This is a genomic window from Thermoflavifilum thermophilum (genome assembly GCF_900116565.1).
Classification (GTDB): Bacteria; Bacteroidota; Bacteroidia; order Chitinophagales; family Chitinophagaceae; genus Thermoflavifilum; species Thermoflavifilum thermophilum.
This window is the reverse complement of record NZ_FPCJ01000001.1, coordinates 2,149,225-2,206,895: the sequence shown is the minus strand read 5'-3', so window position 1 is coordinate 2,206,895 and position 57,671 is coordinate 2,149,225. Positions and strand designations below refer to the sequence as shown.

50 protein-coding genes and 1 other RNA gene (2 of these 51 only partly in view) are annotated in these 57,671 nt (G+C 47.8%); 34 read left to right on the top strand and 17 right to left on the bottom strand.

The genetic code is table 11. From position 1 onward, the window contains the following. The 3 genes from BM367_RS09445 to BM367_RS09435 all read right to left on the bottom strand — a co-directional run. On the bottom strand, positions 1–524 hold the 5' end (the start) of the coding sequence (locus BM367_RS09445; protein ID WP_092460084.1) for an acyl-CoA dehydrogenase family protein. The gene continues 595 nt to the left of window position 1, outside the view; the window shows 524 of its 1,119 coding nt (coding positions 1–524); it begins with the start codon at positions 522–524; its stop codon lies off the left edge, out of view. A 221-nt stretch (positions 525–745) separates the two neighbouring features. After that, a complete protein-coding gene (locus tag BM367_RS09440) occupies positions 746–1,324 on the bottom strand; it encodes a beta-galactosidase small subunit (protein WP_092460083.1) in 579 nt (192 codons plus the stop codon). Next, the gene (locus BM367_RS09435; protein WP_177224180.1) at positions 1,324–2,361 is read right to left on the bottom strand and encodes a sugar-binding domain-containing protein; all 1,038 of its coding nucleotides are present in this window, start codon (positions 2,359–2,361) and stop codon (positions 1,324–1,326) included. The genes BM367_RS09440 and BM367_RS09435 overlap by 1 nt, the downstream gene beginning before the upstream one ends. Positions 2,362–2,506: 145 nt before the next feature. On the opposite strand from BM367_RS09435, the gene BM367_RS09430 reads away from it, so the two are divergent. Next, a complete protein-coding gene (locus BM367_RS09430) occupies positions 2,507–3,922 on the top strand; it encodes a sialate O-acetylesterase (protein ID WP_092460081.1) in 1,416 nt (471 codons plus the stop codon). Positions 3,923–3,926: 4 nt separating this feature from the next. Here BM367_RS09430 and BM367_RS09425 read toward each other — a convergent pair whose 3' ends face one another. Further along, entirely contained in the window at positions 3,927–5,027 is a 1,101-nt protein-coding gene (locus BM367_RS09425) for a phosphotransferase enzyme family protein (RefSeq protein ID WP_092460080.1), read from the bottom strand. Then, positions 5,015–5,923 (bottom strand): sugar phosphate nucleotidyltransferase, encoded by a 909-nt coding sequence (locus BM367_RS09420; protein ID WP_092460079.1) that lies wholly within the window; start codon positions 5,921–5,923, stop codon positions 5,015–5,017. The genes BM367_RS09425 and BM367_RS09420 overlap by 13 nt, the downstream gene beginning before the upstream one ends. 111 nt (positions 5,924–6,034) lie before the next feature. Between BM367_RS09420 and BM367_RS09415 the strand changes: the two genes are divergently transcribed. Continuing rightward, entirely contained in the window at positions 6,035–7,978 is a 1,944-nt protein-coding gene (locus BM367_RS09415; RefSeq protein WP_092460078.1) for a beta-N-acetylhexosaminidase, read from the top strand. Between the two features lie 62 nt (positions 7,979–8,040). Here the strand turns inward: BM367_RS09415 and trxB are convergent, their stop codons facing one another. From trxB to BM367_RS09400, 3 genes are all read right to left on the bottom strand, one after another. After that, on the bottom strand, positions 8,041–9,009 hold the full coding sequence (gene trxB / locus BM367_RS09410) for a thioredoxin-disulfide reductase (protein WP_092460077.1): 969 nt from the start codon (positions 9,007–9,009) through the stop codon (positions 8,041–8,043). Positions 9,010–9,024: 15 nt separating this feature from the next. Then, positions 9,025–9,882 carry a DUF4249 family protein gene (locus BM367_RS09405; RefSeq protein WP_177224179.1) on the bottom strand — a complete coding sequence of 286 codons (858 nt, stop codon included), beginning with the start codon at positions 9,880–9,882 and terminating at the stop codon, positions 9,025–9,027. Positions 9,883–10,071: 189 nt separating this feature from the next. Then, a complete protein-coding gene (locus tag BM367_RS09400) occupies positions 10,072–10,929 on the bottom strand; it encodes a sigma-70 family RNA polymerase sigma factor (RefSeq protein WP_092460075.1) in 858 nt (285 codons plus the stop codon). A gap of 223 nt (positions 10,930–11,152) precedes the next feature. On the opposite strand from BM367_RS09400, the gene ltaE reads away from it, so the two are divergent. The 3 genes from ltaE (at position 11,153) to BM367_RS09385 (ending at position 15,489) form a co-directional block, all read left to right on the top strand. Then, positions 11,153–12,223 (top strand): low-specificity L-threonine aldolase, encoded by a 1,071-nt coding sequence (ltaE, locus tag BM367_RS09395; protein WP_092460074.1) that lies wholly within the window; start codon positions 11,153–11,155, stop codon positions 12,221–12,223. 98 nt (positions 12,224–12,321) lie between these two features. After that, on the top strand, positions 12,322–14,937 hold the full coding sequence (locus tag BM367_RS09390; RefSeq protein ID WP_092461000.1) for a valine--tRNA ligase: 2,616 nt from the start codon (positions 12,322–12,324) through the stop codon (positions 14,935–14,937). Between the two features lie 12 nt (positions 14,938–14,949). Next, positions 14,950–15,489: a hypothetical protein gene (locus tag BM367_RS09385; RefSeq protein WP_092460073.1), complete on the top strand. Its 540-nt coding sequence runs from the start codon at positions 14,950–14,952 to the stop codon at positions 15,487–15,489. Here the strand turns inward: BM367_RS09385 and BM367_RS09380 are convergent. The 3 genes from BM367_RS09380 to BM367_RS09370 are packed head-to-tail and all read right to left on the bottom strand — an operon-like array spanning position 15,467 to position 21,116. Further along, positions 15,467–18,313: a TolB family protein gene (locus tag BM367_RS09380; protein ID WP_092460072.1), complete on the bottom strand. Its 2,847-nt coding sequence runs from the start codon at positions 18,311–18,313 to the stop codon at positions 15,467–15,469. The genes BM367_RS09385 and BM367_RS09380 overlap by 23 nt on opposite strands. 9 nt (positions 18,314–18,322) lie before the next feature. Beyond that, complete coding sequence (locus BM367_RS09375; protein ID WP_092460071.1) at positions 18,323–19,825, bottom strand: ATP-binding cassette domain-containing protein; 1,503 nt, start codon at positions 19,823–19,825, stop codon at positions 18,323–18,325. A gap of 10 nt (positions 19,826–19,835) precedes the next feature. Then, positions 19,836–21,116, bottom strand: a complete 1,281-nt coding sequence (locus tag BM367_RS09370; RefSeq protein WP_092460070.1) for a NupC/NupG family nucleoside CNT transporter — start codon at positions 21,114–21,116, stop codon at positions 19,836–19,838. A 117-nt stretch (positions 21,117–21,233) separates the two neighbouring features. On the opposite strand from BM367_RS09370, the gene BM367_RS09365 reads away from it, so the two are divergent. Together BM367_RS09365 and mqnE are read left to right on the top strand one after the other, a co-directional pair. After that, positions 21,234–23,420 carry a M43 family zinc metalloprotease gene (locus tag BM367_RS09365; RefSeq protein WP_092460069.1) on the top strand — a complete coding sequence of 729 codons (2,187 nt, stop codon included), beginning with the start codon at positions 21,234–21,236 and terminating at the stop codon, positions 23,418–23,420. Between the two features lie 25 nt (positions 23,421–23,445). After that, positions 23,446–24,612, top strand: coding sequence for an aminofutalosine synthase MqnE (gene mqnE / locus BM367_RS09360; RefSeq protein ID WP_245759954.1), 1,167 nt, complete (start codon positions 23,446–23,448; stop codon positions 24,610–24,612). Between the two features lie 68 nt (positions 24,613–24,680). On the opposite strand, the gene fsa is transcribed toward mqnE, so the two are convergent. Beyond that, a complete protein-coding gene (gene fsa, locus BM367_RS09355) occupies positions 24,681–25,334 on the bottom strand; it encodes a fructose-6-phosphate aldolase (protein WP_092460068.1) in 654 nt (217 codons plus the stop codon). Between the two features lie 37 nt (positions 25,335–25,371). After that, positions 25,372–25,465, bottom strand: an RNA gene (ffs, locus tag BM367_RS09350) — signal recognition particle sRNA small type. Between the two features lie 361 nt (positions 25,466–25,826). Here ffs and BM367_RS12185 point away from each other — a divergent pair. The 18 genes from BM367_RS12185 (at position 25,827) to BM367_RS09260 (ending at position 42,803) form a co-directional block, all read left to right on the top strand. Then, positions 25,827–26,228 carry a PD-(D/E)XK nuclease family protein gene (locus BM367_RS12185; RefSeq protein WP_177224178.1) on the top strand — a complete coding sequence of 134 codons (402 nt, stop codon included), beginning with the start codon at positions 25,827–25,829 and terminating at the stop codon, positions 26,226–26,228. A gap of 177 nt (positions 26,229–26,405) precedes the next feature. Beyond that, positions 26,406–27,269 carry an ATP phosphoribosyltransferase gene (hisG, locus tag BM367_RS09340; RefSeq protein WP_092460066.1) on the top strand — a complete coding sequence of 288 codons (864 nt, stop codon included), beginning with the start codon at positions 26,406–26,408 and terminating at the stop codon, positions 27,267–27,269. A 10-nt stretch (positions 27,270–27,279) separates the two neighbouring features. Further along, on the top strand, positions 27,280–28,575 hold the full coding sequence (gene hisD, locus BM367_RS09335; RefSeq protein ID WP_092460065.1) for a histidinol dehydrogenase: 1,296 nt from the start codon (positions 27,280–27,282) through the stop codon (positions 28,573–28,575). 30 nt (positions 28,576–28,605) lie between these two features. Continuing rightward, entirely contained in the window at positions 28,606–29,685 is a 1,080-nt protein-coding gene (gene hisC / locus BM367_RS09330) for a histidinol-phosphate transaminase (protein ID WP_092460064.1), read from the top strand. Between the two features lie 22 nt (positions 29,686–29,707). Then, positions 29,708–30,850 carry a bifunctional histidinol-phosphatase/imidazoleglycerol-phosphate dehydratase HisB gene (hisB, locus tag BM367_RS09325; protein WP_092460063.1) on the top strand — a complete coding sequence of 381 codons (1,143 nt, stop codon included), beginning with the start codon at positions 29,708–29,710 and terminating at the stop codon, positions 30,848–30,850. Between the two features lie 216 nt (positions 30,851–31,066). After that, the gene (locus tag BM367_RS09320; protein ID WP_092460062.1) at positions 31,067–32,476 is read left to right on the top strand and encodes an anthranilate synthase component I family protein; all 1,410 of its coding nucleotides are present in this window, start codon (positions 31,067–31,069) and stop codon (positions 32,474–32,476) included. A 33-nt stretch (positions 32,477–32,509) separates the two neighbouring features. Further along, on the top strand, positions 32,510–33,079 hold the full coding sequence (locus BM367_RS09315) for an anthranilate synthase component II (RefSeq protein WP_092460061.1): 570 nt from the start codon (positions 32,510–32,512) through the stop codon (positions 33,077–33,079). A 41-nt stretch (positions 33,080–33,120) separates the two neighbouring features. Then, positions 33,121–34,119, top strand: a complete 999-nt coding sequence (gene trpD, locus BM367_RS09310; RefSeq protein WP_092460060.1) for an anthranilate phosphoribosyltransferase — start codon at positions 33,121–33,123, stop codon at positions 34,117–34,119. Positions 34,120–34,139: 20 nt separating this feature from the next. Next, on the top strand, positions 34,140–34,943 hold the full coding sequence (trpC, locus tag BM367_RS09305) for an indole-3-glycerol phosphate synthase TrpC (protein WP_092460998.1): 804 nt from the start codon (positions 34,140–34,142) through the stop codon (positions 34,941–34,943). After that, complete coding sequence (locus BM367_RS09300) at positions 34,936–35,583, top strand: phosphoribosylanthranilate isomerase (protein WP_092460059.1); 648 nt, start codon at positions 34,936–34,938, stop codon at positions 35,581–35,583. Before trpC ends, BM367_RS09300 begins: the two co-directional genes overlap by 8 nt. Further along, a complete protein-coding gene (gene trpB, locus BM367_RS09295) occupies positions 35,553–36,827 on the top strand; it encodes a tryptophan synthase subunit beta (protein WP_092460058.1) in 1,275 nt (424 codons plus the stop codon). Before BM367_RS09300 ends, trpB begins: the two co-directional genes overlap by 31 nt. A gap of 23 nt (positions 36,828–36,850) precedes the next feature. Beyond that, positions 36,851–37,645, top strand: a complete 795-nt coding sequence (gene trpA, locus BM367_RS09290; RefSeq protein WP_092460057.1) for a tryptophan synthase subunit alpha — start codon at positions 36,851–36,853, stop codon at positions 37,643–37,645. An 11-nt stretch (positions 37,646–37,656) separates the two neighbouring features. Then, the gene (gene hisH / locus BM367_RS09285; protein ID WP_092460056.1) at positions 37,657–38,247 is read left to right on the top strand and encodes an imidazole glycerol phosphate synthase subunit HisH; all 591 of its coding nucleotides are present in this window, start codon (positions 37,657–37,659) and stop codon (positions 38,245–38,247) included. 13 nt (positions 38,248–38,260) lie between these two features. Further along, positions 38,261–39,004 (top strand): 1-(5-phosphoribosyl)-5-[(5-phosphoribosylamino)methylideneamino]imidazole-4-carboxamide isomerase, encoded by a 744-nt coding sequence (gene hisA / locus BM367_RS09280; RefSeq protein ID WP_092460055.1) that lies wholly within the window; start codon positions 38,261–38,263, stop codon positions 39,002–39,004. A 50-nt stretch (positions 39,005–39,054) separates the two neighbouring features. Further along, positions 39,055–39,810, top strand: a complete 756-nt coding sequence (gene hisF / locus BM367_RS09275; protein ID WP_092460054.1) for an imidazole glycerol phosphate synthase subunit HisF — start codon at positions 39,055–39,057, stop codon at positions 39,808–39,810. Between the two features lie 21 nt (positions 39,811–39,831). After that, complete coding sequence (gene hisIE, locus BM367_RS09270) at positions 39,832–40,482, top strand: bifunctional phosphoribosyl-AMP cyclohydrolase/phosphoribosyl-ATP diphosphatase HisIE (protein WP_394333020.1); 651 nt, start codon at positions 39,832–39,834, stop codon at positions 40,480–40,482. 89 nt (positions 40,483–40,571) lie between these two features. Beyond that, on the top strand, positions 40,572–41,687 hold the full coding sequence (locus tag BM367_RS09265) for a TlpA disulfide reductase family protein (RefSeq protein ID WP_177224177.1): 1,116 nt from the start codon (positions 40,572–40,574) through the stop codon (positions 41,685–41,687). Between the two features lie 9 nt (positions 41,688–41,696). Then, positions 41,697–42,803, top strand: coding sequence for a TlpA disulfide reductase family protein (locus BM367_RS09260; protein WP_092460052.1), 1,107 nt, complete (start codon positions 41,697–41,699; stop codon positions 42,801–42,803). On the opposite strand, the gene BM367_RS09255 is transcribed toward BM367_RS09260, so the two are convergent. Beyond that, the gene (locus BM367_RS09255; RefSeq protein ID WP_092460051.1) at positions 42,795–43,961 is read right to left on the bottom strand and encodes a cysteine desulfurase family protein; all 1,167 of its coding nucleotides are present in this window, start codon (positions 43,959–43,961) and stop codon (positions 42,795–42,797) included. The two genes, BM367_RS09260 and BM367_RS09255, sit on opposite strands and share 9 nt — an antisense overlap. Before the next feature lie 121 nt (positions 43,962–44,082). On the opposite strand from BM367_RS09255, the gene BM367_RS09250 reads away from it, so the two are divergent. From BM367_RS09250 to BM367_RS09230, 5 genes are read left to right on the top strand one after another with little or no spacing between them, the layout of a single operon-like run. Then, positions 44,083–45,411 (top strand): MBL fold metallo-hydrolase, encoded by a 1,329-nt coding sequence (locus BM367_RS09250; protein ID WP_092460050.1) that lies wholly within the window; start codon positions 44,083–44,085, stop codon positions 45,409–45,411. Between the two features lies 1 nt (position 45,412). Further along, positions 45,413–45,604: a DUF6132 family protein gene (locus tag BM367_RS09245; protein WP_092460049.1), complete on the top strand. Its 192-nt coding sequence runs from the start codon at positions 45,413–45,415 to the stop codon at positions 45,602–45,604. Positions 45,605–45,614: 10 nt separating this feature from the next. After that, positions 45,615–45,854, top strand: coding sequence for a rhodanese-like domain-containing protein (locus BM367_RS09240; protein WP_092460048.1), 240 nt, complete (start codon positions 45,615–45,617; stop codon positions 45,852–45,854). A 19-nt stretch (positions 45,855–45,873) separates the two neighbouring features. Beyond that, positions 45,874–46,185, top strand: a complete 312-nt coding sequence (locus BM367_RS09235; protein WP_092460047.1) for a rhodanese-like domain-containing protein — start codon at positions 45,874–45,876, stop codon at positions 46,183–46,185. Between the two features lies 1 nt (position 46,186). Further along, positions 46,187–46,435 carry a hypothetical protein gene (locus tag BM367_RS09230; protein WP_177224176.1) on the top strand — a complete coding sequence of 83 codons (249 nt, stop codon included), beginning with the start codon at positions 46,187–46,189 and terminating at the stop codon, positions 46,433–46,435. Between the two features lie 16 nt (positions 46,436–46,451). Here the strand turns inward: BM367_RS09230 and glmM are convergent, their stop codons facing one another. After that, positions 46,452–47,873 carry a phosphoglucosamine mutase gene (gene glmM, locus BM367_RS09225; RefSeq protein WP_092460045.1) on the bottom strand — a complete coding sequence of 474 codons (1,422 nt, stop codon included), beginning with the start codon at positions 47,871–47,873 and terminating at the stop codon, positions 46,452–46,454. A gap of 122 nt (positions 47,874–47,995) precedes the next feature. On the opposite strand from glmM, the gene BM367_RS09220 reads away from it, so the two are divergent. The 3 genes from BM367_RS09220 (at position 47,996) to BM367_RS09210 (ending at position 50,854) form a co-directional block, all read left to right on the top strand. Further along, positions 47,996–48,601, top strand: coding sequence for a phosphatase PAP2 family protein (locus BM367_RS09220; RefSeq protein WP_177224175.1), 606 nt, complete (start codon positions 47,996–47,998; stop codon positions 48,599–48,601). Beyond that, positions 48,598–49,329, top strand: coding sequence for a ZIP family metal transporter (locus BM367_RS09215; RefSeq protein ID WP_092460043.1), 732 nt, complete (start codon positions 48,598–48,600; stop codon positions 49,327–49,329). Before BM367_RS09220 ends, BM367_RS09215 begins: the two co-directional genes overlap by 4 nt. Before the next feature lie 220 nt (positions 49,330–49,549). Then, positions 49,550–50,854 (top strand): hemolysin family protein, encoded by a 1,305-nt coding sequence (locus BM367_RS09210; RefSeq protein ID WP_092460042.1) that lies wholly within the window; start codon positions 49,550–49,552, stop codon positions 50,852–50,854. Here BM367_RS09210 and BM367_RS09205 read toward each other — a convergent pair. Together BM367_RS09205 and BM367_RS09200 are read right to left on the bottom strand one after the other, a co-directional pair. Next, positions 50,841–52,940, bottom strand: coding sequence for a beta-L-arabinofuranosidase domain-containing protein (locus tag BM367_RS09205; RefSeq protein WP_092460041.1), 2,100 nt, complete (start codon positions 52,938–52,940; stop codon positions 50,841–50,843). The two genes, BM367_RS09210 and BM367_RS09205, sit on opposite strands and share 14 nt — an antisense overlap. A gap of 141 nt (positions 52,941–53,081) precedes the next feature. Continuing rightward, a complete protein-coding gene (locus BM367_RS09200; RefSeq protein ID WP_092460039.1) occupies positions 53,082–56,021 on the bottom strand; it encodes an FAD-binding and (Fe-S)-binding domain-containing protein in 2,940 nt (979 codons plus the stop codon). 268 nt (positions 56,022–56,289) lie between these two features. Here BM367_RS09200 and BM367_RS09195 point away from each other — a divergent pair, with 268 nt between their 5' ends. Continuing rightward, positions 56,290–57,671 carry the start of a helicase-related protein gene (locus BM367_RS09195; RefSeq protein ID WP_092460037.1) on the top strand. Its footprint extends 1,834 nt past the window's final position, so the window shows 1,382 of its 3,216 coding nt (coding positions 1–1,382); the start codon lies at positions 56,290–56,292; its stop codon lies off the right edge, out of view.

Below are 57,671 nucleotides of genomic sequence, written 5' to 3'. Positions count from 1 at the left end.
TCAGCCGGCACTGCAAATGACCTATACACCGGCTCTCCGACATCATTTTTTAAAGGATGGCCTGTTTCATCGTAAAGCCAGGCATTGAAGGTAAATAAGGTGGCATGAGCACTTCCGCTGGCATATTTCCACAAACCCTGCACTTCATATCCATCCTGCCGGCTGATGGCTTTGCCTGAAATGGCTCCACTACCAGCCGCCCAGGCTTTTTCATCTGCAAAAAAATAACTTGCTGCTTCTGGCTGCATATAACCTGCAAATAGGTTGGCACCTGCACCCAGATTCACAACCCAACCCACACTGCCATCGGCCCAACATAAGGCTTCCAACAGGGCTACTGCATCCGGCAACGGGATTTCGTCCCCGCCCAGAGCTGCAGGAATCCACATCCGCAGATATCGCTGGGTATAGATGCATTGCAGCTGAGCATCGGTCAGAGCACCTTTCTTTTCAGCCTCAGCAGCTTCCGTACGAAAAATCTGAAACACTGCTTCGGGTAAAATTTCCCGGAAATGGGTATTCATGCCATAAAATTAATAGATCACATGCTTTCGGCCTGCAAATTCGGTGATTAAATCATGTCATATCCTTTTTTGATGCAGGGATTAAAATCTGTGATCATGCATAAAAATCATTCCAGATGAGATCAATACATTTTATCCCTTGCATTTTCAGTCAACACTGCATATAGCCTTGTCAACAAACAGCTATGACACAGACAGCATGATGTGCGGCAAACCTGGATTTATTTATAGACAGATATGGCTGCAGATAAATGTTGAATAATGGGTTTGATGAGAAACTGATAATGATAGTTTTGATAATTAAGCCGATATTGTGGCAATGGCCATGCACCCCAGGAATCTATTCCTCCCACGCCTGTTTGCTGCAAATCAATACTGAATACGGTCATTTGCCTTGGCTTCAATTCTCCGGCATGTCGGTTATTTTTTTCCAAACCTTCATCCAGATCTTCATCCAGAAAATGACGGGCTTCCACATTCAACAGGGTATCACCAGCCATCCAGATCCCATTGCCATCATCATCCTTTAGCTGCACCCATCGTACATCTGTTTTGTTGGCCGTTTCCTGCGGACGAATATAGGGATGAAACTGCGCCCTTACCGGCAAAGTATATAAACCCACAAAGGCCGCATCCTTACGATCCCAGTAATTTTCATCCGGATCACGTCCATACCATTGCATGTGATGAAATTGTTCGGGAAATACCATTTGCATTCCGTATTTAAACATCATAGGCACATTACGCGACGTATCAGCATAGAAATCCTGCCGCACACTGATAACACCTTCACCATTCATTACATAATCCAGATGCAGCCTGGCATATACATCCGGGAGAGCATACGGTTATTATCATCCAGCAAACTAACCAGCACCTTGTACAAATAAGGTGTTTCAGCTGTCCATTTGTGCGGATTGCGAAGCTCCATGAAAATATGCTGAAAAGCATTGCTATCTGATAAAGAAACAGTTTTGTGCAGCAATATTTTATTGGTACTATCCAGCAATTCAATTCCTGCTCGATAATGACGCAAGGCAGGATCAGCATTATTTAAAAAATCAATTTTGATGTGCAACACACCATCTTGATATTGATGTATCAAATCCGGGACTATTTCCACGTTTCGGATATGAACAGGATTGCGAGCAAACAGATATACATCTCGGTTCACACCCGCCAGCCGCCACATATCCTGATCTTCCATATAACTGCCATCACTCCACCGATATACCTGAAAAGCAATCAGATTCTTCTGACCGGGCTTTACATAATTCGTAATATCGAATTCAGCCGGCAATTTGCTGTCTTCGCTATATCCTACCCATTTTCCATTTACCCAAACATAACATGCAGAACGAACGGCACCAAAGTGCAGATAAATTTTTTTGCCATTCCACGAATCCGGAATCTGAACCCAACGCCTGTATGAACCTACCGGATTGTATGCATGCGGAACATGCGGCGGATCGGGCTTGATCAAATAATCAAAATCATACCGAATGTTGGTATAAATCGGAATACCATATCCATTCACTTCCCATGTAGCCTGCACCTGAAAATCATTCCACAAATGATCATCATAATTCGTTTTCCAGAATCCATAAGGACGATCATCAGGTTTATCCACCCATTTGAATTTCCAGATGCCATTTAAAGAAAGATAATTGGATGATTGTGTGGAATTATTTTGCAAGGCAAGTGCTCTGTTTTCGTATGCAAAATAGGAAACATGCATGGGCTCGCGATGATAGGCATTCACCTGCTCATCTTCCCAAAATGCAGGCGGTTCATTTTGTTGTGCACTAACTGTATGAAACAGGCTGGCAACACTCATTGCCATCAGAAAATTTACCATCCTCATCTTCGGGAATATGAACCGGTATTTCATCATGACGACAGATTTCTAAAAAAGACAATCATTGCAGGGATATTCAATTAGTGCAAATACATTTTTTTATCTTCACTTCAAAAATATGGAGATGAAAAAGATTACCATTCTGTTCCTGAGTATAAGCATAGGTTTGCTGCAGGCATCATTTGCGCAGCAGCTTCGCTTGCCTGATTATTTTTCCGATAACATGGTGTTGCAGCAACGGGATACGGTGAGGCTCTGGGGCTGGGCAGATGGCGGGCAGCATGTGTGGATAAAAGCCGACTGGCTATCGGATACATTGAAAACGCAGGCTTCTTCAGGCGCACGCTGGGAAGTGAAACTGCCCACACCGCATGCTGGCGGGCCTTATACCTTAACGGTTTCCAATGATCATCAGCAAATCACCATCCACAATATTTTGATTGGTGAAACCTGGCTATGCAGCGGGCAATCCAATATGGAGTTCAGCGCGAACTGGTCGCCCGTTACCAAACAACAGGAAGAAGCGACAGGTATGCAGTTTCCGGAGATTCGCCTGTTTCATGTGTACAAAACCACTTCCTTATGCCCACAACAAGAGCTAAGAGGCAAATGGGAGATTTGCTCCCCACAAACGGTCGCGGATTTTAGTGCAGTAGCTTATTTTTTTGGAAGAAGTCTGCACACACATCTGCATGTGCCTGTGGGACTGATTGAGGCCTGCTGGGGTGGCACACCCATAGAAACCTGGATGCCCGACAGCATTTTTGCCCATCATCCCGTACTTGCAGCATCTGCTGCCAAGCTTCCTGCAGCACAGTGGTGGCCCGTGCAGCCTGCTCTTGCTTTTAACGCCATGATTGCACCCTGGCAATTTTTCCCGATAGCAGGCGTAATCTGGTACCAGGGTGAAACCAATACCAACAACCCCCAAACCTATACAGAAGATTTCAGCCGTATGATTCAAAGCTGGCGCAGATTATGGCAAAAAGATTTTCCTTTTTACTTTGTACAGATTGCACCTTTTCGATATGGCTCGCCTTATATTGGAGCTTTGATCAGAGAAGCGCAGCTGCAAACTTATTTGCATGTGCCGAATACCGGTATCGTGGTAACTACTGATATCACCGGCGATACTACAGATATCCATCCGAAAGACAAACAAAATGTAGGGGAAAGACTTGCCCGATGGGCTCTGGCAAAAACATACGGATTCACAGATATCGTATGTTCAGGCCCGCTGTATGATTCTATGAAAACAGAAGGTAACCGAATTCGTATTTATTTTGATTTCGCTGATGACGGACTCATCATTCGCGGCAAACAACTCACAGATATTTATATTGCCGGTGAAGATCAACATTTTCTTCCGGCTCAGGCAAAAGTGGAAAAAAATACACTGGTGGTATGGAATCATGCTATTCATCACCCTGTAGCTGTGCGTTTCGGCTTCTCCAACACTGCTATACCCAATTTATTTAATCGAGCTGGGCTGCCGGCATCGCCATTCCGTACGGATAACTGGCCAGTGTTGTCACATTAGCTGATCATGCATGCAAATGTTTCTGAATGATGGCTTTCAATTCATCTTGCCGGGACATGAGTTGCTGAAGCAACACGAACTGATTCTTGGCCCGATAAAAATTATGTTCAGGATATTGAATGGGATAATAAACATCTTCGTTTAAAAAATCAGTGAGAAAACGGATGCCCTGCATGTAGGTCATAAACAAACCTGCATAAAACAAAGATTGTTTTTCCACAGGTGTCAGCAAATCCCTCAATTCATCCAGATATCCCTGAATCAAAGCATCAAAATATTGCGTGCGAATTTCAATTTTACTGAAATCACGCTCTTCTTCAGACACTGGACTCACATAAGTACGAATCATATCGCCCAGATCAGAAATAATTTTACCGGGCATCAGTGTGTCCATATCAATGACACACACACCCTTGAATGTTTTTTCATCAAGCAATACATTGTTCATCTTGGCATCATGATGTACGATGCGATCCGGAAAAGATTTTTCCGTTTTGATTTCTTCAAAATGAATGGCAATGGAAGAATAATCCAGAAAACCTTCAATCAGTTCTTCAGCATATTCGCGTCGTTCTTCACGTGCACTGCGGATGGCTTCTTGTAGCTGGCTGTATCGTAGGGTTAAATTATGAAAATTGGGAATTACGATCTGAAACTGATGCAAGGGTGCATCATGCAGGTAGCGGGTGAGCCGCCCGAACTGCCGGGCTGCTTCGTAAGCCTGCTCAGGCGCAGTTGCTGCATCCAATGCAACGGTATGGGGGATATAAGGCAGAAGCCTCCAGTATTCATCATTCCAGATGCAATATTCCTTTGCATCAACCGTACGCAAAGGTGCTACAAACAGATAATCCGGATGATGCTGCTTTAAAAAACCAGCAGCCAGGCGATAGTTGCTGGCAACAGCATCCGGATCAGTAAACACCTGTGTATTTATTTTTTGTAGAATATAAGCCTCACCTTCCGGCAGGAAAGTTTTTCCGTGATACGATTGCAGCAAATAGGTCCGGTTAATATAGCCATGCCCGAAACGCTTTGCCACAAACCGATTTCGATCCAGTCCGAACGCTTGATAAATTTCGGGTGCAAGACTTATGTTTTCCATAGAAATGAGGGATACACGCCTTCATCCACCAGCTTTTTAAATCCGGCAATCACCATAGGCGCATCTTCCTTGTAGGTAACACCAAACCAGGGCGATGCAGTGGGAATCACCTTTACGGTGCCCATTCCCTGCTGAATGAAATGATCTACAACAGCGGGAATCAAAAATTCAGCCTTGGGATCGCTGGCATGAGCATAAACAAACTGATGGAATAAAGGTTCTGCTACGGTGAAAAAAGCCGAATCAAACCCCCAGAAATTCATGGATACAGGCGTATTGGCTGGTAGTGAAAATGTTTTCCCGTCTTCTTCATACACAATCTGCCCAGCTTTCCGATACACTTTGGTGCGCTCCTGAATGTGTTTCAAATTGCCTTGATCATCCACTTCACACACACCACGCGAAACAGAACCATAATCCGAAAGAGTGTTTCCCAGCTCATAACCTAATACAGCAAAACGACGCGGACTGCATTCATTTTCTAAAAATGCGGCCATCTTTTCAAAAGCTTCACGGCCGTAATAATCATCGGCATTGATTACCGCAAATGGTTCGTGGATGGCATCTTTGGCACATAACACAGCATGTGCTGTGCCCCACGGCTTGGCACGCTCCACCTGAAGCTGAAAACCCTTCGGCAAGAAAGCATCCATCTCCTGATAGACATACGCCGTAGGAATGCGGTCTTTTAGTTTGGGTTCAAAAATGTTTTTAAATGCCTCTTCAAAATCCCTTCGGATGATAAATACCACTTTTCCGAATCCGGCGCGGATAGCGTCATAAATGGAATATTCCATGATAGTTTCTCCGCCGGGACCAAATTGCTGAATTTGCTTCATGCTTCCATATCGACTGGCGATACCTGCTGCCAATATCAGTAAAGTTGGTTTAGACATGTGAAATGATTTGGTACAAAAATAACAACTGCCTGAGTTTATCCAACGTTTGCATGCTGTTTTATAGGGTTATTTCTATATTTTTGAAACCATAAATGAAATGTACTTGCCATGAAACACATACTCCTGCTCACTACCAGCTTGTTGCTTGCATGTATTTCAAGCTTTGCTCAGAAAACGCTTGCTTCGTTGCAAAATAATCTTTCCCAGAGAGAGATTGAAATTGTTCCGGAACCGGTATTAGTAAAACAGGAAAATGGTTCGTTGACATTCACTCCTCAAAGCCTTATCTATGCGCCGGATGCCGAAGCTCAGCATATTGCAGCTTTACTGAATCAGACATTGAAACAACGCTATGGATTTAGCCTGCATCTCACGCAATCAGCCACAGCCGCTACTTTACAGCTACTATTGAAACCCGGAAGCACCCCTCATGAAGGATACCATTTGCAGGTAAATAACCGGCAAATCCGCATCAGTGCAGGTGACGGCGCCGGTTTGTTTTATGGTGTACAAACTTTACTACAACTTTTCCCTGCAACTCCAACCAACCATTTGGAAATTCCAGCTGTGGAAATTGTCGATAGTCCACGATTCCATTACCGGGGCATGCATCTGGACTGTGGCCGGCATTTTTTCCCGGTGTCTTTTATCAAAAGCTATCTGGACTGGATGGCACGTTATAAACTCAACACTTTTCACTGGCATCTGACCGAAGATCAGGGATGGCGGATTCAAATTCCTCAATATCCTAAGCTTACTCAAGTGGGCGCCTTTCGCAAACAAACGGTCATTGGTCACAACTCCGGCATCTATGATGGGCAGCCCTATGGCGGGTATTATACCGACGAAGAAATCAAAGAAATTGTCGCATACGCGGCAGCCCGTTACATCACCGTGATTCCTGAAATTGAAATGCCCGGCCATGCCCAGGCTGCACTGGCTTCTTATCCCTGGCTGGGTTGCAAGGGCTTTGGTCCTACTTATGACGTGTGGACGCAATGGGGTGTATCGCCCAACGTGTTTTGCGCCGGAAACGACAGCACATTCATGTTTTTGGAAAATGTGCTGACACGCGTCATGCAACTTTTCCCCAGTCATTACATTCATATCGGCGGTGATGAATGCCCCAAAGATCATTGGAAACAATGTCCGCTTTGCCAGCAACGGATCCGTGAACTGGGACTGAAAAACGAAGAAGAACTGCAAAGCTATTTCATCCAGCGCATCGAGAAATTCCTAAACGCACATGGCCGGGATATCATTGGCTGGGACGAAATTCTGGAAGGCGGCCTGGCACCGCACGCTACCGTCATGAGCTGGAGGGGTGAACAGGGAGGCATTGCAGCGGCCAAGCAACATCATGATGTAATCATGACGCCGGGTGAATGGTTGTATTTCGATCACGGACAGGGCAATCCGACCTATGAGCCGTTGAATATCGGTGGATACCTGCCCCTCTGGAAAGTATATGGCTATAATCCCGTACCAGCAAGTCTTTCGCCGGATGAGCAGCATTATATCATCGGCATGCAGGCCAACCTCTGGACAGAATACATTCCCAATACCAGAGAAGCCGAATACATGGTCTTTCCCCGAATGCTGGCACTTGCAGAAGCTGCCTGGACGCCTCTTTCCAAAAAAAATTATCAGGATTTTCTGAGCCGCCTACCCGCTCAACTTCATTGGCTGGATCAGGCTGGCGTGCATTTTCGCATTCCGGAACCCATTGGCCTGCAGGATAGCACCCTGCAAACTGATAGCTTGACGATTGATTTAAAACCCCTCTTGCCTGGCACCAAAATCTATTATACCCTGGATGGCAGCAATCCTACACCCACATCTCCGTTATTTGAAAAGCCCTTCACACTCTATTTGCCTGCCGGAAAATCGTTGACACTGCGATGCATAGAAGTCACTCCATCAGGCAATATCAGCGTACCCTACAGTGCTGTGTACCAGCATGCAGCCACACAAGGAAATTCCAGTAAAATCTCAGCACCGGCAATACAGCCAAGACTTGCCAGGGATGAGGTTGCAGCTGCAATTCCTTAAATGAAAAGCCTTGCAAGCCTTTTAGCCTGCAAGGCTAACATTTTGATCCGAATGAGCAAAGCTCAGGAAACCACCGAACCAGCCTCTTTTCGCCGGGCATGTTCCTGAGCCGATAAATATCGTTCTGCATCCAGTGCAGCCATGCAACCACTTCCGGCTGCTGTTACGGCTTGCCGGTAAATTTTATCCTGCACGTCGCCACAAGCAAAAACTCCTTCCACGCTGGTATAGGTACTCCCGGGCCGGGTGCGGATGTACCCATTCTCATCCATATCCAGCTGGCCGGCAAACAGCTGGGAATTAGGCTGGTGGCCAATAGCCACGAAAAAGGCCGATACAGGAATCACCCTTTCCTCACCGGTAACAGTGTTTTTTATCTTTACACCTTCTACCTTGTCTTCACCCAGGATATCAACCGTTTGTGTATTCCAGTAAATCCGGATATTGGGTGTATGTTTGACCCTTTCCTGCATGATCTGTGAAGCCCGCATCTGATCGCGTCTGACAAGCATATGCACCTGGGTGCATAACTTGGAGAGATACAGGGCTTCTTCACAGGCCGTATCTCCTCCTCCCACAATTGCTACTTCTTTGCCCCGGAAAAAGAAACCATCACAAACTGCACAAGCCGAAACGCCTCTTCCGTTCAGCCGTTGCTCCGATTCCAGGCCCAGCCATTTGGCCGATGCGCCCGTAGCGATGATCAGGGCATCGGCTGTTATTTCCTTTTCTTCATCCACAATCACCCGAAACGGCCGCTTGGAAAGATCGACGGCGGTAACTATCCCAAAACGAATATCGGCACCCATGCGACGAGCCTGTTTTTCAAAATCCTGCATCATTTCCGGCCCTTGCACACCATCGGGATAACCCGGATAATTCTCAACTTCTGTAGTAATCGTAAGCTGTCCCCCCGGCTGAAGGCCCTGATACAATACGGGATTCAGGTTAGCACGGGCGGCATAGATAGCTGCGGTATAACCTGCCGGGCCTGAACCAATAATGAGCACTTTTACATGTTCTGCTGCCATAATCTTTCTTTTGTTTTATTTCGGAATGTAAATGGACTTATACATCACCCGATAACCACCCCAGTAACCCAATGCACCGGGAATATTACCCAATATCTGAATAGGCACCGAAAAGGGATTGCCATTGGTTGTAAAAGCATATTCCCATGTGCGCCAGAAGTCATAGGTGGCCTTATCAATATCGCAAAATTTTACGGTTATCGTATCGCCCAGCCGAAAAGTACCATAGGTTTCCGGATCAATGGGCTGATTTTTATCAACTCCCCGGTCCAGCTGAAAATCAAATACCGTTCCGTTGACCACTTCATCATCTGCTACGGAATGATACCCCGGATAAAAAGGTTCACTGTTGACCTTGGTAAAATACCGGGCATAATTTCCCAGTTGAGGGGGATCATAAAACCGGCCAAACAAAACCACCCGATCCGTGTCGGGATGATCCCTGGTGGGCTTCACCAATAAATAGTACAGCGAATCCAGTTCAATTCCAGTTGAAGGAATGGTAGTCCGAGCAAAATACTGTTTCCCGTTCACCTGAATATGCAAATCGTAGGTATGCCCGGGCAAACCCACCACGTGGCCGTTCTGTACAGGGCGGTAATCATAAAACAAAATACCTCCTGCGGTATCATGAGCTTTCTCCTCTAACAAAATGCTATCATGCAGTTGCTCATCCGTTACCCAGATTTGTGCACCATGTACAAACAGATTTGACAGCACAGTTGTATCCAGTCTCGAAAAATAACTCAGGCTGTGGGTAAGAATGACAACGGGCTGCTGATAACTTTCAATATAACCCTCTACCACCAATTCCTCGGCCGGGGAAGCCACCTGGATATGGATATTTTTTTCACATCCGGCACAGCTTATCATAAAAACAGCTGTCAGCAAAGTTCTTATCTGCCAGGCACCTTTCATGTGGTGATGCAAAAGAAAGCGTGAAGATAGCCTATTCCGAGATTGTGTTGCGTAATGAAAGTTTCAAAAAAATAAAGAAGCCAGCGCCTGAGGCCGCTGGCTTCTGTTCACCCATCACCACCTATGGACCGGCGGTGAAAATCTTTAACCCAGATAAGCTTTCAATGCATTGCTATAGCGGGCTTTTTGCAGGCGTTTGATAGCCCTTTCTTTGATCTGGCGGATCCTTTCTTTCGTTAAATCATATTTCTGACCAATTTGTTCGATGGTTACTCCGTTTTCTCCATCCAGACCAAAATAAGCCGTTACGATTTCTGCTTCGCGCGGCGAAAGCGATTTCAATACCCGACGGATTTCTTCACGCAAGGATTCCCTCATTACATCTTCATCGGTTTGGTCGCTGCTTTCCAACAAATCGCTCATAGACACGTCTTCGGCTTCGTGTACAGGCGCATCGAGGCTGGTATGGCGCGTGTTGCTGCTGATGATGTTATTGATTTCCGTCTCCGACATCTGCAACATTTCAGCTAATTCTTCCGGCGAGGGTTCCCGCTCATTTTCCTGTTCAAATGCGGTATAGGCTTTTGTGGCTTTGTTGTAAGTGCCAATTTTATTCTGGGGTAAACGCACCAAACGCCCTTGCTCGGCCAAAGCCTGCAGAATCGACTGACGAATCCACCACACAGCGTAAGAAATAAATTTAAAACCCTTGGTTTCATCAAAGCGTTGAGCGGCTTTAATCAACCCCAGGTTGCCTTCATTAATCAAATCACTTAAGCTTAAGCCCTGATGCTGATATTGCTTGGCTACTGATACCACAAAACGGAGATTTCCGGTTACCAGTCGTTCCAACGCCTTTTGATCATTCATTTTGATGCGTTGTGCCAGCACCGTTTCTTCTTCCGGAGTGAGCAACGGAATCTTGGAGATTTCTTGCAAGTACTTTTCAACTGCCTGAGAATCCCTGTTGGTAATTTGAGTGGCAATTTTAAGCTGCCTCATATGAATTGGTGATTTTTAATGAAAAGAATCAACGAATTTTACAACAATAAGATTGTTTAAGCAATTGATTTCCATAAGTTTTATTTCATATCAACGTCATCTTTTCTTTGCGTTGGGGTTTTTCCGGAGGATTCTTGTGGATTCCGGTAAAAAAATTGAGCGCAAAGTTACGACAGATAATAACGATTTTGCAAGCAAAAAGGTAATCTGAATATCATTTTTTATGAATTTTCTAACAAGTATTGATTTCAGAAGCGACACGGTTACGCGCCCCACGCCTGGCATGCTGGAAGCTATGATGAAAGCCGAAGTGGGCGATGATGTGTGGGGCGAAGATCCCACCGTTAAAAAGCTGGAAGAGCGGATGGCGGAATGGTTTGGGAAGGAAGCCGGCTTGTTTTGTCCTTCGGGTACCATGACCAATCAGATTGCGGTGAAAATCCACACCCAACCTGGCGATGAGGTGATTTGCAGTGAACTGGCGCATGTGTATCAATATGAAGCTGGTGGCATGGCTTTTCACTCGGGTGTACAGGCACATCTGCTGCCCGGAAACCGCGGCCTGATAACGGCTGAGCAGATCCGGGAAGCTATTCAGCCGGATGATATTCACAAACCTCCTTCCCGGCTGGTGTGCATCGAAAACACGGTGAATCGGGGCGGGGGCTGCTGCTATGAACTGAAAGAGTTAGAGCGCATCCATCAGCTTTGTCGGGAACGCGGGCTCGCCCTTCACCTGGACGGTGCCCGGCTGTTTCATGCGCTGGTAGCCCGCAGGGAGCAGCCCAAGCAATATGGAGAGCTGTTCGATACCATTTCCATTTGCCTGAGCAAGGGACTGGGCTGTCCGGTAGGTTCTGTACTGATTGGGAGTAGGGCTCTGATTCAAAAAGCACGGCGTATCCGAAAGCTGATGGGCGGCGGCATGCGCCAGGCAGGATTTCTGGCAGCGGCTGGTTTGTATGCCCTTGAGCATCATATTGAACGGCTGGCCGAAGACCATATCCATGCCCAACAGCTGGCCAATGCATTGGCCAACCATCCGGCTGTGGAGGCTTTGCTACCCGTGGAAACCAATATCGTGATTTTTGAACTGAAACAACCTTATACAGCCGAATCATTTGCTGCATACATGCGATCCCATCAGATTCTGGTCCATCCGATCGGTCCCCGATCCATTCGCATGGTTACGCATCTGGACATTCATGCTGACATGATAGATTACACCCTGCAGGTGCTGCAGGCTTTCCCGGAAGCTGCCCGCTTAGCCGATCACCCTGTTTCAAGTGTATGACCGGACGAGCTTTGTCAGCCCGTTCCACTTTTCATTTTTTAGTCTTTATTAAACGCGGGCGGATGGGTTTTCACGCATCAAGCAATATTTTTGCAACCATGGAAATAGCCAAAACCTATCAGCACGGGGCTGTGGAAGCAAAATGGTACGCACACTGGCTCGGGAAGGGATATTTTCATTCCACGCCCGATCAACGTCAACCTTATACCATTGTCATTCCCCCACCCAATGTAACGGGTGTTCTGCACATGGGACATGCATTGAACGAAACCATACAAGATATTCTCATCCGCCGTGCCCGCGCGATGGGCTACAATGCCTGCTGGGTGCCAGGTGCGGATCATGCCTCCATAGCTACGGAAGCCCGGGTGGTAAATCAGCTGAAGGCGCAGGGCATCCGCAAACAAGATATTGGCAGAGAAGCCTTCCTGCAGCATGCCTGGGAGTGGAAAGAAAAGTACGGTGGCATCATTTACGAACAATTGAAAAAATTGGGTTGCAGCTGCGACTGGCAGCGTACGACGTTCACCCTCGATGATACCTATTCCCGGGCAGTTATCAGGGTGTTTGTACAGCTCTATCGGGAAGGATTCATCTACCGCGGGCAGCGGATGATCAACTGGGATCCCGTGGCTCTCACTGCCCTGAGTGATGAAGAAGTGGAATACCGTGAAGTGCAATCCACGCTGTTTTACGTGCAGTATCCCCTCGAAGGCAGTACGGATCGGATCACGGTAGCTACTACCCGTCCGGAAACCATTCTGGGTGATGTGGCCATAGCAGTGCATCCGGAAGATCCCCGCTATCAGCATCTCATCGGCAAATATGCCTATGTGCCGCTGATTGACCGCCGCATACCCATTATTGCCGATGCGTATGTGGATCAGGCTTTCGGCACAGGATGCCTGAAAATTACGCCGGCCCACGACTGGAACGACTATCAGCTGGGCATCAAGCATCAGCTACCCATTATTGATGTATTGAATCCTGATGGTACCATGAGCGCTGCAGCCCAGCTATTTGTGGGTGAAGACCGCTTTGTGGTGAGAAATAAAATTGCCGACTTGCTCCGGGAAAAAGGATTTCTGGCAAAAACAGAAACCATTGTTAACAAAAATGGATTTTCCCAGCGCAGCAACGCTGTGGTAGAGCCGCGCATTTCCACCCAATGGTTCCTGAAAATGAAAGACCTTGCCAAACCCGCACTGGATGAGGTGCTGCAAAGACAAATCCAGATTCATCCAGAAGAACGTTTTCTGAATACCTACCGCCACTGGATGGAAAATGTGCAGGACTGGTGTATTTCGCGCCAGCTTTGGTGGGGGCATCGGATACCGGCCTGGTACGATGCGCAGGGAAATATCTATGTAGCCGAAACGGCCGAAGAGGCTTACGCCCAGGCACATAAGGCAATGGGAACAACAGATGTTCAGCTCCATCAGGACGAAGATGTACTGGATACCTGGTTTTCATCCTGGCTATGGCCTATACAGGTATTTCAAGGAATCACACAGCCCGGAAATGCCGAGTGGCGCTACTACTATCCCACCACTGTACTGGTAACCGGACAAGACATTATTTTCTTTTGGGTAGCGCGCATGATCATGGCCGGTTTGCATTTCACCGGCGAGATTCCCTTCCGTTACGTGTATTTCACGGGTATGGTGCGCGATAAGCTGGGTAGAAAAATGAGCAAATCGCTCGGCAATTCGCCCGATCTTTCGCAGTTGATTGACCAGTATGGTGCGGATGCCGTGCGCTTCGGAATCATGATCTCTTCGCCCGCCGGCAACGATTTGCTGTTCGATGAAAAAGGATGCGAGCAAGGTTTGCATTTCTGCAATAAACTCTGGAATGCCCTGCGACTCATTAAAAGCTGGGAACCCAGAATCAACGAGCAAACCAAGCCTGCAACCGATTTTCCAATTAAATGGTTTCATCATCGCCTGCAGGCATTTATCCGGCAAACGGAAAAAGATTTTGAACAATTCCGGTTAAGCGAAAACCTGAAAAATCTATACACGCTCATCTGGGAAGATTTCTGCAGCACCTATCTGGAATGGATGAAACCTGCTCCTGACGCTGATGGCCTGCAAATCACCAAATCTTATTTCGAAACCCTGTTGCAATTGCTGCATCCTTATATGCCTTTTATTACGGAAGAAATCTATCATCAGTTATCCCCGCGTGATGCAAACGATGATCTCATCATTAAGCCCATCCCTGCAGCTACAGACGCAGATGAAGAAATCGTACAGCAAGGGTTGCTGTTGAAAGATGTACTTGCAGCTGTTCGTCAAACTTTGCAAATGCACCAGATCAAAGCCAAACAACCCTACGAGTTATGGATCCAGACCACCCAACGCGAAAAATATGAAACATGCATACCTATCCTGCACTCACAGTTGCATGTACAAAATATTGTTTTCACCGACGATGCTCCAGAACAGGCCATTCGCACGGTAGTAGGGAAAGATATCCTCTACATCAAAATACCGGAGCTGGCATCCACAGCATCAGATCATCAAAAACAAAATCTGGAGAAGGAACTAAATTACCTGAAAAGCTTTTTGCAAAAAATTGAAGAAAAGCTGCAAAATGAGCGTTTTCTGCAACATGCAAAATCTGAAGTAGTGGAGCGTGAACAAAAGAAAAAACAAGATACCCTTGAAAAAATCCGGGTTATTGAAGAAACGTTGCGTACGCTATCATAAATTTTCTGCAGCATGTTTCATCACAGAAAATATTTCATGCTGTTTGTGAAAGCAGGATGGCTGATCGGATGGACGTGCGGAATCATCACTTGCCAGGCCCAGCAGCTGTTCAGCCTTCATGCCAAAGTACTGGATACACTCAACCAAAAAGGGCCCATGCTTTATACACTTTTGGGAAATGATTCTGCAACACACATCCCCACACAAAAAATTATTGAGCTACTCGATTCTCCGCTCGTGGTAAAAGATACCAGAGGCAGGCAATATCGAGTCATCCGTTTTGATTTTGGTTATTTACATGTGGATACCACATTCAACGATACAACTGAACGCTTTAATCTCGTTCCGGAATATCTTGGGTTTACGTTTGTGCAGAATCAGCTGGATTCATTGTGGAAAACGCGCCTGAGAAAAACTTTGCATGCAGGTGAGCGTTTGTACTTTGATCATATCATTGCCGAAGATGCATCGGGTATCAAATACGGAGCACCGCCCTTGCATATTTGGGTGGTTGACTCATTGAGAAAAATCAACGAAGCTGGAGCGGAATGATCAATTCCCATCTGTTTCGCATGTCGGGTAATACCGGATCAGCATCGAGCAAATGACTAAACCTGAGTGTGATGCTCAGCGGATAAATATTCCACCACCTGGTATCGGCTGTGCATTCCACGCCCGCAGATCTGAATCGCTGATGAGCGGCTTGTTGCTGCACGTAATAAAGAGTTTTGCTATCATCATAAAAAAGATTCAACCGCATGCGCAAAAAGTAAACAATACCACCAAAACCCCAGTCAGGATAGGCTATCGGGAACTGATAATTCAATCCCCATTTGGTTATTTGATGATAGAAAGGAGCATGATATCCTCTTGCATAAGGAAATGCATCTGAAAATGTATAACTGTTGGCCGTATCTTTTCCCTGCCAGGCCAGCTGCAACAACAGGCTATGTGAGGGCCAAATGCCTGGAAAATACAGATCCGTTTCTGCAAATAATTGCTCAGCAAAATGCGGACCTGCCGAATGATTCCAGCTTAGATATATGCGCTGTGCCAGATGTGGAGCTATATGCTGCAGGGCTTGCAGCCGTTGCTGCACAAACTGCAATCCCAGATAAAAATAGGGAAGCGTAACATCATGAGATACTATATTTTTTTGTACAGGATATTGAACATGTGTTTCTTGAATACCTGCAAATGGTATCAGGTATCGGCTCATCATGCGTCCAGAAAAATTCCAGGGTATATATCCCGATAAACCAATTGAAGTTTCATTCCAGTTTATCTGCTGCCCATTTGATCTCCACGCAGTTCGGTGTGCTATATACTGGCCGCTTACATTCCATATCGGATACCAGCCTCCGTAAGTAGCAGATAAGCCAATACCATGTGATGTTTCATATCGGTTATACTGGTAAAACAAAGAAGAAGAGAGTGTGTTCAGAATATTATCCGATAAAATCTGAAAACCATAATATGGATCATCCAGAATGGGTTCCCAGCTATGGATATGAATAAGCTGAAAAGATTTGGAATAATCTGTTATCGTAAAATACCGATGAGATACTTCTTTTGGTAAATCGGCTGCTTCTGCACTTAAGGCTGATGCAACATAAGGATTATCGGAAGCATATATCTGCAAACTATCCACAGGTTTCCATGCAGCAGAATCTAAAGTGAGTTTCATGAGTTTATTTCCTTTCAATGTAAACTGGCTATACACCAGCCATCTGCCATCGGGAGATACAGCAGGTGAATAACAACCGGAAGTTGCATAGGTAAGCTGATAAATTGTACGATTGGTAAGGGAAACGGCGTAAATCTGCTGGATATGGGAATAGCTGCCACTGAAAAAAATCCATGGTCCGGATTGACAGAATTGCTGAATGGGATGATATGTAAAAGGTGTAATAATATGGGTTTGATGATGATCAAGATCTTGCGCAATGATAGCTGAACGCCCGGCAGAATCCTGTGCAACATAGTAAATGCTTTTCCCATCAACTGAAAACCGAGGATAAGCCATCATGCCATGAAACGGACTTGCAAGTGAATCCAGAAGCATTCCATCGTTTGCATCAAATATTTTCAGCTGCGCATGTTCATCAGGACTTACCGATACAGCCACAATCTTTTTCCCATCCGGAGATAATGCAGGTGAAAACAATTTGGAACGATGAGTAAGTTTTTTTATTCGTTTATGCAACATATCATACCACATGATCACACCATAATCTTTCCATCCCCAGCGGGGATCATTGCGATATCCGGACCATACTATTGCATGTGCATTCGCATCAAAATCATTATCGGCCACAATTCCCGGACGAACAACAGGATGCGTCTTGCCATGAAGATTCATTTGCATAATAACCGGAAGTTTTTGAAAACTGTTTTGCACAAACAACAACGTATCATTTGATATAAAAATGGGATATTGCTGATTCAGATATTGTTTTGAAGGTGGCGTAAGCGGCTTTGCAAGATCGGCTTCTGCAGGTTTATCCTGTTTCCATTGTTCAGCAAAATATTGCATGGCATCCCCGTAAAATGCTGTTACCGTTCGTCCGGTATAATCTTTCAATGCCTTTGAAAATGGGTAAAACAAATGCTTGTAAGCAGCTGCATCACGGGTTACCAGTTTCCACAAAGTATCGCTGTATCGTTCCCGCCCATAAGCACAGAGCAGATAACCCAGCGGATAATGATCCGGTACATAGTCGCGATAGGAACCATTTCTCAATTTCATCCAGGAATAGGGAAAATGCGCCTCGGCCAGTGCCCGGTAAGCATCAAAGAATGCAGGGAGCCTGCCTCTGCCCTGCGGTGTGAGGGTGGTTTCGGTAAATACGGCATCGCCTTCCCAAAACCAGTTGGGAATGGCTACATCGGTTGCAAATGCCTGGCCGGCCTCGCCAAATGCAATGCGCATGAGGTGTGAAAGGCCTGTATTGAAATGCATGTTTTGCAAGGCATGGCGGTATTCGTGCACGCTCAAAAAGTCAAGCCAGGGCAGGCTGCCCAGCTGATCCATTTGCTGGGGAGGTGTGGTTTGAAACTCGGCCCGGAAGGGCGCCAGCATCACATATCCATTGCTGAGTATGGTTTGATTTTGCAAAACCACATTTAATTTCTTTTGGGCATAGCCAATAGATTGGCGGTGATAAGCACTGATATCGGTTATCATATTGGCTACCCTTTCAGCCTGTGGAGCCATTTCAGCCGGAAAAATTACCCGTAGTGTATCGGTATTGATTTGCTTCCAGCGAATACGAGCAGGGTCACCACCAAATACCTGTGCCCGAGCGGGAATTACATGTATCAGGGCCATGCAGAGGAGCAACCATGCATATTGTATCTGGTGATATGCTTTCATATCTGTACTTTAGGCTATTACCTGGCTGGCAAACAAGCGTTCGGCCAGCTGAGGATCATAGCGGCCACTGTAGGTAATTTCACCTTTATCGAGATATAGCATGTGAGTTATGCATCCCGGCAGTTCCTGCAAATCATGTGTTACATACAGCAGGGTAAAGGCAGGATCCGCACTGAGGTTTTCAAGCATCTGCCTGATCTGCTGGCGATGCATTCCATCCAGTCCCTGACAGGGTTCATCCAATATCAACAGGGGAGCCCTGATCAGCAAAGCTCTGATAAACAAAAGCAATCGTTGCTCTCCGGTGGAAAGCTGCGATACGGGTTGATCTGCGTAGGATTCCAGACCCCAGTATTGCAGATGGCGAAACGCTTCCTGCTGAATGGATGAATTTAAATTGGAATCAGAGAGGTGGTTTTTAACCTGATCCGTCAGCCAGGTAAGACAATTCTGCCGGGTGCGGAGATAATAGTGCATTTCAGGTGATACGTAAGCCTGTTGGCGTTTGATATCCCAAATTGTTTCGCCACTGCCTCTGCGTTTACCCATCCAATACACTTGCTGGGCATATGCCTGCGGATGATCGGTTGTAATCAAGCTCAGCAAGGTAGATTTTCCCGAACCATTTTGCCCGCAGATAAACCATCGTTCACCTGGGTATACCCGCCAATGAATATGTTTCAATATCGGCTGGCGGCCATATTGCACCTGCACATCACGCATCTCAAAAAGAGGAGTTCCTTTCGGCAGCTGCCATGAGGGAGAAGAAAGCTGAAAAAAGACACTTCTACCAGAAAAATCATGCTCCTGCCCTTGCAAGGTTATCACATCATCAAGCGTATCATCCGTTTCATCTGGCAAAACCTCCATCACAATGGTGATGCCCTGTGCTTGAATATGCTGAAGCATTTCCCGGAATTGCTTTCTGGAAGCTGCATCCAGACCGATGAAAGGAGCATTCAGCAACAATATTTCCGGTTTTGGCAGCAAAGCACGAAGGATCAGCAGTTTTTTCAGTTCGCCATTGGAAAGCTGTTGCACCTGGCGTTCGAGCAAATAAGAGGGAAACAAATACCAATGATTGCAAAGCAAATTCAGCCGTTCATTACATGCATCTTCCTGGATGCCCAGATGCTGCAGGGCATATTCCTGCAGCAAATCACTCACCTTCACCCAGCCATGGGTTTGGGAAGCATGGTATCGCTGCTGGTAAAAGGCATCGGGGTGGTGAAACACGAGGTCGGCCCCATGAAAATCCACCCAGCCCAGCTGGTAAGGTTTCGGGGGCTCTGTCATTTCATGAGATCCGTTGAGGAAATACTGGATATGGCCCTGTGTAACGGGTAATTTCCCTGCAATGGCTCGTAGCAAAGAAGTTTTTCCCGCACCATTCGGACCTGTGATGGCCACCCGGGTACCCCGTTGTACAGTTCGGTTAAAATCCTGTACAATACACCGATGGCCCCGGTAAATGGAAACATGTTTAAACTGAATGATTGCCTGGCTCATCATGCCGGTTTATTTATCCCACCAAGATACCTGCGATAGTAGCAGAGAGATAGGATGCCAGGGTACCACATATCAAGGCTTTAAAACCCAGCCGCGCCAGATCCGTCCGCCGCGAAGGTTCCAGTTCGCCAATGCCGCCTACCTGGATGGCAATGGAACTGAAATTGGCAAAACCACACAGGGCAAAGCTCACAATTACCATGGTTTTGGGATCCAGGGTATCTTTGATTTTGGATAAATCCAGATAAGCCACGAATTCATTTACTACCATTTTGGTGCCCATCAGTGCACCTGCCGTTTGAGCTTCATGTGCCGGAACCCCCATGGCTCGTGCAAACACGGAAAACAAGCTTCCCAGAATCTGATTTAAGTTTAAGGTACCAACATCAATTCCGATGAACTGCAAGGATATACCCGCCATTGCCATCCAATGTCCAACCCAGCCCAGAAACCAATCGGCCAAGGCTATTAAAGCAATAAAACCGATAAGCATCGCCGTAACATTTAGTCCCACTCGCAATCCATCGCTGGCTCCGTGTGAAATGGCATCCAGCAAGTTGTAGGTAGTCCGCTTCACTTCGAGCGTCACCTTCCCTTTGGTTTCTGATACTTCTGTTTCGGGCCAGACGATTTTTGAAATAACCAGTGCTCCCGGAGCCGCCATCAGGCTGGCCGCTATCAGATATTGGGCTGGCACACCCAGTGAAATATACACGGCCATAACACCTCCGGCAATGGTGGCCATGCTACCCGACATGGAAGCCAGCAATTCACTCATGGTCATGCCTTTGATATAGGGCTTAATCATGATCTGCGCTTCCACCTGACCCACAAAGGCACTGGCTACATTGGACAATGCTTCGCTGCCGCTTACACCCATGATTTTATACACCACAAATGCAATAGCTTTCACAATGCGTTGCATAATGCCAAGGTGATAAGCCATGCTTACCAGCACCGCTACGAAAATGATGGTAGGAATAATCTTGAAGAAAAAAATCAAGTTGTTTTCCGGTCCGAATACCCGGGTAAGCAAAGGAGAATTGACCAACGGACCAAATACAAATGCTGCACCCTTATCAGACATATTCAGCAGCTTGGTTACATGATCGCCGATCCAGGCAAACATAGCCTTACCTATGGGCACTTTCAAAATAAAAATAGCCAGCGCCAGCTGGAGAGCCAGCCCACTCAGCACCACCCGCAAATTGATGCGTTTTTTGTTGTTCGACATCAAAAAAGCAATCCCCAAAATCAGAACTATTCCCAATAGTCCGGTAAACCGACCTGTCATGACTAAGAAATTAAAACGGGAAAATAGCATATAATTTTTATTCTACGTGCAAAATCAGGCAACAAAGCCTTTTCAGTTACCGATTAAATAAAATCAAAAAGCAAATTATCTTTGATTATGCCAGAAAAATTTACCCCCCTTATTTTCCGGATTCTTCTGTTATACTTGATTCTCGGAATTTTAGGGTTTGCAACGGGTATACAAAAAGGAGCAGCACAGAGAAAATGTGGCTTTGATCTGGCTATCCAACAGGCATTGCAACGAAATCCCAGGCTGGTAACCAGGATAAATGCCATTGAATCGGCTATGCACCATTTCATGCTGAACGCCCGTGTGATGTTCAGGATGGACAGCACCACCGATACCACAACCGTGATTATTCCCGTAGTGGTGCACATTGTACTGCAGGATCCGACTCAGGTGAGTGACAGCCAGGTTATTTCGCAGATCATTGTGCTGAATCAGGATTATCAGGCGCTGAATGCTGATACCACCAAGGTGCCCGCGGTATGGAAGCCCATCATTGGCCGGGTGAAATTTCAGTATGTGCTGGCCAAACGTACGCCGGCCGGCCTGCCTACCAACGGCATAGATCGGGTAACCACGTCCGTTTCCACCTTTTCCATCAACAATGCCTGCTCACAGGTAAAACATGCCAGTACCGGCGGCGCCAATGCCTGGGATACGAAAAGCTACCTCAATATCTGGGTATGCAACCTGCCTTCCGGTTATCTGGGTGTGACCACTCCTCCAGGACTTTATCCGGATGATGAAGATGGGGTGGTCATCACCACACAGGCTTTTGGCACTGTGGGCAATCTGGACCCGGAATTTAACCTGGGACGCACGGCCACCCATGAAGTAGGCCATTACTGGAACCTGCTCCATCCCTGGGGCATTTACAACAGCAATCCCAATTGCTTGTATGATGACAGCGTGGCCGATACCCCTCCGCAGGCAGGTCCTTTGTATGGATGCTATTCTTTCCCAACCACCGATCATTGTTCGCCGGATTCACCTGGCGTGATGTTTATGAATTACATGGAATATGTGGACGACAGCTGTATGTATATGTTTACGCAGGGACAGGTGATGCGCATGCTGGCTTTATTAAACACTTTCCGTAGTTCCCTGCTGTCTTCTCAGGGAGCCGTGCCCGTACAGCTGGAAAAACTTAAGCCCCAGCTGCTGCGCATCCTTCAACCAGCAAACAAAATCTGTGATCCCACGATCCAGCCAATTCTGGTGCTGCGAAACTATGGTTATGATTCTCTGTATAAAGCAAAAATCATTTACTACACCGAAGATTCCGTGCTACACCAATATGTGTGGACAGGAGCGCTGGGTACATTCGATTCCACCCAGGTGATTTTGCCTGCTATCACCAACAATCTGGGAAATCATATGTTAACCGCATTTGCCATTGAACCCAATGATAGCACCAACCTGCAATACGTCAGCGATACCATTCGGCAGGCATATCACCTGGATCCTATCATTACTTCTGATTTCACCGAAGGATTTGAAGAAGACACTTTCCCGCCGCCTTACTGGGAAGTTGTAAATCCCGACAACAGCTACACATGGGAACATACTTCCATAGCCAGCCACAGTGGCCAGTATGCTGCACTGATGCCCAATCTGGATTATATGCAAAATGGCCCGACTGACGATCTGGTGAGTCCGGTTATCAATGTTAGCCAGGCCGATTCCGCTTTTCTGTTCTTCTACGTGGCCGCCGGCTTACAATCCAATCCCTACGGAAACAACCAATACTGGGATACCCTGGAAGTGCTCATCAGCACCGATTGCGGACAAACCGGCACCGTGGTTTACAAAAAATGGGGAAAATATCTGATGACCGACTCCATCCCAACCAGCCAGGAATTCGTACCTACTGCTTCACAATGGCGCCGCGACTCCATCAATCTGACGCCTTTCATCCACCAGGGTAATTTTCAAATCATCTTCCGCAACATCACCAACTTTGAAAACAATATTTACCTGGATGATATCCAGCTACAAACACGACCTACCAATCCGAATCTAAAGAGGGATAAGGTTTTGGTTGTACCCAATCCCACAACCGGTGAAATCCGGATTGAATTTCTGGAAATAAGCCCCGACCTCAGAGGCGTAAACATTTACAACAGCTTAGGCCAGAAAATAGCAAGCTATTCATCAGCCAGTATCGTAAACAATCAGATTGCCGTACATTTGTCTGGGAAACCCGTTGGAACATATTACGTAGAAATCGTTTACACCCACTACAATATCGTTCGTAAAGTCTTGCTGATTCATTGATTTGTGAGTTCAATTATTTTCAAACATGATGTACAAAACAGAATCGGAAATCCTGCAATTGCTGAATAGCTGCCATTTACCTGCTGAGCTGCAGCTGATTGCAGAAAAAATTTTACACGGTCAACGACTTACTCCTGAGGAAGGCTTATTGCTTTTTGAAAAAGGTAAAATCAACTGGCTGGGTGCATTGGCTAATTACGTGCGGGAACAAAAACATGGCGACGATACATTTTTCAACCGAAATGTACATATTGAACCCACCAATGTATGTGTGTACAGCTGCAAATTCTGCTCTTATTCCCGATTATATAAACACCGCGATGAAGGCTGGGAATTGAGCCTGGATGATATGCTGAATATTGTGAAGCGATATGACGGCCAGCCCATCACCGAAGTACACATCGTGGGTGGCGTTCACCCTAAACTGGATTTTTATTTCTTCAAAGAACTTTTGCAACGCATCAAAGCACATCGCCCCGAACTTCATATCAAAGCATTTACAGCAGTGGAGCTGTATTACATGTTCAAAAAAGCCCGACTTAGCTACGAAGAAGGCTTGCGACAATTAAAAGAAGCCGGATTGAATTCCATTCCTGGAGGAGGTGCCGAAATCTTTGCAACAGAAATCCGCGAACAAATCTGTGCAGATAAAGTAGATGCTGAAAACTGGCTGAAGATCCATGAAACGGCTCATCGGCTGGGCATCCCCAGCAATGCTACCATGTTATACGGACATATTGAAAGCTACGCACACCGCATTGATCATATGGAACGCCTGCGTCAGCTGCAGGATCAAACCGGAGGATTCAATTGTTTCATCCCGCTGAAATTCCGTAACCAAAACAACGACATGAGCCATGTGCCGGAAAGCAGCGTGATTGAAGATATCAAAATGTATGCAGTCGCCAGGCTGTATCTTGACAATTTTCCCCATCTGAAAGCCTACTGGCCTATGTTGGGACGCGATATGGCACAAATGATGCTTTCCTTTGGTGTCGATGATTTAGATGGCACGATCGACGACTCCACCAAAATCTATTCCATGGCCGGTGCCGAAGAACAACACCCTGCCATGACCACCGAAGAAATCACCGCCCTGATTCGCAAAGCCCATCGGATCCCCGTAGAGCGCAACAGCCTGTATGAAGTGGTTCGCCGTTTCGATGAACCCGCCACTATTCCAAGTAATTAAATAAAAAAATTCCCGGTTTCCCGGGAATTCGAATACCATTCAGGACAATGTTATGAACAAGGAACGGCTTACTGCCATTTCTTGGCGTCTTCCAGAAACTTGGCCAGCCCAATATCCGTAAGCGGATGCTTGAACAAACCAATCAGGGTATCATACGGGCAGGTGCAAACATCGGCTCCGGCTTCCGCACATTTCACAATATGCAGCGAACTGCGGATGGATGCTGCCAGAATCTGTGTTTCAAAACCCTGCACGGTGTAGATATGCGCAATCTGCTCAATCAGCTCCAGCCCATCCCAGTTGATATCATCAATCCGGCCAATGAAAGGCGATACATATCTGGCACCGGCTTTAGCAGCCAAGATGGCCTGTGCAGCAGAAAACACCAGTGTACAGTTGGTGGGGATACCATGCTCTGTAAGCCAATGAATGGCTTTTACTCCATCTTTGATCATCGGCACCTTCACCACAATCCGCGGATGAATCTTGGCCAGCTCCTGCGCCTCCCGGATGATGCCATCAAAATCGGTGGATACCACTTCTGCACTTACATCCCCGTTCACAGTTTCACAGATCGTGCGATAATGCTGAAACACGGCTTCCTTGCCCTTGATGCCTTCCTTGGCCATCAGGGATGGATTGGTGGTAACCCCATCGAGTATGCCCAGATCATTGATTTCGCGGATTTGGTTCAGATTGGCCGTATCAATAAAAAATTTCATAACCCGAATTGTTTTTTGAAGATTTCAGAAAAAATGGCAAGTGGCTTACATCGCACCGCTGCGACCGCCTACCCTTGCTGCATTCCTGCCCTGGGGGAGTTCAGCAGGAGCTGGTCGTGTAAGACTTGCCAAGAGCAAAGATAAAAGAATTTTACTGCCGATGATGAAAAATTAAACCGCAATTCTTATTTTTCTAATCTGTTTTAACCCTTCATTATGCCCAATAATCAAACCCCATCCAGCATCAAAATCAGCCCATCCGACCTGACTTACCTGTACCATTCCTGCAAACGGTGCTTCTACCTGAAATATAAATACAAAATTTCTCAGCCCGGATTCTCAGGCGGGATCAACAGCACACTGGATAGCTTGTTTAAAAATTATTTCAATCACAAATCAATCTCCACATTTATCAAAAACACAACCCAACAAGGCATCATCATTGAAACGGGAAGGACAATAAGCTCAAAGACGATATCACATCCTGGAAAGATGGATTGTTACCTTGAAGGGAAATATGATGCTTTGATTGAATTTGACGACCAAACTTATGGTGTTGTAGATTTCAAGGCCAGTAAATACAGCCAGGGAAAAGAGGAAACATATAAACGGCAGTTACAGGCCTATCAATATGCTTTCCTGCATCCACAAAACGGCCAACAACGCCAAATTTCCAAAATTGGGTTACTTTTCCTCTATCCGAATAACCTGCAGGATTCGCAGAATAGCCTGTCTATGTCCCTTACTCAACACTGGATAGAAATCCTATACGATGAAAATGATTTTTTAACATTCATCCATGAAGTGCAGGACCTACTTAGTTCGCCCAAAACGCCACCTCCCACAAAAGATTGTCCATACTGCAAATTTGTATCCGAAACGAGTAATCTATAAAAAATATCTTTACCTTTGCCCCGAAATTCATCAGTCATGAAACGGTATGTACATCATCATGCCATTCGGGTGTCTCCGGGGAAGCCGAGATGAAGTGCATACCGTATTTCAGATGCAGAAGGCTTACCCGGTGGTGGTAAGCCTTTTTTGTTACAGGTTTTATAATTCAGCAGCTATATGCCAAGCCAGAAATTGAAAATTGCCATTCAGAAATCAGGTCGTTTGCACGACGATTCGATAAAGCTGTTACAAGAATGCGGGATTGACTTGCAAAACGGTTTGAACAAATTGAAAACCGAAGCCAGCAACTTCCCGTTAGAAGTGTATTTTCTGCGGGATGATGATATTCCCCAGTATGTGGAGGATGAAGTAGCCGATGTGGGTATTGTGGGTGAAAATGTAATCCTGGAAAAAGAAAAACAGGTACAGGTAGTGGAACAGCTGGGTTTCGGCAAATGCCGGTTGTCCATAGCCATTCCCAAAGATCAGGAATATCAAAGCATCCATGATTTGCACGGCAAACGTGTTGCCACCAGTTATCCGCATATTGTGGCCCAATACCTGGCATCCCAGCAGGTGAAAGCGGAAATCCACGAAATCAGCGGATCCGTAGAAATTGCGCCCAGCATTGGCCTGGCCGATGCCATCTGCGATCTGGTGAGCAGCGGATCTACGCTTTTCATGAACGGCCTGCGGGAAGTAGAAACCATTCTGCATTCCCAGGCAGTGCTCATCAGCCACAACCGGTTGCATGCATATACCAGCCAGCTGCTGGAGCAGCTTCGTTTTCGCATACAGGCCGTAAAAAAAGCCCGTCACAACAAATACATTTTGCTGAATGCACCCAATGATAAGCTGCCGGAAATCATCAAATTGTTGCCTGGCATGAAAAGTCCTACCATTCTGCCTTTGGCTGAATCGGGCTGGAGTTCGGTACATTCTGTGGTGAATGAAAATGATTTCTGGGACATCATCGAAAGCCTGAAAAAACATGGCGCACAAGGCATTCTGGTGGTACCGATTGAAAAAATGATTATTTAAATCTGCATACATGTGGACATTGATCCGATATCCGGAAAAAGCTGACTGGAAAAACTGGTTGAAGCGGCCTGACAGCGATGCTGCCCGGATCCGCCAGCGGGTGGAAGAAATTTTATCCAGTGTCCGTGCCAAAGGCGATAAGGCATTGCTGGAACTGACAGCCGAACTGGACGGCGTGCATCTGGATCGGCTGGCACTCGCCGTGCCCGATCCCAAGACCATTGCCCGGCGATTGCCAGCCGGGTTGCTTCAGGCTATTGATCTGGCTATGGCCAACATCCGAAAATTTCACGAAGCTCAACTCACCGATACCGTTGAAGTGGAAACCATGCCAGGCATTCGGTGCTGGCAAAAGTCCCTGCCGATTGAATCCGTTGGGCTTTACATTCCCGGAGGATCGGCTCCCCTGTTCTCCACCCTGATGATGCTGGCCGTTCCCGCGCGGATTGCCGGTTGCAGGCAACTGGTGGTTTGTTCGCCTCCCATGCCCGACGGGCAGCTTCACCCGGCTTTGTTGTATGTGGCAGGTGTGTGTGAAATACCCGTGATTTACCGGGTAGGCGGCGCGCAAGCTATTGCAGCCATGGCGTGGGGCACGGAAACCATTCCAAGGGTGGATAAAATCTTTGGACCTGGCAACCGATATGTAACAATGGCCAAGCAATTGTTGCAACAAGAAGGCATTGCCATTGATATGCCAGCCGGGCCATCGGAGGTGGCTGTGCTGGGCGATAGCAGCTGTCCGCCGGAATTTGCCGCAGCCGACCTGCTCTCCCAGGCCGAACACGGGCCCGACAGCCAGGTGATATTGGTAAGCACGGATGAAAGCTGGATCCAGGCTGTTGAAGCAGCCTTGCATACGCAACTTTCTGCCCTGCCCCGCCAGGAAATAGCTGCCCATGCGCTCAGCCACAGCAAAGCATTCCTGATGAAAGATGAAGAGCAAGCCATCGAACTGCTCAATGCCTATGCCCCCGAACACCTGATTCTGGCTTGCCGCAATGCCCATACGCTGGCCAATAAAATTCTCCATGCCGGCTCCGTTTTCATTGGCCAATACGCTCCGGAAAGTGTAGGTGATTACGCATCGGGCACCAACCACACCCTGCCTACCGCCGGTTATGCCCGAGCCTGGAGTGGGGTGCATCTGGACAGCTTCCGCAAAAAAATCAGCTTTCAGGAGCTCACCCTGGAAGGCCTCCGTGCTATCGGTCCGGCCGTAGAAACCCTGGCACTCGCCGAAGGCTTACAGGCCCATCAACAGGCTGTCGCCATTCGCCTCCAGTACACAAAAAATTCTTGCTGATTCACCCAAAACATAAAACCATTTCATACCGTGTTTGACCTGCAACGACTCATCCGTCCCAATATCCGGCAACTGACTCCCTATTCCTCAGCAAGGGACGAATTTTCCGGCGAAGCACAGATTTTTCTGGATGCCAATGAAAATGCCTGGGGATCGCCCCTGCCCAAATCTTATAACCGCTATCCCGATCCGCTGCAGCACCGGCTAAAAGCCCAGATCGCCAAGCTGAAGCAGATTCCGGAAAGACAAATTTTCCTGGGCAATGGCAGTGATGAATGCATTGATCTGACTTTGCGTGCCTTTTGTGAACCCCAGCAAGATGAAGTCATTATCTGTCCGCCTACCTATGGCATGTACGAAGTCTGTGCAAAAATCCAGGACGCCATCATCAAAAAAGTGCCGCTCACAGCCGATTTTCAGTTAGATACCGAAAGCATCTTCCGCGCTGTTTCACCTCAAACCAAACTTATCATCCTTTGTTCACCCAATAACCCCACAGGCAATTGCCTTCGCCAGGAAGATGTGGAACGCGTGCTGCACGCATTCAATGGCATCGTGGCTATTGATGAAGCCTACATTGACTTTGCCAGCCAACCCGGCTTTTTACACCGACTGCAGGAATTTCCCAACCTGATTGTCTGGCAAACATTTTCCAAAGCATGGGGATTAGCCGGGCTGCGGGTAGGGATGGCTTTTGCATCGGCCGCGATCATTGGAATACTCAATAAAATCAAATATCCTTACAACATCAGCCAGTTAACCCAGGAAACCCTGCTGCAAGCACTGGACCGGGTTGATCAGGTGGAACAATGGAAAGCACATATCATTCAGCAACGGCAGGCACTCAGCCAGGCATTGCAACAGTTGGATATCGTGCAAAAAGTCTATCCCAGTGAAGCCAATTTTGTACTGGCAAAAATCAGACAGGCAAGAAAAGTATATGCCTACCTGCTGCAACAGGGAATCGTGGTGCGCGATCGCAGCCAGGTTGCTCTTTGTGAAGACTGCCTGCGCATCACCGTAGGACGACCGGAAGAAAACGAAAAACTGCTGGCCGGATTGCAGGCCTACCAGGCACAACAAACGGCCTCCGGACCTTTATCACATTAATCCTTTAAAGCTCGTTTTGCCTATGCAACCCCGATTGTTGTTTATTGACCGCGATGGCACGTTGATTCAGGAGCCACCCGATCATCAGATCGATGATTTTTCCAAGCTGGTGTTTGTCCCAGAAATGCTGCAATACCTGCCACGCATTTCACGGGAGCTGGACTTTCAGCTGGTGATGGTTTCCAACCAGGACGGACTGGGTACGGATAAATTTCCTGAAGAACGCTTTCAACCCGTGCAGGATTTTGTGATTCGTACGCTGGAAAATGAAGGTGTGCATTTTACCGAAATATTGATTGATCGCTCCTTTCCGGAAGACAAATTACCCACCCGCAAACCCGGCATTGGTATGATGGGCAAATACCTGGAAGCCGGAAAATATGATCTGGCACATTCTTATGTCATTGGCGACCGAATTACGGATGTGATGTTTGCCCGCAACATGGGTTGCAAAGCCATCTGGCTAAACCGGGGCGACGATCTGGGTGCCCATGAAATACCACCGGCCGAAAGGGAAGAGCTGCAAGATACGGTAGCACTGGAAACCACAAGCTGGAAAAAAATTTATGAATGGCTGAAGCTGGGACAACGCACAGCCGAACGCCACCGCGTAACGGCCGAAACAGATGTATATGTAAAACTAAATCTGGACGGCACCGGTAAAGCCGATATTGCTACCGGACTGGGATTTTTCGACCACATGCTGCATCAGCTGGCCCGCCATGGCAGCATAGATCTTACCGTGCACGCCCGCGGCGACTTGCACGTGGATGAACATCATACCATTGAAGACACAGCCATCACCTTGGGCGAAGCTCTGGCTGATGCGTTGGGCAATAAACTTGGTATCGAACGCTATGGATTCTGCCTGCCCATGGACGATGCGCTGGCACAGGTAGCCATTGATCTGGGTGGCAGAAGCTGGCTGGTATGGGACGTACCATTTCGCCGGGAAAAAATCGGCGATGTGCCCACCGAAATGTTTATGCATTTCTTTAAATCACTTTCCGATGCTGCAAGATGCAACCTGCATATTCAGGCTACAGGTGAAAATGATCATCACAAGATAGAAGCTGTTTTCAAGGCATTTGCAAAAGCACTGAAAATGGCCGTCAGACGCGATGCTGATCATCCGCAACTACCTACTACAAAAGGTATGTTGTAAAAAAAATTTGCATTTTCTGAAATTGTGCCGCATATTTGCACCATCATGAATTTTAAGCATGTACATATCAGCTGGTGGTGGCACGGCGTAAAACTCAAATCGCTGTGACTCAGCACCTGTGTATATGCATAAAGTTCTAAAGCAAGGAAGGCTCGCTGATCACAGCGGGCCTTCTTCGTTTCAGGGCTTTTACGAAACATGTAAACAACATTCGATATGAAACCTGTACAGATTCGCACCCGTTCCAAACGCCTGCTGGCAGACGTTTTTACGCCCGTAGGCATTTACCTGCGCATCCGCGATCGTTACCCGGGCAGCATCCTGCTGGAGAGTACCGACTACCATGCAGCGGAAAACAGTTTTTCCTTTATCTGTATTCAACCCATTGCCGGGATGGAAATGCGCTCTCTGCATGAATTTGAATTTAAATATCCGCTGGAAGCTCCCGAACGCCATAGCGTGAAAGACCCGCAACAAATGATGCAAGAGTTTCAAAACTTTTTGCAGCGATTTCAGTTCAGTGGCCAATCGCCCGTACCGGTAACGGAAGGCATGTTTGGATACACAGCTTATGATGCGGTACAGTTTTTTGAAAACATCCAGCTCCATGCACCTGCCGATGCATCTATGATTCCCTTTATGCGCTATCGTTTTTACCAATATGTTATTGCCATCAATCATTTTAAAGATGAACTGTATTTGTGTGAAAACCAAATAGAAGGTCTTCCCTCCGAGTTTGAACAAATCGAGACCCTGATTCGCAGAAAAGATGTACCCGTTTATCCTTTTCAACGGAAAGGCACCGAACAGGCCGATATGAGCGATGCAGATTATATGCAGATGGTTGAAAAAGGCATTGCTCATTGCCATCGGGGTGATGTCTTTCAGATTGTGCTTTCGCGCAGCTTTTCCCAGTCATTTAGCGGTGATGAATTCAATGTGTACCGGCAACTTCGTTCTATTAACCCTTCCCCCTATTTGTTTTATTTTGATTACGGGAATTACCGCCTCATGGGCTCTTCGCCCGAATCGCAGCTCATCATCCGCAATGGCAAAGCAACCATTCATCCCATAGCAGGCACTTTCAGGCGCACAGGTGATGATCAGACCGATGAAATGCTGGCCCGTAAACTCGAAGCAGATCCCAAAGAAAATGCTGAACATGTAATGCTGGTGGATCTTGCCCGCAATGACCTGAGCCGATATGCGCAGGATGTGCAGGTAACCTCCTATCGCAAGGTGCAGTACTATTCGCATGTGATTCATCTGGTAAGCGAAGTAACCGGTCATATCAACGGTCAGGCAAATCCATTTGCTGTGCTGGCAGCTACTTTCCCGGCAGGCACCCTATCCGGTGCGCCGAAATACCGGGCTATGCAACTAATTGACCAATATGAGCGATCGGCCCGCAGCTACTATGGCGGATGCATTGGCTTTGTGGGATTCAATGGCGAATTCAATCACGCCATCATGATTCGCACGCTGCTGAGCAAAGGCAATACGCTTTACTACCGGGGTGGTGCTGGCATTGTGGCTCAATCCAATCCGGCTGCTGAAGTACAGGAAGTACATAACAAGCTGCATGCATTGCGTACAGCTATTGCAATGGCCGAACAAACCTATTGATACAATTGATTCATATTTACCAAAAGCAAGTGTATGCGAATCCTGGTGTTTGATAATTACGATTCATTTACCTACAACCTGGTGCATCTGGTGCGCAAGCTGACTACCGATCCGGTGGATGTGTTTCGGAATGATGAAATTCCACTTGAAAAAGTTGCCGGCTACGATAAAATTATTCTTTCGCCCGGACCCGGTATTCCGCAGGAAGCTGGTTTGCTGCTGCCCTTGATCCGTGAATACGCGGCATCCAAATCCATTTTAGGTGTTTGCCTGGGACACCAGGCTATTGGCGAGGCTTTCGGAGCCAGGCTTATCAATCTCAGCAAGGTGTATCATGGCATTGCCACGCCTGTGCATATCCTGAATCATGAGATTCCCATATTTCGTCATTTGCCCGACATCATTCAGGCTGGCCGCTATCATTCCTGGGTGGTAGACGAAGCCGGATTGCCGGATTGCCTGGAGATTACTGCGCGCGATGATGAACAATATATCATGGGATTGCGCCACAAACAACTGGACCTCACGGGCGTACAGTTCCATCCGGAAAGCGTGCTTACGCCTGAGGGAGAAAACATGATCGCCAACTGGCTGAATAGCTGATGGACATACATGATGGTTTATTTCAAAAATGATCTGTTACCATGAAACAAATTCTGCAATACTTGTTTGACCACAAAACCCTGGACAGGGCCACAGCCAGGGAGATCCTCATCAATATTTCAAAAGGAGCTTATAATGAAAGTGAGCTGGCGGCTTTTATGACCGTCTTTTTGATGCGCAGCATTACGGTTGAAGAATTGGCTGGATTTCGGGAAGCCCTGCTGGAACTGTGTTTACGTGTGGATCTGGATGGCATTCCTGTGCTGGACATCGTGGGTACAGGCGGTGATGGAAAGAATACGTTTAATATTTCTACCCTTTCCTGCTTTCTGGTGGCGGGTGCCGGTCAAAAAGTGGCCAAGCATGGCAATTACGGCGTTTCTTCCATCACCGGTGCATCAAACGTGATGGAGGCTTTAGGCTACAAACTGAAAAACGATGTGGATGCACTGAGGCGGGAGCTCGATAAGGCAAATATCTGCTTTCTGCATGCCCCTTTGTTTCATCCTGCTCTGAAAAATGTGGCCAATGTGCGCAAGCAACTGGGTGTTCGCACCTTCTTCAATCTGCTGGGTCCTTTGGTCAATCCGGCCATGCCGGCTTATCAGTTCATCGGCGTGTACAACCTGGAGCTGGCCCGCACCTATCATTATTTGTATCAGCAAACAGATAAGCGGTATGCCATCATCCATAGCCTGGACGGATATGATGAAATTTCGCTGACCAGCGATACCATGGTGATTACCCAGGAAGGCCAGCAACTGTATACGCCTGAGGCTTTGGGCAAACGGGCTGTACATGCTATCGACCTGTATGGTGGTGGTTCTGTACAAGAATCGGTGAAGATGTTTGTAAAAATCCTCAAAGGAGAAGGCAGCTGGGCGCAACATGCCGTAGTACTGGCCAATGCTGCTATGGGATTGTATTGCTGTGGAGCTTATCCGAATTATGAAGAATGTTATCAGGCAGCAGTGGAATCATTGGAAAGCGGTGCCGGTTATCGGGCTTTGCAAACCTTGCTCGACATGCAAAAAAATTGATTCTGTTTAACTTGCAAACAATGGCATTCATTCTGGATACGATTATCGCCCACAAACATCGGGAGCTGGCCATTAAGCAACAGGCATTTCCGCTTGCTGTGCTGCAACAAATTCCAGCATTCAAACGAACCTGCTTTTCGCTGAAACAGGCACTTTTGCGGCCTTTCAGCAGCGGCATAATCGCTGAACACAAACGCAAATCGCCTTCAAAAGGATATTTTGCTTCTACCCGCACGCTGGAACAAATCGTTACCGGCTACGCACAGCATGGGGCAGCAGCGTTGAGCATCCTTACCGATATGACTTTCTTCGGCGGATCGGGAGAAGACCTGATGATGGCGCGTGCACAGGTTTCCATTCCTCTGCTGCGGAAGGATTTTATCATAGATCCCTATCAGGTTTACGAAGCCAAAGCGCTGGGTGCCGATGTGATATTGCTGATTGCCGAATGCCTGGATAAAAAAACCATTCAATCACTTTCGGCACTTGCCCATGAGCTGGGGCTGGAAGTGCTGATGGAAGTGCATAGCCGGGAACAACTCGATAAGTGGTGTGCAGATGTGGATCTGATAGGCATCAACAATCGCGATCTGAGAACATTTGAAGTGGATCTGAATCGTTCGTTTGAGCTGGTGCAATGCGCGCCCCCGGGTACGCCAGTGATTGCTGAAAGCGGCATTCACGATCCACAGATCATTGCTTCTCTGCGCCAGGCCGGATGCAAGGGATTTCTCATTGGCGAACGTTTCATGCATCAGCCGGACCCTGTACAGGCTTTCCAGTCATTTATTCTGCAACTTCAACAAACGGCAACCCATGCATAGCGGTAAGCTCCATATCAAGGTGTGTGGTCTGGCGAGGCTGGATGAGCTCCACCGGCTGGAGGCCATGGGTGTGGATTTTGCCGGGATGATTTTTTATCCGAAATCACCCCGCTGTATTCTCCCGCATCAGCAGGCGGCCCATACACGGTCGTATCAGGGAAACATCCAAAAGGTGGGTGTTTTTGTAAACGCTTCTTACGATGAAATCCTGCAGGTAGTAAATGCTTACGGCCTGCAAATGGTTCAGCTACATGGTGAGGAATCCCCTGCTTTTTGCCACGAATTGCGCAAACAGGGCCTGAAAATCATCAAGGTGTTCCCTGTTTCCGGCGAAGGATTTCCCGACACCCGGCCGTACGAGGCAAGTTGTGATTACTTTTTGTTTGACACAGCATCCCAACAAAAAGGAGGCACCGGCAAACGTTTTGACTGGCAGCTGTTACATGCCTATCAGGGTTCGGTTCCGTTTTTTCTGAGCGGAGGTATTGGACCCGAACATGCGCATGAGATTCTTTCACTGCAGCATCCGCAGCTCTACGCCGTGGATATCAACAGCCGGTTTGAAACGGCTCCCGGCATAAAAGATTTTGAACGCATCAAACAATTCATATGTCAATTGAATATCGTGTCGGAGGTATAGCTCCTTCTGTCCTGCGGCTGGCAAGACCCGGTCAGTACCAGGTTAATGAAAAAGGCTACTATGGCGAGTTTGGCGGGGCTTTCATTCCGGAAATGCTTTATCGCAATGTAGCCGAACTCCGGGAAAAATACCTGGATATCATGAATTCGGCCGATTTTCAGGAAGAATTCGGCCGCCTGCTCCGTGATTATGTAGGCCGGCCTTCCCCGCTTTATTTTGCCCGTCGCCTGTCCGAAAAATACCAAACCCGCATCTATCTGAAACGGGAAGATTTGAATCATACCGGAGCCCATAAAATCAACAATACTATTGGTCAAATTCTGCTGGCCAAGCGCCTGGGCAAAAAGCGCATCATTGCCGAAACCGGAGCCGGACAACACGGCGTGGCCACCGCCACCGTGTGCGCGCTGATGGGAATGGAATGCGTGGTGTATATGGGTGAAGTGGATATGCAGCGGCAGGCTCCCAATGTAGCCCGCATGCGCATGCTGGGCGCCAAAGTGGTGCCGGCTATGAGCGGCAGCCGTACCCTCAAAGATGCTACCAACGAGGCTATCCGCGACTGGGTCAATCACCCGGAAGATACGCACTATATCATCGGATCGGTGGTGGGACCACATCCCTATCCCGATATGGTGGCTCGCTTCCAGTCCGTAATAAGCGCAGAAATCAAGCAGCAACTGCAGGCAGAAACCGGCTCTGAATTGCCAACCCATGTGGTGGCCTGTGTGGGCGGTGGCAGCAATGCCGCCGGGAGTTTTTACCACTTTCTGGATCACGTATCCGTGCAGCTTATAGGCGTGGAAGCCGCCGGCAAGGGACTGACAAGCGGATATACAGCAGCTACCATCGCCCTGGGCCGACCAGGCGTGATTCATGGAAGCAAAACCCTGCTCATGCAAACCGAAGACGGACAGATCATAGAACCTCATTCCATTTCGGCCGGGCTCGACTATCCCGGCGTCGGCCCCATCCATGCTTACCTGCATGCTACAGGCCGGGCCATTTACCTCAGCGCTACCGACCAGGAAGCACTCGATGCTGCATTTGAACTTACCCGGCTTGAAGGCATCATCCCGGCCCTGGAAAGCGCCCACGCCCTGGCCAAACTGAAAGACCTGCAACTGAAACCCGAACATGTGGTAGTGGTTTGCCTCAGCGGCAGGGGCGACAAGGATATGGAAACCTACCTGCGTTTTCTGCCGGCTGATGACAACCCCACAACCACTGAACCTTATTCCTGAACAGGTATTGAATGAAATGAGCCATGAACCGTATTGACAGCTTATTTGCCCAAAAAAAGGAAAAGATTCTCACCATTTATTTTACTGCCGGATTCCCCAGGCTGCAGGATACCCGACGCATCCTGCTTGCTTTGCAACAGGCCGGCGCCGATATGGTAGAAATCGGCATTCCGTTTTCCGACCCCCTGGCCGATGGCCCGGTGATTCAGCAAAGCAGCAAACAGGCATTGGATAACGGCATGTCGCTGCGCCTGCTGTTTGAACAGTTGCACGATATCCGAAGAGAAGTTCACCTGCCTTTGATTCTGTTTGGTTATCTGAACGTCGTCCTCCAATTCGGGCTGGAACGTTTTTTTGAAAAATGTACCGAAACCGGTATTGATGGATTGATTCTGCCCGATCTGCCGCTGGACGAATTCAGGCAGGATCTGGAGCCTTTGTGCAAATCCACCGGCATTCATTTCAGCTTTTTGATTACTCCGGAAACTTCCGATGCGCGTATCCGCCAGCTCGACGAAGCCAGCAGCGGCTTTCTGTATGTGGTCTCGTCTTCATCCACTACCGGAAAGAAAAAAGATTTATCCAGCCTACAACCTTACTTCCAGCGCATCGAAGCCATGCAGCTGAAAAATCCTTTCCTGGTGGGTTTTGGTATCCACGACCATGAAAGCTTTCTGCAGGCCTGCAGGCATAGCCGCGGGGCCGTCATCGGAAGTGCCTATATTCGCGTGCTGCAACAGGCTGCAGATATTGAACAGGCCACAAAGGATTTTGTACAACAAATTTTATCTGATAACCCCGTGCATGCTGCATCTTAAGTTGTTTGTACATGGAAATTGCTGTCATTCGTTATCACGCCGGAAATATTCAATCGGTGCTGTTTGCACTGGAAAGAATGGGTTATCGTGCGCATGTCACGGACAACGCCCGTATCATCCGTTCGGCTGACCGGGTCATTTTCCCGGGCGTGGGTGAAGCCAGTTCGGCTATGTCCTATCTCAAAGCACGAAAACTGGATGAAGTTATCCGTTCGCTTACCCAGCCTGTGCTGGGCATCTGCCTGGGCATGCAACTGATGGCGCGTTACTCAGAAGAAAACAACACTCCCTGTCTGGATATTTTTCCGGAAGAAGTGAAAAAATTTTCATCCGAAGGCGGATTGAAAGTGCCTCAAATCGGGTGGAACCAGATTACCCAACTGCATTCTCCCCTGTTTGAGGGTGTGAAAGACGGAGCTTATGTGTACTTTGTGCACAGTTATTACGTGCCCTGCTGTGCCTATACCATTGCTGCAGCTTCCTACGGCATAACTTACAGCGCTGCCATACAGCGCGATCATTTTTATGCTGTGCAGTTTCATCCTGAAAAATCCGCCGAAGTGGGAGAACGGATTTTGAGAAATTTCATTCATTTGAGCTAAGCGAAACCTGAGTATGCCGATAGAACTCATTCCAGCTATTGATATCATCAACGGGCAATGTGTGAGGCTCACGCGGGGCGACTACCAGCAGCAAAAAGTTTACAGCCCTGATCCGCTGGAAGTAGCGCGTTTGTTTGAAGCCTCCGGTCTGCGCCGGCTTCATCTGGTGGATCTGGATGGGGCCCGGGAGCGAAAAGTAAAAAACTGGGAAGTGCTGGAACGCATTGCCCGGCATACTTCATTGGTCATTGACTTCGGAGGTGGTATTACCACTGCCGAAGAAGTAAAGCGTGCTTTGCAAAGCGGAGCAAGCCTGGTAGTGGTGGGAAGCATGGCCGCCAGAGAGCCGGACTTATTCAGGCAATGGCTGGATATGTTTGGTGCCGACAAATTTTTGCTGGGAGCCGACGTGAAGAATAATCATATTGCCATTCATGGCTGGCAACAAACCATTTCAAAACCTGTGGTCGAATTCTTGCAACAACAGCTACAGATGGGTGTTAAACAGGTGTTTTGTACCGATGTGGAGCGCGATGGCATGCTGCAGGGACCAGCATTTGAATTATATTCCCAAATTCTGAAAGCTTTGCCCGATATCCACCTCATTGCCAGCGGAGGGGTGCAATCCATGGAAGATATAAAACGACTGGAACAAATTGGCCTGAAAGGCGTGATCGTGGGCAAAGCTATTTACGAAGGAAAAATATCGCTGGAGGAATGGAAGAAGCAAAAACAACCCGAACAAGGCATAAGCTGACAGATAGAAGCAAGCATTTTAGATTTGATTGAGGAGAAAAGCAAACCATCATGCTAACCAAACGCATCATTCCCTGTCTGGACATCAAAGACGGACGGACCGTAAAGGGAATTTATTTTGAAAATATCCGCGATGCTGGCGATCCGGTTGAGCTGGGAGCCCGCTATGCTGCAGAAGGGGCTGATGAGCTGGTGTTTCTCGACATCACCGCCACCCATGAACAAAGAAAAACCTTTGCAGAACTGGTCAGGCAAATTGCCCATCATATTTCGATTCCATTTACCGTAGGAGGCGGCATCAGCACGGCCGAAGACGTGCATACCCTGCTAAACGCCGGTGCCGATAAGATTTCTGTCAATACAGCTGCTTATCGCAACCCGGCATTGATCGATGAACTGGCTCGCCTGTTTGGCTCTCAGTGTGTAGTGGTGGCTATTGACACCAAATTTGAAGAAAACGACTGGTGGGTGTATCTGAACGGAGGACGCATCCGCACCCAAACGCGCGCTGTTCACTGGGCCCATGAAGTGGTTGACCGCGGCGCAGGTGAAATTCTGCTTACTTCCATGAGCCATGATGGTGCCAAACAAGGTTTTGCCCTGGATCTTACCCGTGAATTGGCCACTACCCTGCCCGTGCCGATTATTGCCTCAGGCGGAGCCGGTACCATGCAGCATTTTCTCGATGTATTCCAGCAAGCCCATGCCGATGCAGCCCTTGCAGCCAGCATCTTTCATTTCGGTGAAATCAGCATCCCCGAACTGAAAGCTTTTTTAAAACAAAACGGTATTCCCGTCAGAGATTGAGTTTTTGCTTACCTTTATGGTATGAATGAAACGGTAACCCAACAGCAGCGTGTCATGCAGGAATTCACAGAAACGGATTTGCAGATAAATTTCGATAAGTTTCCCGATGGACTGGTACCCGCCATCATTCAGGATATCCATACCCGCCGCGTGCTGATGCTGGGCTACATGAACCGGGAAGCACTCGACAGAACTATTAAAGATAAACGCGTCACTTTCTATAGCCGCTCCAAACAACGCCTGTGGATGAAGGGCGAAGAAAGCGGCCATCTGTTGATGGTAGAAGAAATACGCACCGATTGTGATCAGGATGCCATCCTGGTGAAGGTTCGCCCGCTCGGAGCCGTTTGCCACACCGGTGCCGACACTTGCTTCAATGAGCCCAATGTTTCAGATAATTTTCTGGAACATCTGGAAAATGTAATTCGGGATCGCAAACACCGCCGGCCGGAAAATTCCTATACAGCGCGATTATTTGCCCAGGGCATCAACCGAATTGCCCAGAAACTGGGTGAAGAAGCCGTGGAAGTGGTAATCGAGGCCAAAGATGATAATGAAGAACTTTTCCTGAATGAGGCCGCCGACCTATTATATCACTATCTGGTGTTGCTGGCTGCCAAAGGATATGTGCTGAATGATGTGATTGAAGTATTGAAAAAACGCCACCATTGAGCATCTTCCAATTCCCTGCAGATGAATCTTATTACCCTCCCGAACATAAATTTGTACACATGAACTGCCATATCAAAACAAAATTCTCCATGAAATCCTGGATCATAGCACTTATCAGCATCTGGTTGGTAGGATGGCTCAGTGCCTGCCAGCATCATACTTCTGAGGGCTTTGTGATTGAAGGACAAATTGAGGGTGCGCCCGATGGATGGGTGTTTTTTCTCCACCAACAAGGTGATTCTGTAATCAATGATTCAGCCAAAATCCAGAACGGACACTTCCGGTTTACTGGCAAAGTGGATGCACCCACATTGTTTAGCCTTTCGCTACCCAATAGCATGCAGGAGCTGGATTTCTTCGTAGAAAATGCCGATATCCGCATCAGCGGACATGCCGATTCGCTGGCTCAGGCACGGGTTAGCGGCTCAGCTGCACAACAGGATTATGAAGCTTATCAGCAACAGATGCAGCCATTTAACAAGCAATACACGGCCCTGTATCAGGTGTATGAAGATGCCGTGCGGAGCGGTACGCTTCCGGAAAAACAGGACAGCATCAATGCAACTGCCAATGAAATTGACAGCCTGCAAACCCAGGCCATGGTGAGTTTCATTGCCGAACATCCCAAATCGGTGGTGAGCGCCTGGGTGGTCACGCGCAGCAATCTGATCTATGAACCGGATGTACAGGTGTTGGAAAAAATCTATCAATCCCTCGACACCACCGTACGTGCGACTCCTTATGGCAAACAAATTTATCAAACCCTCGAAATAGCCAGACGTACGGCTATAGGCCAGACGGCGCCCGACTTCACCATGCCAGATACCAGTGGACAACCACTGAGCCTTTCTTCCTTGCGGGGCAAATACGTGCTGATTGATTTCTGGGCCAGCTGGTGTGGCCCCTGCCGCATGGAAAATCCGCACGTGGTGCAGGCCTATCAGAAATACAAGCAGAAAAATTTCACCATTCTGGGTGTGTCACTCGACAAAGACCGGAACAGCTGGCTGCAGGCGATTCATGAAGATCACCTCTACTGGCATCAGGTTTCCGATCTTCAATACTGGAACAATGCAGCAGCGCGGCTTTATGGTGTACAGGCCATCCCAGCCAATTTTCTGCTTGATCCACAGGGCAAAATCATTGCCCGGAACCTGCGCGGGGATGCACTCGATAAAAAGTTAGCCAGTATCTTTCAAAACTGATGAACGTCCATGATAAAGAAATTACTGCTCCTCACAAGCCTGTGGATGGGCTGGATACAGATCAGCCATGCACAATCCTATTGCTACATCAATGGCCAGCTCACGCCTGCTGATAATCAAACGGCTCAAACTGTTTATCTGTTTAGCGATACTTCCAATACACCCGTGGATTCAGCCCGTGTGGAAGCCGGAAAATTTTATTTCAAGGTACGGGTTGATTCCACTGCCTTGTATGGGTTATTCATCTCCGGGCAGCGAAGCCCACTTATTACGCTGCTTTCGCCCGGCGCTCAGCTGATTGTAACCGGCGATGCAGCCAGGTTTCAGGAGGCACGGGTAAAAGGAAGTCCTGAAGCTGATGCAATGCAAGCTTATATGGATGCCTTCCGCCCGCTGGGAGCGCGGGCTTCCACATTGAATGAGGAAATCCAGCGTGTGCAGGCTACTGATGATACCAGTGGAATAGCCCGGCTGCGCGAAGAAGTAAATCAGTTTAATTCGGATGTCGTAAAAACCGGATTGGATTTTATCCATAGCCATCCCGGAAATATCGCCAGTGTATTGATTTTGATGAATGAGCTTCGGGAGCGCATGCCCGCTATGGAATTGCAAAAAGCTTTTCAAACCCTCAGCCCGTCTGTACAGCAATCACGCTATGGCCGGGCTGCTGCCGATTATCTGCAGGGAGCTCTGCTCACTGCCGAAGGCGCCATAGCACCCGATTTCACCCTGCCCGACACCAACGGCATGCCTGTAAAGCTTTCCTCGTTTCGCGGTAAATACGTACTGGTTGATTTCTGGGCCAGCTGGTGTGGCCCCTGCCGCATGGAAAGCCCTTACGTGGTACAGGCTTATGAACAATTCAAAGACAAGAATTTCACGATTCTCGGCGTATCGCTCGACTACGACCGTGACCGCTGGATAAAAGCCATCCATGATGATCACCTTACCTGGACACAGGTAAGTGATCTGAAATACTGGCAAAATGAAGTGGCCGTAAAATATCATGTGCAAAGCATACCAGCCAACTTCCTGCTGGATCCGCAGGGACGTATCATTGCCAAAAATTTGCGGGGAGAAGAATTAGCCGAAACACTTGCCCGTATCTTAAAGTGATACGGCCGAACTGTGTCCGCCTACAGGAGCCGTAACCAGCTTTTTGACGGTTGTTACCACCCGATCAATTTCTTCGCGGGTATTGTATCTGGAAAACGAAAAACGCACAGGCACCTCTTTTGCACCGGGACGCAAGGCCTGAATCACATGCGATACATGCTCGACACCTGAACTGCAGGCACTTCCGCCCGACACACAAATACCTTCCATGTCCAGATTAAACAACAGCAATTCTGTATGCTCATTGTAGGGGAAAGATACATTCAGCACGGTGTATAAACTTCTCCCATTCCAGTCGCCATTAAACTGGATGTCCGGAATCTGCGCCTGGAGCTGCCGGGCAAGTTCGTGCTTTAAGGAAAGAATATACTGCCTGTCTTCATCCATCCGATTTACGGCCATTTCCAATGCTTTGGCCAGACCGACGATGCCATACACATTTTCCGTACCTGCACGCATATTCCGCTCCTGGCTACCTCCCATCAGCAACGGATGAATCCGGATATTTTCATTGATATATAAAAATCCTACTCCTTTCGGCCCATGAAATTTGTGTGCGGATGCCTGGATAAAATGCACATACAACTGGCGTACATCTATGGGCAGATGCCCAACGGTTTGCACGGTGTCACAATGAAATATGGCATCATATTGTTTGCACAGCTCCCCCACTTTTTCGATATCCAGCAGATTGCCAATTTCATTGTTGGCATGCATCAACGATACCAAACATCTCTCCTTGCTATTGCGCAGCAAGGTTTCCAAGCTATCCAAATCCACATGTCCATCTGGCTGAATGCGTACATACGAAAGATGCACGCCCATATGCTCATGATAAAATGCAGTGGTATGCAGGGTTGCGTGATGCTCAATGGGAGACGTGATGATATGCTGGCAGCCCAGGTCGCGGATAGCAGCCGTGATGGCAGTATTGGTGCTTTCTGTTCCACCCGACGTAAAAAATATTTCTCCCGGATGCGCACCTATCAGCCGGGCTACAGTACGGCGCGCGTTTTCAACAGCCAGCCGGGTTTCCCGGCCATAGGAATAAATGGAAGATGGATTGCCGAATTTTTCCTTCAGATAAGGCATCATTGCCTCCAGCACTTCCGGATCGAGCGGAGTGGTTGCTGCATTGTCAAGATAAATGCGATTCATAAGCAGGACTCTATCAGCAAAGGTACATATTCATCCCGGCCGGAGGAAAGGTTTGTAACAGGAGTTACCCTTTGTTAGCTCAGGTGCATCTTAACTTTGGCGCCTGACATAAAAACCGCTTATGAAAATACATCAATTTGAAGATGTCAATTTATCGCACTACAGTTATGCCCTGGTAAGCGAAGGGGAAATGATTGTAATTGATCCGGCTCGTGATCCAAAGCCTTATTTTGCTTTTGCTGAGGAAAACCAAGCCCGTATAGTAGGGGTGATTGAAACCCATCCACATGCTGATTTTGTGAGCAGTCACCTGGAAATTCACCAGACCACTGGCGCACCCATTTATGTGAGTCGCCTGTTGGGAGCAGCTTATTCCCATCAACCTGTAGACGACGGCAATCAGATAAAGGTTGGACAAACGACTCTGAAAATTTTGTTTACGCCTGGACATTCTCCGGACAGCATCAGCATAGTCGCGTACGACAAGGATCGTCCGGTAGCCGTATTTACGGGTGATACCTTGTTTATAGGCGACTGTGGAAGGCCCGATCTGCGAGAGCATGCAGGAAATATCCAGGTGGACCGGCAAAAGCAAGCCCGTCAAATGTATCATTCATTGCGGGAAAAACTCTTGTCCTTACCCGATCCTGTAAAAGTCTATCCCGCACACGGAGCAGGAACCCTCTGTGGGAAAGGCCTTAAGGATGCATCCCATAGCACTATAGGAGCCGAAAAACTGAGCAACTGGAGCCTGCAACCCATGGAAGAAGATGAATTTGTCAATCGCCTGCTCGACAGCCAACCCTTCATCCCGGCTTATTTCCCCTTCGATGTGGAGATCAACCGGAAAGGCGCTCCTCCACTGCAGCAGAGCCTTGCCCGCATACCCATCCACAACACACAGCCTGCATTGCAGAACAACATACCGATTATTGATGTGCGGCCAGAATCTGAGTTCAAAGCCGGATTTCTGCCCAACGCCATCAATCTAATGGAAGACACGCGTTTTGAAACCTGGCTGGGAACACTTATTGAACCGCAACAGCCATTCTACCTGGCAGCATCAAATATGCCACAGCTTCATCGTGTTTTGTATCGCATTGCCAAAATTGGTTATGAACCACAGGTTGTTTCAGCCTTTGTGATGAAACAAGGCTTGTTGCAAATGCCCGATCTGGATATTCGTGCTTTTAGGCAACATCCGGAACAATACACCATCGTGGATGTACGTGATAACAACGAAGTACAGGAACGTCGCATCTTTTCACATGCCTTACACATTCCTTTGCAGGAATTAAAGCAACGTTTGCACGAAATACCAGCAAACAAACCTGTAGTGGTGCATTGTGCAGGAGGCTTCCGCAGCGCGGCCGCAGCAAGTTTGTTGTACCCTGCATTTAAAGATAAAACACCGGTTTACGATTTAAGTGTAGCAATTAAAGATTTCTGAAATGAAGAAATCATCTGTTTTTCTATTCACAATTGGAGCAATCATCGGCGCGATTGCCGGCTATGCCTATTATCATTTCATAGGTTGTACCAGTGGATATTGTGTGATTACTTCACATCCGGTTAACAGCACCTTGTATGGTGCCATGATGGGCGGCATAGCTTCTCAATTATTTCAACGCGAAGACAAATAAAAAATAAACCATGGAAACATTCACCATTATTGACGTCCGCACACCACAGGAATTTGCAGGCGGACATGTGGAAGGAAGTATCAATATTCCATTGCACGAAATTCCGCAACGCATTGATGAAATCCGTTCGCTGCAAACACCCATCATCGTGTGTTGTGCAAGCGGAAACCGCAGTGCAAGAGCCAAGCTGATCCTTGAAAATTTCGGTATCCCCTGTGAAAACGGCGGAAGCTGGATGGATTTGTTATAACATTTAAACATTTTAAACTATGGGATTCCTCAGCAGATTATTTGGCAAACAGGAAAAAAAAGATTTAAAAACGCTGGTTCAGCAAGGAGCTGTGATACTGGATGTACGCACGCCTCAGGAATTCAAATCCGGACATATTCCTGGGGCCATCAATATTCCGGTACAACAACTGCAACAGCAATTACATCGACTCAAAAAAGATAAGATCATCATCACCTGTTGTGCATCAGGCGCACGCAGTGCCATGGCCCGAAGCATCCTTAAGCAGGCGGGATTTGCGGAAGTATATAATGGCGGCAGCTGGATGCGTTTACACAATCAAATTCGCTGATATGATGAAGCAGATGCTGTTTACCAACTGGCATGCCATGCGTTGGATACGCCTCGTATCCGGTTTGTTGCTGGTTGTGGGATCCTGGCAAATGCACGACATCTGGCTGGGAGCTGCTGCCGGATTATTGCTTTTCCAGGCCATCACCAACACCGGATGCTGCGGATCTGGCGCATGCCAGATCCCTGGCTCTTCGCCACACAAAAAACCAGAAACGAAATCAGAACCTTTGCATGAAGTCGTGGAATAACCAGATAAATCTGAAATTACACAGATCCTTTAGTTGCAGATGAAGGTTGCTGGTTGATGCATTCGCGGATATCTTCCATGATGCGGCGGGCAATATTGTTGGCCGTAGTTTCAAACTTGCTTTCTGCATAAATGCGAATGATAGGCTCCGTATTGGATGCACGCAGATGCACCCAGTCATTGTTTTCAAATTCAATTCGCAAACCGTCTTCTGTATTGGTGGGATATTGTTTGTATTTTTCTTTTATCCCTTGCAGAATAACCTGCAGATCCATGCCATCCTGTAGCGCAATTTTATTTTTTGAAATAAAATAATTGGGATATTGTTTCCTCAATGCAGATGCACTTTTACCAGATAAGGCCAGATGAGATAAAAACAAGGCGATGCCTGCCAGCGCATCTCTTCCGTAATGCAATTCAGGTACAATCACGCCACCGTTGCCTTCTCCGCCAATAACTGCTTGCACCTGTTTCATTTTCTGTACGACATTGATTTCACCTACAGGAGCTGGAAAATATTGCCCGCCGCGTTTTTCGGTGATTTCTCTTAAAGCCTGGGTAGAAAGATAATTGGAAACCGTATTGCCCTTGCGATGCATGAGCATATAATCTGCAACAGCCACAAGAGTATATTCCTCACCAAACATGCTGCCATCTTCACACACAAAGCACAGGCGATCTACGTCAGGATCTACTGCAATGCCTAAATGTGCATTGCGTTTTTTAACTTCAGCTTTCAGCCCGGTTAAATGTTCAGGCAAGGGTTCGGGATTATGGGCAAAACGACCATTAATCTCATCATTGAGCATGATGATTTCCTGCACGCCCAGCGCCCGCAATAAAGCAGGTACATACAAGGCACCGGAAGAGTTGATGGCATCTACCACAACCCGGTATTGTTTGTCCTGAATAGCTTTAGCTTGTACCAACGGATGCTGCAAAATCAGTTCAACATGCTTTTGCAGATAGTTTTCGTTTGTGGTATATCTTCCCAGATGATACAAATCAACATAAGTCAAATTACCTGGTTCGCCAGCAAACGCAATCACTTCGCGGGCTTCCGCAGCATCAAGAAATTCACCGTAGTGGTTGAGCAGTTTCAGCGCATTCCATTCTTCCGGATTATGGCTGGCCGTGATGATGATGCCACCGGCAGCTCTTTCCTGTATTACGGCAATTTCAACCGTGGGTGTGGTGGTTAAACCCAGATCCACCACATCCATTCCCATGGCCTGCAAAGTAGCGGCCACCAGCTCACTCACCATTTTACCGGATCCACGGCCATCCCGACCAATCACTACTTTGCGGTTATCTCCACGGCCCATCAACCATCGTGCATAAGCTGAAGTAAAGCGCACAATATCTGCCGGAGTAAGGCTATTGCCGGGTTTTCCGCCTATCGTACCACGAATACCTGAAATCGAAGTTATCAGCGACACAAGTGAGAGGGTTTTGTGTGGCAAAGATAGGCCAAACTGGTTTTTGAAAAAGAATAACCGGGAGGCTTTCGGGATAATCAAAAATAAATATCAATTTTATGCGCCGGTCAATATTGCTTTTTATGTTGAAAAATCATGGCCTATCCCCTTTGCTGCTTGCATGGCAACACTGGATTGTGCTCGATAGAAAATTGTTTCACCTGATAAATGGAACCTGGCATACGCCGTTTTGGGATGCGGTAATGCCATTTGTCAGAAATCCCTACACCTGGGCGCCTTTGTATTTTTTTCTGCTGCTGGTGGTCGTTATGCATTTTCGCTGGCGAGGCCTGTGGTGGATCGCATTTTTTCTTCTCACCTTTGCCATTGCCGATCAGCTGAGTGTGGAAGTTTTTAAGATGTTTGTCCAGCGCCTGCGGCCCTGTCATGATCCGGTAGTGGCTCCTACGGTTCATTTATTGATTTCATGCGGCGGACAATACGGGTTTCCGTCAGCGCATGCCACTAATCACTTTGCCCTGGCTATGTTTATGTTTTTGAGTTTTCGGCGATTTACTGGCAAATGGATTTTTGTGGTATTTGCGTGGGCTTTCCTGATTTCATATGCGCAGATTTATGTGGGCGTCCATTTTCCGGGCGATGTGCTGGCAGGTATGTTATTGGGGTTACTTATCGGAGGGGTTACAGGCAGTATCTTTGTACGATTTATCCCGTTGCAGTCATCATGACTTTTTTCATTAGCCTATCTGTTGTTTTCCTGCTTACGCTGATTGGAGGGAGCATTCCCTTGTTGTCAGCTCATTTTCAGCAAAATGGAATGGCTCCTTTGCTGGCGTTTTCGGGATCTTTTCTTTTGGGCATTACGCTGGTTGATCTTATTCCTTCGGTATTTCAAAGTCTTGGCTCCACGGCTGGTCTGGGTATTTTACTGGGCTTCATGCTGCAGTTGTTTTTGCAGCTTCTATCCCATGGCATGGAACATAGCCACACCCCTACCCGCGAAATGAGCCACCAGGGCATGCTGGGTACTTTGCTGTTAGGGCTTAGCCTGCATGCCTTTCTCGAAGGTCTTCCTCTTGGATATCCCTATTCCAGGCCTGGCGTATTCACTGCTTTGGTGGCAGGGATTTCATTTCATAAAATTCCAGAAACTATCACCCTGATGAGTATCCTCATCTTGAGGCCCATCAGCAAATGGATCAGGTGGGTGTTACTGGTAGCTTTTGCGCTGGTTACACCTGTCTCGGCCCTGCTGAGCGAAACCACCGAACATACCTGGACAGCCTTTCATTCTGTCATGCCCTGGATCATTGCCGGGGTAGCCGGGTCTTTTCTGCATATTTCCGCTACGATCCTGTTTGAAAGCGGCACACAAAGCCATAGTTTTTCCTTGTGGAAATGGATGGCCCTGCTTCTGGGGTTCGGACTTGCATTCATTAGTTTTTGGGTAGCCTGATATGATTAGCGCAAATACCCGAAATTGAGGATATTTGTACACAGTATGGATACCGATGCCTGTCGATTATACTTCCAGCTTCTTTCCAATCCTCGGATAACCAGGAATTCATCCTGCGCAAGACATGTTTTCCGGTGCTTTAACGTGCCGAAACAGAGACGAAATGTTCGGGTCAGCCCCAGCAAAGGATTTTCCTATTTCTGCCATTGAATGAGCTGCTATGAAAGAATTACTGATCATTTTCATATTGATTTTTCTGAATGGCTTGCTGGCTATGGCAGAGATAGCACTGGTATCTGTGAAAAAAATCCGGTTAAAGCAAAAAGCGGAGAAAGGCGATGCAGCTGCTCGCACAGCCCTGGAACTGGCTACCCAACCCGATCGTTTTTTTTCTACCATCCAGATTGGCATCACGCTCATTGGTATCCTGACGGGATTGTTTACAGGCCAGGCTATCAAAGAAGGCCTGGCCCAGTGGTTTGCCCGCTGGCCCATGATAGCGTCCTACAGTAATTCCATCGCAACCATCGTGGTGGTACTCGTCATTACCTATTTTTCCCTGGTTCTGGGCGAACTGGTACCCAAACAATTGGGGTTGGCCAGACCCGAAAGCATCGCCAAACTCATGGCCCGCCCCATGAAATGGCTTTCCACCATTACCTTTCCTTTCATCTGGCTGTTAAGTGTTTCTTCAAACGCCATTGTGCGATTGTTTCATATCAAGGTTTCGGAAGATGCTGATGTCACAGAGGAAGAAATCATCGCCATGATTAACCAGGGCACCTTATCCGGCGCCGTGGAAGAAGAAGAACAGGATATCATCGAGCGGGTCTTTTGGCTGGGCGACCGCAACATCACTTCTCTCATGACCCACCGATCGGAAATGGCCTGGCTGGATATCCATGATCCACCGGAAGTATATCGGCAAAAAATCAGGGAATCGCCCCATTCCATCTACCCGGTATGCGACGGCCAGATCGATAACATGATGGGCGTGGTGCATATCAAAGACTTGTACCTGGCCGAAAACGGACAATCGCTCACAGACATCATGCGCAAACCTTTGTTTGTGCCCGACAGCAATACGGCTTATCAGGTAATCCAGAAATTCAAGCAATTCAAGACCCACGCTGCTTTTATTGTAGATGAATATGGCAGCATGCTGGGTATGATTACGGTAAATGATATCCTCGAAGGGCTGGTGGGCGATATGCCCGATCAGGATGAAACCGAGTCGGAAATCGTCAAACGCGATGACGGCAGCTACCTGGTGGATGCTCAGATTGCCTTCTACGATTTCCTGGAATACTTTGACCGGGTAGAACTGATGGAAGAAATTGAAGAGGGGTTTGATACATTGGCCGGCTTTCTGCTCAACCAATTGGGACATATCCCGCACACAGGCGAAAAAGTGGCGTGGAAAGATTTTTGTTTTGAAGTGGTGGACATGGATGGCCACCGCATTGACAAGGTGCTGGTGAGCCTGACACCCCCAGCTCCGGATGCAGAAACTACGGATGAGTGATGGCTTCCGGAAACACCGCTATTCGCAATCGCGCTGCACCCATAGGAATGAGTTCCACCGTATCTACCGGAGTTTGCAGCTGAAGCGGGCTCTGCGGTAGAGGTCCGCACAGGCCAGTGGAATCAACCTGCCAGCCGGGCACCGTTTGACCCAAAGCGAAAATGCGGATGGGTGCATGTTCAGGGGTGAAGGGATTGCCCTTCTCCAGATAAGGATAGGATTTTATCTTAACCCAGGCCAGACTGCCCGAGGGATTGCTGACCAGGGCTATATTCCATGGGCTGGCCGGCTCTATATTGTAAGCTCTCCAGCGCAATGTATCGGCATTCGGCTGCCAGCGGGCATCGGGCACGACATGCAGCGCAGGGCTTTCCGTACGGATACGCTCGCGGATACCCAACGAAAATGTCAGGGGGCCATAGTTCACACTGATACTGTTGCGCTGGGCCCGCCAACGATGCACCTGAAGCTCCATGGGCAGCTCAAGTGTCAGCATATCGCCCTCCCGCCAGGTGCGGTAAATCCGGATATACTTACCCGTAGCAGCCTGCACAGGCAGGGCCTGGCCATTCAGCTTCACCACAGGCCGGCCGCACCAGGCAGGGATGCGCAGATACAAGGGGAACTGCTGAGGGTGCGACAAATGCAGCAAAAACCGGATTTGCGAATCAAAAGGATAATGCGTAAGCTCTTCCAGAACCACTGTATCTCCCTTTCCCACCCGGGCTTTTACCCGGCTGGCATTGTAAAGCAGGGCAGCCAGACCATTATCGGGCGTAGCCATCCACAGGCTGGCCGCATAATAGGGCCAGCCCATGCCATGATTATGCTGGCAACACCGATGGCTGAAGGGATTCATCTGAAAAAAGGGGCCTTCGTTTTCCACGCCCGGTGCATGATTGTGCCAATCGCTGCTGATCATGTCGGGCGCTGTGAGGTAACGTAGGGCCCGCATATCGGGCATCAGCGCGGCGGGATAACTATTGAAAGCCACATCCTCGGCATGATCGGCCCAGAAGGGATCTCCAGTTAGCGCCAGCAAAATCTCATCGGAAAACATCTGTTCCACCATGCCGCAGGTTTCAATCGCCTGCTGAGGACCCGTGTGCCCAGGTCGTGCATCTTCATCGGCACCGAACATGCCGCCCGGCACCTGTCCGTAAAGCTGGCGGATTAACTGAAAATCGGCATACGTAAAATGCAGGTCGGTACTATCGTGGCTGAATTGAAAATAAGTGGCCGGTTCGCGAAAACATTGGGCAATATTCACATTGTGCCAGTTGGGCAACGTGCCTGGCTGCTCCCAATTGGCTGTATGCCGGTGAATTTTTTCTGCCAGTCGCAACAAGCTGGTATCGCCGGTGTAGTTGTAGAGCCACAACACACTGTACAGGTTATCGCCTCCCCGGCTTTTTTCCCAATAATGCGTCAGAAACAGGCTGTCGGGCAGCTGCAGCTCCCAGTGAAAATACCGTTGCATGCACGACAATACCCGTGGATCCCGGGAAAAGGAATAATACGATTGCAAACATTCCAGCATCACCATATTAGGCCACAGGTCAGGCTTCCCGTCGCTGGCATAGCGATTGGCTTCCGGACCCAAATAACCATCTGCACGCTGGCTGCGCATCACAGCGTGTAACCAGAATGTGGCCTCTCTAATCATGGCGCTGTCGTGCAATACATAAGCCAATGCACTATATCCCCTGAGCCAGTAGGGCACTTCTTCCCAGCCATGTTCACCGCGCCCATCCGGATTTAGCCAGGCATTATCTTTTTTCACCAACCAGGCACTGATTTCTTCGAGATGTCCATTCAACCCATCGCGCTGCAATTCCAGCATCGTACGCAGCCATCCCCGTGGCTCAATACTGCCTATTGGCAAGGGAATGAACGCCTGCGATGCAAGCGGTGGACGATTGGAAACATAATAGTTGTTCCGCTCATTAAGCGGCGGGCGATCAACCACCTGTATGTCTGAATCACTCAATGGAGCTGTGCGATGAGATGCAGAAAGGAAAGCAAGAAAAAATAAGGATGCCACCCCAAACACGCCGATCACCCATCTGATTAGTGCCTTTTGCATAAATATGGCTTTTTGTGCAAATGCTGAGCAAATCGCATTTTAAGCTAATGCTTTCCCCGCAATTCTGCAAACCGCCGGCAGATGGATAAGCAGCTCTCCGATTGAAATTTTGCAACTGCCCGCATTTTCCGGATGTTTGATTCAAGCCGATTTTCTTTTCACCGCCTGCCAGAGTATGGTAGCCGGATGTTGGGCATGCCTGCCGGTCCCGTCTTTGATCTGATGCCGGCAGCTGGTGCCGGGTGCGGCAATAACCGTTTGCTGGGGCACTGCACGCACAGAAGGGAACAACACCAATTCGCCAATTTTCATCGACAAATCGTAATGTTCTTTTTCATAACCAAAGGAACCAGCCATGCCGCAACATCCGCTGGGGATCACCGTGACGCGATAATTTTTGGGGATGGACAGCACCTGTTTCAGGGGTTGCGTGCCCACGAGTGCTTTTTGCTGGCAATGGCCGTGCAGCAAAATGCTTTGTGATTCATCGGTAAAATCATCGGCAGTGATGCGTCCGGCCTGATGTTCGCGCCACAAAAATTCTTCCAGCAGCAGGGCATGTCCGGCCAGCCGGCGGGCTTTTTGCTGCATTTCGCCCCGGGTCAGATCAGGATATTCATCCCGGAAAGTGAGAATAGCAGAGGGTTCAACCCCAATCAAAGGATGCTGTTCATCCACCATGGGATCAAGCAGGGCAATATTTTTTTCAGCGATTTCACGTGCTTTTTTCAGAAATCCTTTTGAAAGCAAAGCCCGTCCGCTCTGCACGTGTTCGGGTATACGCACTTCATAGCCCAGTGCTTCCAGCAACAATATGGTGTGCATGCCGGCTTCCACGTCGTGGTAGTTGGTGAATTCATCGTTGAACAGGTATACCATCCCTTTGCGCCTATCGGACGGGATTACGGGCGGTGTTCGCTTTGTCCACCATTGCTTCAATGTAAACGGATGCAAGGTAGGCAGGCTGCGCTGTGGAGCAAAGCCGGTTAGCCGTTTGAAGAGCCTGGAAGTAAACGACTGTTTAATCAGAAAATTATACAGCCCGGGTACGCGCGCCGCCAATGCCGTGAGCGTGGCAAAATGCGCAATGAGCCTGCTTCGCAGCGGAATGCCATTGGCATCGTAGTATTGTTGTAAAAATTCCATCTTCAGCTTGGCCACATCCACATTCGACGGACATTCCGATTTGCAGCCCTTGCAGAGCAGGCACAAATCCATCACCTCGTATATCTCCTGATGATTGAAGCGATTGGGTTTTGTGGAATGGGTGAGGAACTCGCGCAGGATATTGGCTCGCGCGCGGGTAGTATCTTTTTCATGACGCGTGGCCATGTAGCTGGGACACATGGTGCCACCACTGAGATGGGTTTTCCGACATTCGCCCGTGCCATTACACTGTTCGGCATGCTGCAAGATGCTAACGGCACCAAAGTCAAAATAGGTGCGGATTTCCGGATCTTGCTGATCAGGCGCATAACGCAGCATGGTGTCCATGGGCGGTGTGTCAATGATTTTACCGGGATTAAACACGTTTTGCGGATCCCAGGTGTACTTTAGCTGCCGCATCAAAGCGTAATTTTTTTCACCCACCATCCGGCGAATGAATTCGCCCCGCAACCGCCCATCGCCATGCTCACCGCTCAGTGAGCCCTGGTATTTTTTCACCAGCGCCGCAATTTCTTCGGCAATGGTGCGGAACATACGCTGGCCTTCCTTTGATTTGAGATTGAGGATAGGCCGCAGATGCAGTTCTCCCGACCCCGCATGGGCATAATGCACCGAATATAGCTGATATTTCTGTAGAATCTGGTTAAACTCCCGGATGTATGCCGGTAAGTCTTCTACCGAAACTGCCGTGTCTTCAATCACAGGCACGGGCTTATCATCACCCTGGATATTGCCTAATAAGCCCAGCCCGGCCTTGCGCAACGCCCAAACCTTAGCCGTATCGCTACCAGTAATCAGCGGATAAGCATATCCTAAACCAGCCTGCCTGAGTTCTTCAATCAACGGCTGGGCAGCAGCCTTCACCTCTTCCACCGTATCACGGCGAAACTCAATAATCAGAATGGCCTGAGGCTGGCCCTCCACAAAAAAGCTATACTTGCGGTATTCCAGGTTTTGCTCAGTGCAAGACAGAATGTAGTGATCAATGAGCTCGCTGGCGCTGGGCTTGTGTTTCATGGCAATCACATTGGCCCGGAGCGATTCATCAATGCTGTGAAAATGCGCACAGATCAAGCCGATTTCTTTAGGTGGCAGAGGCACCACGTTGAGTTTCATTTCTGTGAGGAGTGCCAAAGTACCTTCGGAACCGGCAATGAGTTTGCAGAAATTAAAAGCCTCGCCATCGGGTTTAAAGGGCACCATCTCCAGAAGCCGATCCAGCGCATATCCGGTATTGCGACGGGTAACTTCTTTTTTGGGGAATTCACGGATGATTTCCTGCTGCACAGCCTGATCGCTCAGCGCATCGCGGATCTGGCTGTAGATGGCCGCTTCCAGCGGATGAGAAGAACGACATTTGGCATAAAAGCTTTCTTTATCCAGCGGCCCAAACTGCATTTCGGTGCCATCGCTCAAAATAGCCTTCACTTCCAGCAAATGATCACGCGTGGTACCATAGACCACTGAATTGCTGCCGCAGGAATTATTGCCCACCATGCCCCCAATCATGGCACGATTGGCAGTGGAGGTTTCCGGAGCAAACATCAGCCCATAAGGCTTCAGGTACATATTCAGTTCATCGCGGATGACGCCCGGTTGCACGCGCACCCAACGCTCCCGGGGATTCACTTCCAGAATCTGGGTAAAATAGCGCGACATATCCACCACAATGCCATGCCCCACCACCTGCCCGGCCAGCGAAGTGCCTGCCGTACGCGGTATCAGCGAGGTGTTTTCGGCACGCGCAAACAATACCAGCTTTTTCAGATCTTCTATCGTCTTTGGATAAGCTACAGCCAACGGCAATTCCCGATAGGCCGATGCATCGGTAGCATACAGGCTGCGCATGGTGAGATCAAAATACAATTCCCCATCCAGCCGCTGGGCAAGTCCCTGCAATTTTTCCGGATTCATATCTGTAGTAGCATTAACATCAACCGGGTAAAATTACAAGGAAATTTGAGTTGATATATGTTCCCCGGCCATCAGTTGTTTTTGTGGATCAAATACGAACCGTATGATATGCGCCACTCTTATCTTTCCCTGACATCCGCCATGATTCGGCGCAGCCAGAGCATGTAACCGAATGGAATAAAATCATCTGTATGCACGATATTTTTTTATCTGGCTACATCTCAAATTTTTAGATTTGAGGAATCATATCACCCAAGCATCTACAAAAATGGAAAACTCCCTGTCATTTATCACAAACGAAAACAACCAGACCCTGCTCGAACGCTTTAAAACCTTAATTAAAGACACGCATCTGTTCGATTGTCTGGTAGGATATTTTTACACCAGCGGGTTTTATCGACTGTATCCGGCACTTGAGCAAACTGAGAAAATCAGAATTCTCATTGGCATGAGCACCAACAAAGAAACTTTTGATCTGATTCAACAATCTACATCCGCACAGACAGTACCCAACATTTTCTCACACGCAGAAATAAAGCAGCAATACGCCGAAGCAGTTAAAAACGAATATGAACAATCTGAAGACTCATCCCGTGTAGAAGAGGGTACCTTAAAATTCCGGGAATGGATCATAAATAAAAAGCTTGAGATCAGAGCCTACCCTGCACAAAACATCCATGCCAAACTCTACATCATGACCTTTAAAAAAGGAGACAGAGACGAAGGCCGGGTAATTACAGGTTCAAGCAACTTTACTCAATCTGGTCTTGAAGATAATCTCGAATTTAATGTAGAATTAAAACACCCTTCCGATTACAGGTTTGCAATACAAAAGTTTGAAGAATTATGGCAAGAAGCTGTGGATGTGAGTGAGAAATTTATACAAACCATTGAAGAGGAAACATGGATTAATCCAAACATAGAACCCTATGAGCTTTACCTGAAATTTCTATATGAATATTTTAAAGACGAACTCAGCCAAAGCGAAGAAGTATTGCTTAAATATATACCTCAGGAATTTAAAAAACTGGAATACCAGGAACAGGCCGTACTCAATGCAAAAAAAATCCTGGAAGAATATGGCGGCGTGTTTATTTCAGATGTAGTAGGTCTTGGTAAAACATACATTGCTGCTATGCTTGCATCGCAACTCGATGGAAGAACATTGGTCATTGCTCCACCGGTCCTACTCGAAAAAAGCAACCCCGGCTCGTGGCCAAATGTGTTTTCCGATTTCCACGTGGCAGCTGACTATGAATCGGTTGGAAGGCTGGATGATTTACGCAAAAGGGATATAGACAAGTACAAAAACATTATCATCGACGAAGCTCATCGCTTCCGCAATGAATCTACACTCTCATACGAACTCTTAGCAGAAATTTGCAGGGGCAAAAGAGTTATATTGGTTACGGCCACTCCCTACAACAACTCACCCATGGATATTTTGAGCCAGATAAAACTTTTTCAAAATCCCAGAAGAAGCACTATTCCGAATTTACCTAATCTTGAAAACTTTTTCAGGCAACTGGAAAATAAACTCAAAAACTTTGATAAGCAGAAGGATTACGAAAAGTACATAAAAACAGTAAAAGAGAATGCCAAAGAAATCAGAGAAAAAGTATTAAAACACCTGATGGTGCGAAGAACCAG

Excerpts from the sequence above, each read along its gene's own strand:
- BM367_RS09440 (WP_092460083.1), bottom strand. The coding sequence starts at position 1,324 with ATGAATGGTGAAGGTGTTATCAGTGTGCGGCAGGATTTCTATGCTGAT.
- BM367_RS09435 (WP_177224180.1), bottom strand. The coding sequence starts at position 2,361 with ATGAGTGTTGCCAGCCTGTTTCATACAGTTAGTGCACAACAAAATGAA.
- BM367_RS09430 (WP_092460081.1), top strand. The coding sequence starts at position 2,507 with ATGAAAAAGATTACCATTCTGTTCCTGAGTATAAGCATAGGTTTGCTG.
- BM367_RS09425 (WP_092460080.1), bottom strand. The coding sequence starts at position 5,027 with ATGGAAAACATAAGTCTTGCACCCGAAATTTATCAAGCGTTCGGACTG.
- BM367_RS09420 (WP_092460079.1), bottom strand. The coding sequence starts at position 5,923 with ATGTCTAAACCAACTTTACTGATATTGGCAGCAGGTATCGCCAGTCGA.
- BM367_RS09415 (WP_092460078.1), top strand. The coding sequence starts at position 6,035 with ATGAAACACATACTCCTGCTCACTACCAGCTTGTTGCTTGCATGTATT.
- trxB (WP_092460077.1), bottom strand. The coding sequence starts at position 9,009 with ATGGCAGCAGAACATGTAAAAGTGCTCATTATTGGTTCAGGCCCGGCA.
- BM367_RS09405 (WP_177224179.1), bottom strand. The coding sequence starts at position 9,882 with ATGATAAGCTGTGCCGGATGTGAAAAAAATATCCATATCCAGGTGGCT.
- BM367_RS09400 (WP_092460075.1), bottom strand. The coding sequence starts at position 10,929 with ATGAGGCAGCTTAAAATTGCCACTCAAATTACCAACAGGGATTCTCAG.
- ltaE (WP_092460074.1), top strand. The coding sequence starts at position 11,153 with ATGAATTTTCTAACAAGTATTGATTTCAGAAGCGACACGGTTACGCGC.
- BM367_RS09390 (WP_092461000.1), top strand. The coding sequence starts at position 12,322 with ATGGAAATAGCCAAAACCTATCAGCACGGGGCTGTGGAAGCAAAATGG.
- BM367_RS09385 (WP_092460073.1), top strand. The coding sequence starts at position 14,950 with ATGTTTCATCACAGAAAATATTTCATGCTGTTTGTGAAAGCAGGATGG.
- BM367_RS09380 (WP_092460072.1), bottom strand. The coding sequence starts at position 18,313 with ATGAAAGCATATCACCAGATACAATATGCATGGTTGCTCCTCTGCATG.
- BM367_RS09375 (WP_092460071.1), bottom strand. The coding sequence starts at position 19,825 with ATGATGAGCCAGGCAATCATTCAGTTTAAACATGTTTCCATTTACCGG.
- BM367_RS09370 (WP_092460070.1), bottom strand. The coding sequence starts at position 21,116 with ATGACAGGTCGGTTTACCGGACTATTGGGAATAGTTCTGATTTTGGGG.
- BM367_RS09365 (WP_092460069.1), top strand. The coding sequence starts at position 21,234 with ATGCCAGAAAAATTTACCCCCCTTATTTTCCGGATTCTTCTGTTATAC.
- mqnE (WP_245759954.1), top strand. The coding sequence starts at position 23,446 with ATGATGTACAAAACAGAATCGGAAATCCTGCAATTGCTGAATAGCTGC.
- fsa (WP_092460068.1), bottom strand. The coding sequence starts at position 25,334 with ATGAAATTTTTTATTGATACGGCCAATCTGAACCAAATCCGCGAAATC.
- BM367_RS12185 (WP_177224178.1), top strand. The coding sequence starts at position 25,827 with ATGGATTGTTACCTTGAAGGGAAATATGATGCTTTGATTGAATTTGAC.
- hisG (WP_092460066.1), top strand. The coding sequence starts at position 26,406 with ATGCCAAGCCAGAAATTGAAAATTGCCATTCAGAAATCAGGTCGTTTG.
- hisD (WP_092460065.1), top strand. The coding sequence starts at position 27,280 with ATGTGGACATTGATCCGATATCCGGAAAAAGCTGACTGGAAAAACTGG.
- hisB (WP_092460063.1), top strand. The coding sequence starts at position 29,708 with ATGCAACCCCGATTGTTGTTTATTGACCGCGATGGCACGTTGATTCAG.
- BM367_RS09320 (WP_092460062.1), top strand. The coding sequence starts at position 31,067 with ATGAAACCTGTACAGATTCGCACCCGTTCCAAACGCCTGCTGGCAGAC.
- BM367_RS09315 (WP_092460061.1), top strand. The coding sequence starts at position 32,510 with ATGCGAATCCTGGTGTTTGATAATTACGATTCATTTACCTACAACCTG.
- trpD (WP_092460060.1), top strand. The coding sequence starts at position 33,121 with ATGAAACAAATTCTGCAATACTTGTTTGACCACAAAACCCTGGACAGG.
- trpC (WP_092460998.1), top strand. The coding sequence starts at position 34,140 with ATGGCATTCATTCTGGATACGATTATCGCCCACAAACATCGGGAGCTG.
- BM367_RS09300 (WP_092460059.1), top strand. The coding sequence starts at position 34,936 with ATGCATAGCGGTAAGCTCCATATCAAGGTGTGTGGTCTGGCGAGGCTG.
- trpB (WP_092460058.1), top strand. The coding sequence starts at position 35,553 with ATGTCAATTGAATATCGTGTCGGAGGTATAGCTCCTTCTGTCCTGCGG.
- trpA (WP_092460057.1), top strand. The coding sequence starts at position 36,851 with ATGAACCGTATTGACAGCTTATTTGCCCAAAAAAAGGAAAAGATTCTC.
- hisH (WP_092460056.1), top strand. The coding sequence starts at position 37,657 with ATGGAAATTGCTGTCATTCGTTATCACGCCGGAAATATTCAATCGGTG.
- hisA (WP_092460055.1), top strand. The coding sequence starts at position 38,261 with ATGCCGATAGAACTCATTCCAGCTATTGATATCATCAACGGGCAATGT.
- hisF (WP_092460054.1), top strand. The coding sequence starts at position 39,055 with ATGCTAACCAAACGCATCATTCCCTGTCTGGACATCAAAGACGGACGG.
- hisIE (WP_394333020.1), top strand. The coding sequence starts at position 39,832 with ATGAATGAAACGGTAACCCAACAGCAGCGTGTCATGCAGGAATTCACA.
- BM367_RS09265 (WP_177224177.1), top strand. The coding sequence starts at position 40,572 with ATGAAATCCTGGATCATAGCACTTATCAGCATCTGGTTGGTAGGATGG.
- BM367_RS09260 (WP_092460052.1), top strand. The coding sequence starts at position 41,697 with ATGATAAAGAAATTACTGCTCCTCACAAGCCTGTGGATGGGCTGGATA.
- BM367_RS09255 (WP_092460051.1), bottom strand. The coding sequence starts at position 43,961 with ATGAATCGCATTTATCTTGACAATGCAGCAACCACTCCGCTCGATCCG.
- BM367_RS09250 (WP_092460050.1), top strand. The coding sequence starts at position 44,083 with ATGAAAATACATCAATTTGAAGATGTCAATTTATCGCACTACAGTTAT.
- BM367_RS09245 (WP_092460049.1), top strand. The coding sequence starts at position 45,413 with ATGAAGAAATCATCTGTTTTTCTATTCACAATTGGAGCAATCATCGGC.
- BM367_RS09240 (WP_092460048.1), top strand. The coding sequence starts at position 45,615 with ATGGAAACATTCACCATTATTGACGTCCGCACACCACAGGAATTTGCA.
- BM367_RS09235 (WP_092460047.1), top strand. The coding sequence starts at position 45,874 with ATGGGATTCCTCAGCAGATTATTTGGCAAACAGGAAAAAAAAGATTTA.
- BM367_RS09230 (WP_177224176.1), top strand. The coding sequence starts at position 46,187 with ATGATGAAGCAGATGCTGTTTACCAACTGGCATGCCATGCGTTGGATA.
- BM367_RS09220 (WP_177224175.1), top strand. The coding sequence starts at position 47,996 with ATGTTGAAAAATCATGGCCTATCCCCTTTGCTGCTTGCATGGCAACAC.
- BM367_RS09215 (WP_092460043.1), top strand. The coding sequence starts at position 48,598 with ATGACTTTTTTCATTAGCCTATCTGTTGTTTTCCTGCTTACGCTGATT.
- BM367_RS09210 (WP_092460042.1), top strand. The coding sequence starts at position 49,550 with ATGAAAGAATTACTGATCATTTTCATATTGATTTTTCTGAATGGCTTG.
- BM367_RS09205 (WP_092460041.1), bottom strand. The coding sequence starts at position 52,940 with ATGCAAAAGGCACTAATCAGATGGGTGATCGGCGTGTTTGGGGTGGCA.
- BM367_RS09200 (WP_092460039.1), bottom strand. The coding sequence starts at position 56,021 with ATGAATCCGGAAAAATTGCAGGGACTTGCCCAGCGGCTGGATGGGGAA.